We start from the raw sequence: 46,869 nt of genomic DNA on the forward strand, positions 1-46,869 counted from the left end.
CTGCAGTTGTTTACCAGACTTCTGTAATGCTCAATTTCATTCGTCAGATTGCGCACGTGGCGCTCCAGGTTAAATCCTCTCATCAAAAATTCTTTAGCGTTCATTTGTTTTCTCCTAAATCTGCTTTAACCGCATCAATCAGTGCGTTCTGAGTTAATTCCTTTTTCGACAATGCCTTAAGCACTCGCTCGTCGATGGTTCCTTTGGCAATGATGTGTTGGATCACCACAGTGCCGGAGGTCTGTCCCTGTCTCCAGAGTCTGGCATTGGTCTGCTGATAGAGCTCCAAGGACCAGGTAAGACCGAACCATACCAGTGTCGAACCACCGGATTGCAGGTTAAGTCCGTGACCGGCAGAAGCAGGGTGGATCATGGCAACAGGGATCTTTCCGGCATTCCAGTCGGTGATGTCTTTCGAGGTTTTAATCTGCCGGACATCAAACCTTTTTCTGATCCTTTCTAGGTCGTGCTTAAACCAGTAGGCCACCAGAAGGGGATTGCCGTTGGCTGACTCGATGATGTCTTCCAGGGCATCAAGCTTGCGGTCATGGAATTCCACGATGTTTTTGGTATCGTCGTAAATTGCACCGTTGGCAAGCTGACTGAGTTTATTGGTGAGGGCTGCGGCGTTGGGAACGGTGATTTCCTCATCGGAAAGAGTCATCACCAGCTCAGACTTAAGCCTCTCGTACTGCTTTCGTTCATCATCTGACAGCACCACCTCGTACTGGGTTGAAATCAGTTCAGGCATTGTGAGGTGGTCGGTGCACTTCATGGAGATGGTGATATCCGAGATGCGGCGGTAAATTTCCTCTTCAGCTCCTTCCCTCGGCTTGTAGGAAAACACCTGCTGGGCGTTCCTCTTGTCGGGCATGAAGTAGCATTCTCTGTATCTCGTGATGAACTTTCCCAGGCGTTCGCCCATATCAAGCAGTCTGAACTCTGACCATAGGTCCATCAGACCGTTTGATGAAGGAGTACCGGTAAGACCTACGATGCGCTTAACCTTTGGACGTACCTTCATCAGAGCTTTGAATCGTTTGGCGGTGTGGTTTTTGAAGGAAGACAGCTCATCGATAACAACCATGTCAAAATCAAAGTTTCCACTTTCCACCAGCCAGTCCACGTTCTCACGGTTGATAATGGTGATATCGGCATTCTTTGCAAGTGCCGCTTTGCGTTCTGCCAGAGTACCGACAGCCACGGCATAGGTGAGGTGCCTGAGATGTTCCCATTTGCTGATTTCCATAGGCCATGAGTCTCTGGCTACTCGTAAGGGACCGATGATCAGTGCTTTGCTGATCTCGAAGGAATCGAACATAAGTTCAGAGATTGCCGTCAGAGAAATTATCGTCTTACCCATGCCAAGCCCAAGAAGAACCGCTGCCACATGGTGTTCTTCGATGTAGTTAATGGCATAAGCCTGATAATCATGGGGTTTGAAGTTCATTCAGCATTCCTCCTATCTGTTCAATTCCGTCAATCACGTACACTCTGAAACCCAACCGCCTTAACATCTCATGCCTTGCCACCTGCAATGCTCTCGGATGCATCCCGGGGGCTTTGAGTTCAGCGAAGGCAAACACACCATTGGGAAGCAGCACCAGGCGATCAGGCATTCCGGCATAACCGGGAGACACGAACTTCGGTGCGATGCCTCCTCTGGCCTTCACGGCAGTTACCAGTTTCCTCTCGATAAATTTCTCGTTCACAGTAATTCCTCCACCGGATCTGCCAAATCGAAAGCCACATAAACTGCAGAATAGAAATCACGAATGGGGCGACCTTTGTACCGGGAGATTGATTTCTCATTGCACCTTACGTAGTGCCTGTTTCCGGGATAAACCGAGATCCATATTCTTTGGCCCCTGTGCATTCTGGTGTAAGTGCGGAGAGCACCCATTGGAGCTGTCTCCTTCCATTCCCCGGCAACGAAATTCTTTCTGCGTTTGGCTCGATTCTTCATCTGACGCTCACGCTCCTTCGCAGCCAGAATATCGCCCTGCATAACGCCGGCACAGATACATCCGACACAAACCTCTTCGAAATAAAGGTCGTGATCCATCACATGGATAAATCGAACCTTATTGCAATCGCACAGCTCACATGTTGCCAGTGGAGCATCCTCGTTATCCTCGCGTACATCGATGATTTTCTTGCAGAACCATCCGTCTAATGGTGCTCGCCATTCTTTCAGTCTTTTCTGGCATTTTGCGAGATAAAACTCGCTGTAATTTTCTTCCAATTTTTTCTCCGTCAAGAGGGGCGCGGATTGCTGTTCCGCACCCCGGTTTTATGGCTCTGTGCAAGGTGTCGCAATGTGTTCTATAAAACTCCTCTATATATAAATTTTTCTCTTTAATTTTCCCCTAAGGGACTTTCTATATAACAGATTGCTACACCTTGCAAAGCCTTGATTTATAAGGGTTTTAACTTTTTGGGTACAAAGTGTCGCAAGGTATAGCAATGTGTATCACTTGATGACTTTTTAACCAAAAGTCACTTTGCGAACACACCTTGCTACACTTTGCTACAGGTGGTCGTTAATTCAGGAAATCTCCGCTCAGACGCAGCCCTTTGATGAACCTTTTTCGCTCAAACATGATGCGTTCAAACCCTGCTCTCTCGAGTGCTGAATAGAAGTCTCCCGTATTGCGGACATACTCCCCGGTTTCAAGACAATATGTCCGGTATCCCTGATATAGCTCAGATGAACTTACCCGGAACTCTTCGCCCACCTCGCATTTGTCCTCAAGGAAGTGGCCGAACCAGTTGTTCTGCTCGCGGTATGCCTCAATGGCCTGTCGGACGCATGGGGGAACGGGAACCTTGAAGTCGAGCTCGATTGCCTTCCTCGCACCCTCGATAAGCCACGCCAGAATTGCCTCACCGGCATTTTCGAAGAGATATTTGGCATAGTTTTTCCTGTCTCCCTCGCCCTCAATTTTGGCGTTGAACGGGATAACGATAAGTCTTCGCCAGATACCGTCATCAGAGGCACTCACCCTCGGCAGGTGATTGGTATAGAGCACCAGGGTGTGGCATGGATTGAAGGAGAAAGGATCTTTGTATTTCTTTTCCGCGAAGATCTTGTCAGTGGAACAGAGCTGCTTTACCACAGAGTCATTAAGCCTTGCGCCTTCCTGCATCTCCGAGGCAATAAGGAGACGCTTTCCCTTGGCCTCTGCAAGCTCCGGCTTGATATTCCTGTGGCATCCCGTGGTGAGAGCATCTGCTGAGATATTGCCGCTGTAGGAGCCCAGCACCATGGCTATGACATTCCAGAAGGTAGATTTGCCGTTACGTCCGATACCGAGAGCAATAAACAGCGCCTCCACCAGTACCATGCCGATGATGGCGATACCGCAGTTAATTTGAACGTACTCAATCAGTAATCTGTCTCGACAGAAAAACAGATTAAGGGCATCGTTCCAGAGTTTGTCTCCTTTAGTGCCGGGAGACACAGCGGTCATTTTGGTAATGAAGTCATCCGGTGAGTGTTCTCTTGCGCCTTTTAGTCCCTTGCGCAGGTCGTATGTGGCTGTCGGCGTACACAGAACATAAGGATCTGAGTCCAGCTCGTTTGGTGATATTTCCAGCTTCGGCCGGGCTTCCTTAAGTACCGCGGTTACATTCTTGGATTCACGGCAGCGCATGGTAAAAGCACGGTATGTGTTTGCGGCGTTTAAGGCTTCAAGAGCTTCTGTCTGCTCATCGTTCATCAGACTGGCGGCTTTCTTTTTGGAACTTGCTGTATCAAGTATTTCCTGAGCGCCGCATTCATCCATGTGGACAAGAGCCTTCATGATTTCCACATTGGCTTCTTCAAGCTGTCGCCGGGTGAGTTCATGAGCCACTGCCTGGGCTCCGGATTCGGTTTCCTTCCAGTGGTTATCCACATAGCGGATATAGTGAGTGGCAGGAGAGTACCGGAGTTCATTCCCGAAAATCTTGGCCAGCACCTCAGCCTGCCCAACATCGGAGTAATCTTCCGGCTTGTAGCTGACCTCGGTGTTGTAGGTTTCCGGATCAACATAACCCTCCTGTTTCTGCAACCCAGCAAAAAACCTCTGAGCGCTATGCCAGATTGTCTGAAGCTCTTCATCAGGAAGTGGCGGACTGCATTTGGCTGCTTCATCCATAAAGCACTGGTAGGCCTTGTCTGTATCTCCGAACTTCTTGATGATCTTTCCGGCATACTGGCTCATGGTGTTGTTGCGGCTGCCTTCCTGAATTACCCGGCTGCCATACTGCCCCTGATTAAGATCCTTATCGAACGGCGCCGCATCCTGCAGAAATTCCGTAAGGTTCATAAAGCCTTTATGGAATTCTACCTTCGGATCTGATGTGCCGTAGAAGAACCGGGCGGCATCAAGGGCGTTGGTGTCGAAATAAGGAAAGATTCCGTTCACCACGGTTTTCAGATTCGCGTATGCGGCATGGTCGGTCATGCGCTCAATCGGAAACAGAATATGGAATCTTGGCCGTGCAGACTTGTTGTCCTTCACTCTGTTATGGTGCTGACTGTAATGAACGAAAAAGGTAACATTCGGAAATGCCTGTGCCACATCATCCGGGGTAATCCAGTCAGCCTGATTCTCGGAGTGGTCGTTGTCGCAGTCCACCGGCAGGCAGTCGCTGCTTATGAAATTATCCTTGCTGCGGTAGTTTCCCTTGTACTCGGCGCATACATAGTCACGGATTACTGCCGAAAGCAGAGTCTTCTCATCGGTTACCTCGACGTGGTTCGGATACAGACAGTTCCATTTGATGCCGATAACATTGGCACGGTAAAGGTTGATCATTGCCATCAGTCCACAACCTCCGCTGATTCTTCTTCCAGAACCTTAACCACGAACTTCAGTGCTCTGATGATGGTTTCAAGCTCGCAGTCACCACCAAGAATGAACTCAGCACTTTCAGTGTTGTTGCTGTAAGGCCTGCGGGAGGTCTTAACAAACATGTCGGTATTACCGATGTCGGTGATGCGGAAATAGGTACGGCTGCCGTGTTCTGCATTGCCGCCCTTAAAGCCGTTGGTGCCGGCTTCGACCTCCAGCATATTTGCACCGGTTATCTCCCGAGTGAAGGTGGTAATCCTGGTTCCGTCCGGCAGAACTTTCTGTTTTTCTTTGATTTCAAACATAAAAAACTCCTGAAAATAGGTTAAGAAACACGAAGACTTTTATAGGCCTTCACTTACTACTGGACATGAGCGGGCGTTTTGAGCGGATTTATTTTCAGAAAATTTGTTGAAAGGTTAAGAAGTGAGCAAATATAGAAGACTGAGTGATTGGAAGAAAAGTTAACCCGGTAGCTCAACTAAGTTACCAGCAAAGTAGAACATCAATATTTTTTGATCATTTGTGGATAATTTATGCTTTTATTCTTATCAAAAAGTAAGATATTGACAGTTGACGATTGAATCGTGTGTGGGATAATAACGGTGATAGAGCCTTTCTGCGCTTCAATCATTTTATGAATAGCGGACCGGTGAAAGGCCTTTTTCACATGTGAATAGTCAGACTCGGGGGAACAGGATGTTGAAGTCTATAGGTATTGGAGCGGAATTGTTCCACGAATTAATTGAGAGCAACAGTTACTATGTTGACAAAACCAAATTCATAAAAACAATTTTTGAAGAAAATACCTCAAAGGTCATGCTCATAACCAGGCCAAGACGTTTTGGTAAAACACTCACCATGTCCACCTTCTATGATTTTCTGGCTCTTGATCCTAAAAATCCCGGTGACGCATACCGTCAGGAAAAATGGTTTGCAGGAACTGAAATCTTTGATGATAAAGAGTTTTGCGCTAAATACATGGGAAAATTCCCGGTAATATTTGTGTCGTTTAAAACCATTGTTCATCAGAATTTTAATGATGCATATAATCAGTTTGCTACTCTGATATACAAATTGGCACTGCAGTTTGAGTATCTTGCTACCAGTAAGGAATTATCCGATAAACAGAAGGAACAGTATGCCAATTTGATTAATTACGAAAAGCTTGCAGATAGAACCGATAAATCTTTTCTGACCGGCTCTCTTCAGACGCTTTCCTGTCTTCTCGAAGCACATCATAAGATAAAACCTGTACTGCTGATTGACGAATATGATGTTCCTATTGCAAAAGCAGCTCATCATGGCTATTACGACGAAATGATAAATCTTATCAGTCCTTTTTATAACGATACTTTAAAAACAAATTCGTATCTCGGTAGAGCTGTACTCACTGGATGTTTAAGAGCCGCCAAGGAGAGTATTTTTACCGGACTGAATAATCTTATGGTCTGCTCGGTTCTTGATTCCGGAGATGCTGATATATCAACCGGAATAGGCTTCACAAAAGAAGAAACACAGGAAGTTCTCGCATACTACGGACTTTCAGGCTATTACGAAGAGGTAAGAAGCAATTACGACGGGTATCATTTTGGAACAACTCATATGTACTGCCCATGGGATGTAATGAACTTCTGTAATGATAACTACAGAAAACTGAGTCAAGACAGAAATCTCATTCAGGCTCGCAACTACTGGATAAACACCAGCGGTAACGACGTTATCGAAGAATTTATGGGGTTCATAGAGCCGGATGACGTTGATAAGATGCAAAACCTTCTGGATGGTGAATTCATTATTGCAGAAGTGAGAGCTGCGCTGTGCTACGGAGATTTAGAGAACCATGACATAAATGATTTCTGGACTCTGCTACTTTATACCGGCTACCTTACATTTGATCTTCAGTACAGATCTTCTAATAAAAATGAGTACAGATTGTATATCCCGAATGAGGAAATTAAGGATTGCTTTAAATCCAAAATCATGGATTTCTATAAAAATGATCATGTTATGAAGAACAGCACCGGTAATCTGATAAAAGGATTATTCACAGGGGATGCTGGAGTTGTTGAAGACAACCTTAACGAGCTATTGGCTAAGTATGTATCCATCAGAGACTTCTCCGTCAATGCTCCGAAGGAAAACTATTACCACGGCTTCATGAACGGACTATTGGCCAACGGCACATCTCTCATTGAAGAGCAGAAATCTAATTTTGAGTCAGGAAACGGCTATATTGATTTGATAATAAAGTCTTTAAAGAACAGAGGCGTTATTGTAATTCTGGAATTAAAGCAGACTTCTGATGAGAATGAAGATAAGTTTTTGATAGCAGAGGATGCTGTCGAGCAGATAATCAAAAAGAAATATGCTGACCCGTACATCAGAAGAAACGATATTAAAGCTGTTCATTCATACGGTATCTGTTTCTGCAAAAAGGAATGTACCGTTGTTGGCAAAAAACTGAAATAAAATTTGCAAAGAGAGAGGTTTGATTACATGAATAAACAGGAACTTATTGAAATAATCGCTGAAAAGAGTCATACGACCAAGTCAGATAGCAAAAAGATGCTTGATGCCTTTTTAGAAACAGTAACTGAAACATTAGCCCAAGGTGACAGTGTTCAGCTCGTTGGTTTCGGAACTTTTAAGACTTCTGAAAGGAATGCTCGCAGCGGTCGTAACCCTCGTACCGGTGAGGCTGTTGAAATCCCGGCAAAGAGAGTACCTTCATTTACTGCAGGCAATACGTTAAAAGAAGCTGTGCAGTCAGACAAGTAATCACATATTCCTTAATGCGGGAGCTGTGCTTAATTCCAAATAACTTGATCGGTGCTGACCGACTAAGTCACCGACCAAGATACCGTTCAAGTTAAGGCGCTAATCCTTTTTGTAGTAGGGCGATGTGTAACCGCTGGCGGTAAGGATTAAGCCTTCAGCCCATGGCGGAGTTCTTCCCATCTGTTCACAAAGAGCATCCAGACTTACGCGTGGATCTGCCTCGATGACCACTTCATCATGTATGTGCATAACTATGCTGCAGTTCCGTAAAGTCTTCATGGCAAAACACAGAATGTCTCTGGCTGTTGCCTGGACGATGTTTTCCACGAACTTGGGACCGTAGGATTCGAGACGTTCCCACTTTTTGGTAGCACCGATGCCTTCATAGGTAATGCTTTCACCGCCGAACTGGTTCATGCCGATACGAGGTTTAACGTAGGCGAGCTTTCTGCCGGAGGGCAGGGTGATAAACAGCATGCCGCTTTTGAACGAGAAAGTGATGCCGTGAGTTTCGGTGGTGGTTCTTTTATTCACTGCTTCCATAACTGCGTTATCCACAGCCCACCAGAATTTCACAATATTTGGATTGGCGTTTCTCCAGGCGTTGACGAGGGGCTGTAACTCCTCCTCCTTAAGCCCCATCTCAAGTGCTCCCATGGCCTTTAATGCGCCCATCCCCCCGCCGTAACCAAGGGCCAGTTCCGCTATTTTCCCTTTTTGCCTCAGATGACCATTGATACCATGCTTTTCCACCGGAACCTTAAACATCTGACTGGCACTGGCGCAATAGATATCACCGCCTTTACGGAATACCTCAGACCGCCATTTTTCACCAGCAAACCACGCAATCACTCTGGCCTCAATGGCTGAAAAGTCCGCTACATAAAAGAGCTTTCCCTTCGGAGGCACAAAGGCTGTTCTTACGAGCTGGGAGAGCGTATCCGGCACATCATCGTAGAGCATAGATACAGCGTCATAGTCTCCGGTTTTGATAAGCGCACGAGCCTGATCTAAATCGCTCATGCTGTTACGGGCAAGATTCTGCAACTGAATGATTTTGCTTGAGAACCGCCCGGTGCGATTGGCACCGTAGAAGCTGAAAAGTCCCCTGGCTCTGCCGTCGGCACATACAGCATTCTGCATAGCCTGGTACTTTCTCACTGATGACTTGGCAAGCTGCTGCCGGAGTGTCAGCACTCTGATGAGTTCCGGCGTGGCATTCTTCATAAGTTCAGCCACGGCTTTCTTATCAAGGCTTTCAGTCATAAGACCGTTATTTGCCAGCCAGTCCTTCATCTGCTGGACTGAGTTGGGATTTTCAAGCTGAGTAAATTCCCTCATGGCACTTATGAGCTCATTTCGCGAGCGTTCATCAATGGCAATCGCCTGACGTACCAATTCCATGTCGATTTTTACGCCGCGGTCGTTAATCTCCTGGTCGAGGTGGTATTCCTCCCAGACGAAGTCCGGTACCGGGAACTTACTCAGTCTCTGCTGTATTCCCATTTCGGTTTCCACGTCCCGGATGTTGTAGTGTTTGAACATTTCCCACTTGTCGGGAGCATGGCAGGGGAGATTTCTGGTTCTGCCACTGTTTGCCTGAGTAGGGGAGCACGGCTTGCAGAAATAGCGTATAAGCTCCTTTCCTTCCGTGAGTTTCTGCTTATCGAGGCCCAGTACCGCACCGGCTCCTTCGAGTGAAAACGGCAGTCCCAGAGTTGCCGCCCACACCATGTCGCACCGCCAGCCTTCGGGATTGAGGTAACCGGTTAGTAAGCCTAAGTCGCGCAAGTATCTGGACAGACATACACGCTCAAAGTTTGCATGCCACGCCCATTTGATGACGCTGTCATCGGTCACGGCCTTGATGATTTCCCTGGGAAGTTTTTCTCCGGAGGCGAGATCAGCAAGCTGTACCTCACCACCATCTACACTGTAGGCAAAGAGCAGAATTTCAAAATCGGGAGCCTCGCAGTAGCGGTAGACTCCGCATTTCCTTAAGTCCTCACTGCTGTATGTTTCGAGATCACAAGATAGTGTTTCCATAAAATTCTCCTGTCAAAAAAGGGCAGCAGACAAAACCACTACCCTTACTAAATCGTTACAAGTTATCTGGTGCTACCAGACACGACGCTTTCTGCGTTTCAGGAACTCGGTAAAGAGAAATCCGAGGAACTCAAACAGGATTGCTGCCACTACGCCGGTAAACAAACCGGAGCCAAAGCCCATCAGAAAGATTTCACCTGAATCCATGATGCCTCCTAACCTAAAAAGTCTTCATCTTCTTCAGTGGCAAAATCGCTCTCGGCGCTCGCTCTTCCGCCTAACGGCTCACCGTCCTTAATCTTCTGCAGATTGTTAAGACCGCAGGCAATACCCTTATTGCCGTTGGCATTGAATGCATAGAAACTGATGGAGGCTCTGCCGTAACAGCCGGAGTAGACTTCAGACTTGTCGAGGATTTCATTCCTGTTGGCGTCCACCACACCGGGAGCAGTGGTAGAGTTAGCATTGACGAAATACGCATTGGCGTAAGCAGAATCATCCGGACGTTCCAAATCACCGTCACGAAGCGGAGTTCTGAGAGTGCTGAGCGCAGGTACGGACTTGGCGTTACCCTTGAGCTTGGACTGACCGTCACGGTAAGCCTCTTCAATGGCAGCCTTGATCTTGCCAACGGTTACGGTGTCAGACTTTGGGATGATGAGAGACACACTGAACTTAGGCTTGCCGCCTTCCATAGCTTTTGGTTCCCATACGTTGGCATAGGACCATCTGGTGTTTACACCTGTAATTACTTTTGTAGCCATAATTTATTCTTCCTTAAAATCTAAAGTTGCACTTGAAACCGCCGGTCTTTTATCGCTCTCCGGTACGAGCGTTGGTTTGCCTTTCGACTTGGCAATAAGTCCTGAAAGAAGTTCGTCAAACTTTGCCTTTCCGAGAAGTTTCTGCATGGCGGTGATGCCTATGAGTTTCTTCTCGAACGGATCGAACCCTGCCTCGCATACAGCCTTGATTACCTTGTCCTCGCTGGTGAATTTTCTAACTGAACGTCCTTCCACGAGCTTCCATCCGTGCCATTCCTTACCGCCAATGGCCTGCTTCAAGGCATATTCCTTGATGTCATTTGCCCATGCGGTAAGTTCATCAACCTGGGAAAGGATCACTTCGATTTCAATGTCCTCAAGTAGATCTGGAAGTTTGAAATCATGCTTTGCCAGTAGAAGGTTGGCTTCGGCTCTGGCACGGCAGGCGTGTTTGGCTTTACAGAATCCGCACCATTCACCGGCACAGAATTTTCCTTCACCGGCAAATGCCAGAGAGGCAATAGGCTTCAGTGTGTTTTCAGCCCACTGGAGGAGTTCATCACGGGAAATCTCCCAGGTGCTGATGTTCTCCCGGCGGGGCTGGTAGATGGTCATGCTGATCTTTTCGATGTCGTAAAGAACATCGAAGATTTCCAGCGCACCAAGGGCATAGCACTTCATCTGCGGATTGTTTTCAGCCTCGACAAGAACACCGAGACCGTGCTTGTAATCAACAATTCGGAGTGTTCCATCGGATACAATGATGCAGTCAGCCGTGCCAAATCCTTCTGGTACCCATTGCGAGAAATCAACTCTCTGCTCAATGAGCACCTTCGGATCTGAGCAGGACTTGGCAGCCTCGTTTACCAGCTCCAGAACAAAGGAGGCATAGCCGGAGGAGCATTCATCCATCTCCTCGCTGTAACGGGAAAGTTCGGGCGTAGGATCAGTAGCATCCATGCCAAGGGCTGTTTTCAGCTTGAACTCGCAGAGCTCATGGGCTTCTGTTCCTTCAGCCGCATACTCGCTGGCTCCGTCCCCGGGAAACTGCTCACAGAGGCGAACTGACGGCGGGCACATCAGCCAGCGGTGCGATGCCGAGGCTGACAGGATTGCGTGGGAATCAGGCATTCTTAAGTTCCTCCGCATCTTTAAGAATCGCAGCGTAGTGCTCCGGGGCAAGAGCAGAAAGCTTTGAAGCACCGTACTTTTCAAGCAGAGCCTTAACGCCTTCACGGTTCCCAGCACGGGCAATGTCAGCCAGAATTCCGCGAACATCCTCAAAGGATAATTTCGGGGTTTCCGGTTCAGCCTTTGCTGCCGGAACAACTGCATCGGTCGACGGTGCGGATTCAGTTTCCTGAGACTGGTTTTCAGTAGCAGGTGCAGAATCCTTGGCATTCAGATCTTCCAGAAAATCGGCAATGTTATTCAAAGCGACTGCCGCATGCCGCAGTGCGACGATGCTCGAAGCCATGTCTTTTGTGTTGTTCATAGGTAGTATTTCCTTTCTTTGAGTTACGTAATTCAGCAAGAAGCTCAAGGTTTCTTGCCATCTTTGCGGATACATGAGAGATAGCCGTGAGTACGGCAATCAGCTCATGGCTTTTCCCGCGGGAATCGAAGTAAGACTTGTTCATTTGAGAACCTCCTTAATTTGTGAAAAAATCAGCCTTACACTTACTACTGGACATGAGCGGGCGTTTTGAGCGGAAATATTTTTAAATTTTTTATTACTTGTTTATTTCGTAATCAAAACGCCTTGCTCAGGCATCGCCACTATGGGAAAAAGCCTTTATGAAAGGGGGAACTACCTGTTGAGATTATGCAGCTCGGTTCGGATCTTCTTCATGTGATCTGCAAAGGTTCGCTGTTTGCGTCCCAGTGTTTCCGCAATTTTCCTGTCGGATAATCCTTCCTCCAGCAATTCAATGATGAGATCAGCCTCCGGTTCAAGTTCTCGGAATCTGGCAACCAGTAGTTTCAGCATTTGGTCGCATGCCATAAGTTCATCCATCAGCGGTTTCTCATCTGATAATTCTGTATCTGTCAGTTCATCAATAGACTCCTCATTTCCTACGGTGTGATAGGAACAGTCAGAACAGTAGCCATTACATGTCCACAGGTAGTTGGCTGGGCATCTGCATCGGCCATGTCTCTGTTCCCGCTTAATGGTTGCCCAGATTTCAGGATAGATTGCCTGGTACTGTTCCTCGGTAATCTCAACGAGCTTAACTTTCTTGGGATCGGTTGAGCTGCGAAGAGGGTAATAACGTTTTTTATTTGCCATTTAGGCTTCTCCAGTTCGGAAAAACCGAAGCGGAGTAGCCCTTCACGGCTCGTTGTCACTGTGTGCATTAGGTCACCTCGGGGAATACCCCGTTCGGTAGGTGACCAGTGGTGCATGACACTGGACGGTTAAAATAAATTCGCCTGTTTCAGCCATGCACTCATCAATTTGCAACTTGATGAGCTTACGCAGGCGAGGTTAAAAATCTGTATCCAGATCTGAAAAGACGCAGAACACGTAACATCCAACAGCCGTGTTGCATGTTTCGTAAATAAAGCCTTTGTCTTTGGTAAAAAAAGCAATCCCCCTAACAAGTAGCCAGGGGGATTGGTGAAATCTGACGTTCGGTCAAGATTCATACGAAAAAAGCAGGCATCTTTTGCGGTGTCTGCTTGGATAAATACGAGTAATTATGTGATCTGGATAACAAAATTACAGAACGTGGATTTTACAGAGGAAAAGGCTTTCTTTCCATAAAATTGTTATGAAGTAGTGTCTAATCGGCGATTATTTAGTAGGGGATGGAGCAATTTTTGTGCGTATGGTTGACAATTGTACAAAGTATGTCGCAGATTTGGTCAAGAGGTGAGCGGGGGAGTAGAATTTTTTCAGAAAATATATGCGAGATATTGATTTCTCTCAAGGTTTTATTCCTGACACATATATGCTTCGGAGAAGATTTTGTTAGCCATTTCAAACACCAGTATTATTGCAACAATCCGAACTACAAGGTAAAGCGGAACAATCGGTGGTAAGAGCCTACTACAAACGGAAAAGATTGAGGAATATGAGTAATTAATGTATCGTGGTATTTTCATAAGTATTTGAAAAATTCATGTTTTCGTGATATGTTGTTTTGGTACATCGTTACGGAGGGCGTGCTATGGCCGTAAGCTACAAAAAATTATTTCATATGCTGATAGACAGAAATATGACGGTTGCGGAGCTTCAGAAAAAGGCAGGATACAGCGCCAATATTTCAACGAGGATGCGAAGGGATGAGTACGTGTCCCTTGATTCGATTGAAAGAATCTGCCTTGTGCTAGATTGTAAGGTAGACGATATTGTGGAGTTTATTCCCAGGAAAGAATGTATCAAGGAGGATAAGTGTGAACGTTAATGCGTCGATAGATATTTCTGAAAATGAGATACTTAAATACGGAGAATCACTATTCAATGTTCTCCTTTGCGACAGAACAACACACCGCAATATTATTTGGGGAACGTCTGACTACGAGGAATATGGAGTAGAATACCGGGCTCAGTTCCCAATCAATATTCATTTAATTACTGGCAAAAATAATAACATCATACAACCTCGAATTTATAAGGAAAAGACCAGTCAACTTGGGCGCACTAAATCGAAGGCTGAAGTATTTACTCCTTCATGGGTGTGCAATGAACAAAATAACCTTATTGATGCGGCATGGTTTGGCAGAGAAGGTGTTTTTAACGTTCAAACCTACAAGCATTGGACAGTAACAACGCAACCTATTGAGTTCTCAACAAGAAGAGGAAAACGTTGGACTGATTATGTGGATGCAAAGCGATTGGAAATCACATGTGGCGAAGCACCGTACCTTGTTAGCAGGTATGATACCGTAACCGGGGAAGCAATTCCTCTCGGCAGTCGTATTGGGCTTCTTGATCGAAAAATTCGTGTTGTGTCAGAAAACGCAAATACATATGATGAGTGGATGAAATGGGTAAAAAGAGCCTTTGAAAGCATTTATGGTTTTGAGTATCAGGGGGACAATCTGCTTCTTGCTCGTGAAAATCTGCTTTTTACATTCATTGATTATTATAGGAATAAATTTGGTAAAGATCCGTCTTGTGAAGAATTGAAGCCAATTGCCTATGTTATCTCATGGAATATCTGGCAGATGGATGGCTTAAAAAATACAGTCCCTTTTTCTACTGTTACTGAGCGATATCAGCAGATGGATATATTTGATCTTTTTGATGGGGTTGAGCCTGAACCATGCTTTTGCAAAATTCGTGATTGGAGAATGAACCAAACGGTGACATTTAATTCGTTAGTTAATAAGAGGTGAACCGAGCTATATGATAAATTGTGATAATAAAAAGCTTCTCGATGAACTAATTGTTGGTCGGGTCAAGCCACATATATACGCATTCACTACGAACACAATACCTAACTATTTAAAAGTTGGTGATACCTACCGACCTGTTGCTGTGCGCTTACGTGAATGGATGCAGCATTTTCCGAAGCTTAGAAAAGAGTTTGAAGATTTGGCAATTATCGGAGATGATATTTTTTTTAGAGATTATTCTGTCCATCAGTATTTTGAGCAAGATTTAGGAAAGCATAGACTGGAACGTGGTGAATTTCCGGGAGAATACTATTCAAATGAATTTTTTGCAGATGTAAGCCCTGAACAGATCTCTGAAGCTATTTCGGATATAAAAGAAAACTATGAGCAGAACACGGGAAAATACAAGTATTATGATGCGACAAGCCAATTGCCGGAGGTTTTCACATATGTATCTTCAGGAATGTGGAATATTCGTCCGAATCAGCAGGCAACAATTGATAATTTTGTCAGAGCCGTAGACAGTGGGCATACCAATTTGCTGATGTATGCAGTCATGCGTTTTGGCAAGTCATTTACTTCCCTTTGTTGCGCCAAAGCAAAGGGGTATAAACTGGTGCTTGTAGTATCTGCTAAAGCGGATGTACGTGAAGAATGGAAGAAAAACGTCCAGAGTGCCGAAAACTTCAATAAAGACTATGTTTTCATATCGAGCGATGATCTTGTTAGAGATGAATCTATTATCAGGACCAATCTTACAGAAGGCAAAGGCGCAGTAGTATTTCTTACGCTCCAAGATCTACAAGGCGATAATATCAAGGATAAACACAAAGAGGTATTTGGTAGTCAAATAGATCTGCTTATCGTGGATGAAACCCACTATGGTGCAAGAGCAGAAAGCTATGGAAAGATTTTGCGTGGCGTAAACTACGAAAAAGATGTCAAGGAAAAACATGCTGAAGATGATTTTGTTGAGGCTGATGCTGCTGAAGAACAACTGAAATCTCTTAATGTAAAAATCACACTTCATTTATCCGGAACACCATATCGCATTCTTATGGGGAGTGAATTTTCCAAAGATGCCATCATTGCGTTTTATCAGTTCTCCGATATCGTAAAAGATAAGGAAGAATGGGACAAAGAATACCTTTTGAATGATACCAGCGATGTTAAGGAGTGGGAGAATCCGTATTATGGGTTTCCTCAAATGGTTCGTTTTGCTTTTGTGCCAAGCAAATCTGCACTTGCCCTTTTGGAAAAGTTAAAAAATAGTGGTACTACATATGCGTTTTCTGCGTTATTGAAACCGCAGTCCGTTAAAAAAGATATTGAACATTCTCTTCATAAGAAATTTGTGTATGAAACAGAAGTTCTTGAACTCTTTGAAGCCATTGATGGTAGCAAAGAGGATGAGGGGGTACTCTCTTTCCTTGATTACGATAAAATCAAAGACGGAAAGATGTGTGAACATATAGTATGCGTCTTGCCGTACTGCGCCTCCTGTGATGCCTTGCAGCAGTTGATTGAGGATAATGCATCTAAATTCAGAAATCTGAATAACTATACAATTATCAATATTTCCGGTGTGGATAGCCCGAATGAATATCGTGATATTAAAGCTGTCAAAGAAAAAATAAAACAGTGTGCCATCGAGGGTAAGAAAACTCTTACGCTCACTGTCAATCGTATGCTTACAGGGTCTACGGTTGAACAGTGGGACACAATGATTTTTCTGAAGGACACTGCGTCTCCGCAGGAATACGATCAGGCAATTTTTCGCCTGCAAAATCAGTATATCCGTGAATACATCGGGGAGAACGGGGATGTCATCAAATTCAATATGAAGCCACAGACACTTCTTGTGGATTTTGATCCGCATAGAATGTTTGTTATGCAGGAGCAGAAGTCGCAGATATACAATGCGAACACAGATGCCTCTGGAAACGAGCATCTGAAAGAGCGCCTTGTTGATGAATTAAGGATATCTCCGATTATCACACTTAATAATAATCGCATTGAACAAGTAAAGGCAACAGACATTCTTGCTGCAATCAGCGAATATTCTAGTAACCGTGGTGTTCTTGATGAAACGAGAGATATTCCGGTTGATATGTCTTTGCTTGATTTAGATGCCATAAAAGCAGAGATTGAACGTCAAGCGGAACTAGGTTCTCGAAAAGGTTTATACGTTGAGGCACATCTTGGCGAAGGCACAGACATGGACTCGGAAGATGACGATAACGGAAATGACGGTGATGGTTCTGATGGTACTAACGACAGTGGAACAGACGGTGATTCTTCTTCTGGGATTGAAATAGAACCGAAAGATGATATCAAAAAACTGGAGAACAAGTTTAGAACTTACTATTCAAGGATTTTGTTCTTCTCTTTCCTAACGAAGGATAAAGTTACATCTCTTGACGATGTTATTCGTTGTCTTGATATCAAGGAAAATTTACGCATTGCATCCAATCTGAATATTAGTAAGAACATCCTTGAGCTTATGCATAGGCACATGAATATCTTCATGCTACGACAGCTGGACTACAAGATTCAGAACATTAATACCCTTGCACACGATGAAGATGTTGAGCCAATGCAGAGATCCGCAGTTGCAATCAGAAAGTTCGGCAGGATATCTGATTCCGAGATAACCACACCGGAGAACGTGGCAATAGATATGATTAATCTTATTCCGGATAATTGCTTCTATGCACTCAGAGATGGTGATGATAACCGTATTTTAGATATGTCCAGTAAAATGGGAGAATTCGCCGTTGCCATCTTGAAACGTTGCGAGAATTTAGGCATTCCTCTCGATAAAGTAAAGGATAAGATACTATCAATACCTACATCATCAATTGCCTACGAGTTTACGCGGAAAGTCTATGAGGTTTTAGGGCTTGACTTATCTGGCATAGCGGTGCAATTTAACAGTTATGATTTATTAAAGATTAAGGAAGTGAAAGAAGATGGTTCAGAGAGTGATAAGCTTGATTTTGAGAAAATAAAAAATCTGCTCTCGCAGAACAAAACTTTTGCTGATGTCGATCTGAAGGATGATGTGAGTGATGCAACGGAGGTGAGAAAAGTGATTTTCAATGCGGTGGTAGGAAATCCGCCTTATCAGGAAACTATTAATAGTGATACAGACAATCAATCACTGAGCAAGCAACTGTTTCCACAGTTTATTATGCTTGCAGAAGAAATAACCGAAAAATATGTTTCATTAATTACTCCAGCAAGATGGTTTGCGGGGGATGCTCAGGACAAATCATTCGTTAAATTGAGGAACTACATCAAAGGAAATAATCACATTCAGTCATTATGTTATTTCCCAGATGCAAGTGAAATATTCAGTAATGTAGAAATCAAAGGAGGACTCCAGTATTATCTATCGGCGAACGACTATTCAGGAGACTTAGATTTCTATTCAGTTCATAATGGTGAAACTACATGTGTTAAACGAGCATTGTTCTTTGGAGATATGGATATTGTTATTAGTGATATCAAAGCAATTCCGATCTTGAAGAAAGTTCATAATGTAGACTTTACCCCTTTAACCGAAATAACGACAGGGAGAAATGCGTTCGGAATAATTGGAAAGCCTGCTGTAGTTGAAAGCATATCCAAGTCCGAGCCATTTGCAGGTAGTGTTCCGCTTAGATGCAAAGCTAACATTATTAGGTGGATCAAGCCAGAAAGCGTCACTAAAAACAGAGATATTTTTGAAAATTACAAAGTCTTCATTTCAAAATCTGCAGGCAATCCTAATAGCGATACGCGTGTAATTGGATATCCATATGTAGGTAAACCAAATAGTGCATGTACAGATTCGCTCATTCCAATCGGAAAATTCGATAATGTTGATGAGGCCGAGAATCTTGCAAAATACCTAAAAACAAGATTTCTTAGATTTATAGTTCAACAGGTAAAGAATTCTCAGAATGTAACTCAAATCGTGTATCGTTTTGTTCCTATGCAAGATTTTACAAATCATTCAGATATAGATTGGGAGACAACGATTGAGGAAATTGAAAAGCAGCTATATGCTAAGTACAACTTAACTGATGATGAAATCGATCATATTGAATCCTTAATATCAAAAGTCGAATAAAATGCATATTGGAAAAAAGGAATTAAACCTAGAAAAGTAATACCCGACTTTTGTTGTAACACTGCAGATTTGGGAGTAGATGATTGCGAAGAGTGACTTTTAAGAAATTAAATGTTCTGAGCTGATAAACTGTTGTTCAATGCCAACTATTGTACAATATAGTCAAGTCAAACACTCGGATTGCTTTGGATGATAATAGAGCAACTGAAAAATGTGCTGATCGCATTTATAGGTTTATAGATGAACCTTTGACCAATGAACAGAAAAGCAAATTAGAGAGCACTGAATCGAAAGTAAATTAATAATTCAACATTTTTTTGAGCTGATTGAGCTTTGAACTGTTGCAGATTTTGCAACAGTTCATGTATTCATCGCTACCCGCAATATACGCATTCCGAACCGGCAAAGACCATGGCATAGGCTTTGACCAGTTTACCCTTGAACTCAAGGGCTGTTTTGTAGGTTTGTGCCTGTTCGGTTGCTTCATTTTTCAGACTTTCAATCTTTGCTTCAGTTGCGTCTTTTTTAGCGGCGTACTTCAGTTCGATGAGGTAGGTACATTCACTTTTCTTTCCCTTGTTGATGGTGATTACCAGATCAGCATACTTTTCTCCCTTGCCGATAACTCTCAGCGATTTCTGTAGCTCAACCACAACTCCGCTCATGGAATTAAGCTTGGCGTGGAGCACTAGATTCAGAGCCATCTCACTCATGTGTAAAAGAACCTGATTGGTGAAGATACTGCTTAAAAACTCTGTACAGGAACAAGCAAAAGATGAAAGATCATCCGAGGCATTAAGTAGTGCTGATATATCTAGTTTCTGTTCTCTGAATATACTATTAGGCTTTAATCGTAAGTCCACCGTGCATTGTGCAAACAGCTTCGACATAAAGAGATTCGGAATTTTTAACATTAGCCCGTCTGAGTTTGACAGTACCGGATCAATGGTGAGATAGCCGAGATAATACAGCATGGATAAAAGCTGAACTTCGCTATACTTCTCTGATTTATTCAAATTGATGTTTTCGGCAAGTTTTTCGAGGTAGAACGAATCGCCACTGAGGTATGTGTCTATAATGTTATCAGCCAAACCATCTTCGGCAATGTTAAACAGTTGCTGTAACTTTGATCCGTCATGATCGGATGCCGGGTCCAGATATTTTTCAGGGGCGAGAAATTCCTGTTCCTTCTGCATCCTGTTTAAATAATATAGGCACATGGATGAGTTATACAAGGTGCTTTTAGCCAGTCGGCTGAAGCAGTATCCATCGTAAACAGGTTTCATTCTGGAAATTACTTCATCAGCGGTTACACCAATGCTTTTTATATCAACCAGCTCAGGAATGAGCTTTTTAAGTTCGGTTTCAGTTAAACCCGCATATTCATTAAAACATTCGTCAGAAGTGACATTGAGTGCAATATTAAATCCTGAGGTCAGGGAATCAAGGGATACAGAAGATACGCCGGTAATGAATGTTTTGGCGATACATCCGGCATCGGCTGCAGCGGCTTTTATTGCAGCATAAAAATCTTTGAGGAAACTTCCGTCACTGGTTATAGTTTGGAACAGATTAAAATCACGTGACAGAATCTGGTTGGCGAAATTATCATATTCATCAATCATCACATAAAGTCGGCCTTTATCGGAATAGCTGGCATAGGCAGAAACGAAATTATTAAACAGAGTAACAGAATCTGATTTGTCCAAATTATCATAGTTAAATATGAAATCAGGATATCTTCTCTTAAAATTATCTATGCCAAAAGCTACCGCAGAAAAGAAACTGTTGTACATAACGGTACTGCTTTGCGTGCCAACCCGGGAAAAGTCAAAATTCAATACATGATAGGAGTTATGGCTTTCTAGATGTTCATCATATATGTCAGTTTTTGCAAACAACTCTTCATATCTGTCAGCATATGATATGTCGTAGAAGCATTTCAGCATTTGGATAAAGGTACTCTTGCCAAAACGCCTCGGACGCAGAAGAACCGGATATAAGGTCATTCCATTATCATCCAGTGACTTAATTATTGCGCTTTTATCGGCAAAAGCTCTTTTGAGCTTGCGAAACGATTCATAAGAAACTTCACCATAAGGGGAGTTTAACAATTTAACTTCACTTTCTGACATAATGAATCCTTTGTTCCTAATTCATATCCGACATCTTTGTGCTTTATAAACGTATGTGTATAATTTATGGTTATCATGTGTCGGATATCTGCGATTCACAATGCTTTCTTTTCAGATGTTAAAGGGTTTCGCTACAAATAGCAACTTTTATGGGATACTATGGTGATGAAGACACGAGATTTAATTGGTTGTGTTTCCACAAACTTAAAGGTTGGGACGCTTGAAAAGATGTATGTTTAAACATGTTCCCTCAATATGCCAGTAAATTCGACATCAATTAAAAGGTCTCGGCACACGTCGAGACGGTGGTATTACTGTCAAGGGAAAAACGGAATGGGTGAAAACCCCGTAAAATCAAGGGTTTGGCGAGTTTTGTGATTTTGAAAGGTTGAGGGAAAAAGGGCGTTTTAGGCTGTATCTGAAAACACACTTTAGGCTAGAGATACAGAGGTTGTGGCTACAGTTTTATTATTGCAGTAGGGTTGTGGCTACGGTTTTATTATCCCAAAATAAACAGAGGTGTTTGTTTGGAATTCAGACATCAGCTAATAGGCAGAGCATCAGTTCCTGATTGCAACACCGACTTTATTCCTGATCTTTATTTTCCGTTTGGAGATTCGAGCAGACGTTTAGCCTCATCTTTGGAAACAATGCGGTTTTCTTCAAGACTGAGAAGTTTTGCAAGTTGAGTATAAAGCCGATCTTCCATAAGTTCATCTTCCCGTTTCTTTGCCTCCCGTTTCCTTTGTTCTGAGCAGGGGATGCAACAATCTTTACTGGTTGGATCAAACTTGTAAATTGAAGTCTCTCCGCAGATGGGACACTTGTAGATAACAGGATTCTTGGAAACGTCAATACGGTAGGTTTTGCCATCTGGGGCTGAGAAATCGATGTAGAACATAGCACGTAATCCTCTATTGTTTTGCTGATAGCATTTACGCTCTATGTAGAAGATATAGCAAGTTAATAAAACAGCGGTGCCGCAGTTCCAAACCGTAGCACCGCCTTTATAAATTATATTTCGTAAGAATAACTTATACGGTAGTCATGCTTACCCCGAATTGCTTAATCTTATTCTTGATGTAGCGCATTTGTCGCTCCGTCAAGCCTTCCATCATTGCGATGTCCTCTAACAGGTATCCTTGGCGGACACACAGATCAAAGACTCTGCCAGCTTTAGGGTCTTTACTGTTAATCTCCTTATAGATGACTTCAAGATCCATTCCAGTTTCAGTGTCATCCATTTCAGAGATGCCACCAGTCAGTTCTTCCGGCTCGCCATAGTTGACTACGGTTAACTGCCTAGCTTCTGGTTTTACACCAAAAGGACAGGCTGAGCATTTGTTACAATCGGGACATCTGATTAAAATACCGTGTTTGTTAGGAACCTGGCAACGAGTGTTCCGATGCCATTCGTTAAGTTGCTTGTTAATGAAACTCCGAAGTTCCTTAACAACAGCTTCATTAGGTTCTGTTTGAGTTTTGATAAAACCGACAAGAGCCTTCTTGCTTGGTCCAAAAGATACGTACCTGCAATCTTCGCTAGGAAAACCTCTTTCCCAGCGTTCTCTCTCGTTTTTAAATACTTCAACTGGAACATAATAAACATTTTGTCCTTTAGATTTACTCTGGGCGCAATTACCCTTTACTTGTTTTGCCATGGGTTTTTACTCCTTGCTTGGCGGTTAAAAAAACCGAAGCGGAGTTGCCCCTCATGGCTGCCAGTAGCTATGTACATAGTTGGTCACCTATGCGGATTTCTCCGCTTCGTAGGGTGACCAGCAAGATCGCGTTCGCTGGCGTCCTAAGTTGATGTCATTCCATCTCTGAAGTTGCGATGCTCCCTGCTATCCTGTGCACTTGATTGCAGGTACCTCAGATCTGGCGTTTAATGAGCCTTATTTAAAAGTTCATTTCGTGTTTTCGCTGGTAGAAAAACATATAAAAATGCTATAAAATGAATAATTTTTATGAGAACACTTCTGAAATCATATCTACCGCAAATCTAATGTCATGAGACGGTGACGCCAATCTGCTTGAAACATTGATTCGTCACTGAGTAGTCTCTCGAACACAATAATCATCCTAATGTAGATAAGGTTCCGAGCAAGAAGGTATTTAGTTACTGTTAGTTTCTAAGGTTTCTGTAAGTTACTATTTTGGGAGAAATTCATTTTGAGTCAGACATTTATCCCCCATCTGTGTGGTGGCACTTTCTTTGCCTTGATACTCGAGGCTAGAAAAATTCGGAAGAAGGCTCGGGATAAACAGAATGGAGGCACAGACAATTTAACAGCCAAGGATCTGTTTGCGGGATTATCAAATGTATTGACAGGAGAAAAAATGGATCCGAAGGGGGGAACTTTAGCGAAATGTGCCTCCCAATATAAAACCTGTAAGAGTAGTTCTGGATGTTATGTTCCATTCACCGAGCGTGCTGTAGTGTTGGCTTTTGATTCTTCTATGAAAATTAAGAGTCCTGTTCTTTACGCAAGAATAAAGGAATTCATTGATCTGTACTTGAATCGTGATAAATGTAGATGGTTGGTAAAGGCTTTGTTAGATACCATTCAAAAAGATATAAGCATTAAAGATGAAACTACATTTGAGATTAGAAAAAATCAATTTATAAAAAAGAGTGAATTCGCAAAGATTAATGAGTTGTTTTTACCATCGTTTTTGTTGTCTGTTCTTCATTATGTTGTAATGAATGCTCCTGATGCTGAGTCAGGTAGAGCAACATTTGAAAAATGGTTTAGACAAAGCGGTAAAAATACTGAGTGGAAATTCTGCGGTGATATCGGGGAAAACATATCGTCGATAGAGATCCTTTATGAAGAGTCTGACACTACGGATGAGGACATCGCTCCAATTGCTGATGTGCTAGGTAGTAACTGTGGAGTACCATTAGTTGTTGAACAGGTTGGACAGGTTTTACCAGATATATCTAGCATTTTAAGTTCCCAAATATACATGGTAGATGAACATTTGCTTTTAGAGGAGCAGGCTGAAGATGTGCATAAAAATTTACCATTTGCTAAATATTTGAGAGAAGCATCATCATTTTATAATGACAAAAAGACTCTTTTAAATCCTGAAGACTCATGCCCATTTTATGATCTTTATGTATGTAATAACCTAAAATATCACCGACCTAAACATAGGGGAATTTTGGAAACTAACAGTAAACTTGTTATAAGTAACTGTACTGTACAAACGTTAGAAGCAGAGTCGAAATACATTATCATTCAGGGGACGGGTGGTATTGGAAAGTCTATGATGCTAACGCATCTATTTTTAACTTGCGCCAAGGAGTACCAAGAAAATGGGGCTGTACCAATTCTTGTTACTCTGAAGGATTATAAAGAAAGCACTTTAAATGTTTTGGATTTTCTTTTAGCAGAGGTTCAAACATATGATGAGGATATTACTAAAAATACCCTCATTAGCGTTTTGAAAAAGAAAAAAGCTGTTCTTTTACTTGATGGACTGGATGAGATTCAGAAATCAATGCGAGATAACTTCTTTGCTGATATAGAGGCTTTTATAAAATCATTTCAAGGAAACACAATAATTATTTCATCTAGACCTGTGTATAACTTTGTCGCATACGTCAAGTTTTTACTGCTTGATATTCAACCATTAACGATAGATCAGGCATTAGCTTTAATTAACAAGATTAAATTTTGGGATGATGAAGGAAAGAATAATTTTATAGAAGCTCTGAGGACTCAATTGTTCTCATCTCACTATCAATTTGCCAGCAATCCTCTACTTTTAACCATAATGCTAATGACCTTTTCTATGTTTGGGGAGATTCCGGCTAAGATGCACGTCTTTTACTCGAAAGCATATGAGACGATGGCTAGATTGCACGATGCTACAAAGGGATCATACAAAAGACCTCTATATACAGGACTGACTCCTGAAGAGTTTGAAAAGTATTACTCAGAGTTTTGTGCTCGAACATATGTAAAGGAGATATTTGAATTTGATGAACATTCATTTTTTCAGCACATGGAAAAAGTAATTAATGATTCATCAATAAAAGGGAAAGACGTCACTCCAAGAAATATTCTAAAAGATTTGACGGATAATCTTTGTCTTATGTACAAGGAGGGATTGAAGTACTATTTTATTCATCGTTCTTTTCAAGAGTATTTCACTGCTTACCATTTTGCTTACGGGTTTGATAACAGACTTACTCAGTTTGGAGAGCATTTAGACGAAGCACAACAAAGATCGTATTCTGACAGAACCTTCGATATGTTGTATGACATGATCCCGACAAAAGTAGAACATATGATTTTCTATCCAATGCTAAGCCAATTTATTAAGAATTGGAATGAAGAAGGGGAAAAGAATGAATATTGGAGATTTCTCGAAGATCAATATCCCACACTGTATGTTTTTTCAGATGCAATTACAGATAGTTCGTATAATTCACCGCGATCATATATTTACGAAAAAATGGTGACGGCACATAACTTGAGTCGTATTACTGAGCTTGATGGTTTGCTAGGAATAACATCTTCTTTAGGTGACGGTGTAAAAGTACATTATCATTATGAAATTTATAAAAAATTTTTAAATCTTGAGGCGTTTGATAGATACCCTGATCCTTCAAGCATACCTGATGAAGTTCTTGAAGAGACAACAATTGTAGAAGAAGATGAAATTCCTTATTGTTATCGGGAATACTTTGGCAATCCAAGGGAAGTTGGTAGTGTCACCGAGTTTGAAATAGCGAAAATGCGAAAAAATTATGAAAAACATAAACATTTTTTCTCACAGATTAATGACGATGATTTTCCTTTAAAAAGAGAATTGTTTAATGTAAAGATGTACTTTGCTAAGTTGGAATCAAGTGTAAATAAGGAACGAAAGTCTAATAGATTATTTGACGATTAAGGAGTCCTGATATGAAAGTTTTATATTCTGATATATTGCCACTTTCTTTGGATGATGGTAAGCAGACAATACTTGATTGTTTTATTGAACAAGTTCAGAAAGCAGATAGAATTGAGATAGCTACAGGGTATGCTTCAAATTCGTCCTTGGAAGAATTGGATAGTATTTTGGAAAAGCATAATATTTCATACGTTTCATTAACTATGGGTATGTACTTTATTGAGGGAATGCCCGAAAAGATGTACCACTCAGCCGTAAAGTTTAATCAGAAATGGATGGAAAAAGGCGTAGGAGAAATTAGGTTAGTTAGAGCATTTAAATACCACGGAAAAATATACAGCTTTTTTAAGGATGGTGCGTGTTTTGCCACAATTATCGGCTCTGCTAATTTGGGTGTGATAAAGACAGATGCAAATAATCGGAGACAGTATGAGGTGTCAATATTAACTGAAGATCCAGTTGAGTGTTCAGAGTTTGTCTCTCATATTGAAAAATTGAAGAGTGACCGTTGTTCAGCCAATATTGCAGATATTCCAAATGTTAATCTGATTCGAGAACAGAATATTTCTCTTGATGGAGTAGACCGCGTAAGTCAGCTTTCACCTAGAGGGGTTAAATTATATTTTGAACACCAGACCAATATTTCCTTTATATTGCCAATTAAAGTTCCTTCTTTCGATGAGCGGTTTATGGATGATAACAAACACTATACAAAATCGAATATAAATGTTTGCTATGCCGCACCAAGGAGTAAGAAAAAGTCTCGTGATTGGTATGAGGTGCAAATGACTGTGTCAAAAGAAATTACAAGAATGGAAGGGTATCCGGAAAAAAATTCCCCTTTCTTTGTAGTAACAGACGATGGCTACTGGTTTAAAGCTCATACGACAAGCGATGGAAATAAACAATTTAGTGCTGTAGGTGACGAACTGTTGATGGGGCGCTGGATAAAAGGGCGACTTGCTGCCGCAGGACTTGTTGAGCCTGTTAATGATAGTCAGCTCGACAAAGAACGTCTTGGTATGATAACAAAGGAAATGCTAGAGTCCTACGGGCGTAATGCCATCGTTTTTGCAAAAACAGATCAACAGGCTCTTGATGATGATAAAAAGACTATGTTGGATGTGTGGACTTTGTCATTTGAAACTGTAAGTGAATAAATAGAAGTGAATTTAAAATGAAGTATTTAGAGACATACCTTAATAAAATAATCAGCAGAGGCAATGTACAGCTTGCAGATTCAATCAGCAAAACAGCAGAAGAATTGGGAAATGAGCATATAAAGAATTTTTCTTTCATTAGTCATGAAATTGGTCTGCTTTTTGGGAACGTCCAATCTGGAAAAACAGGACAAGTGTTTGGTATTCTGTGTAAGGCCGCTGATTTAGGTTTTCCTGTATTCCTTATTCTCACTACTGATAACAACATTTTGCAGGAACAGACCCTAGAGAGAGTGAAGAGCGATCTTGATGGATTCTGTGTTTGTGGAGAAAATGACTCTGGATTGTTTATTGCAAACGAACTTAAAGAACCTGTGATAGTCGTATTGAAAAAAAATTTCAATATGCTTCGACTATGGTCAAATGTATTCAATACGACTGGGTTTATGAAAGGCAACCCATTGTTTATTATTGATGATGAGGCAGATGCCGCATCATTAAATACCCTTGTTAACAAAGATCGTCAATCGTCTATCAATCGCTATTTGGATAGTATTAAGAATGGCTCATCTAGCAGTCTTTACTTGCAAGTGACAGGTACCCCGCAAGCGATTTTTCTTCAGACACGACAATCAGGCTGGCATCCACTGTTTACACACTATTTTAAACCGGGAAAAGGGTATCTCGGTGGAGATTTCTTTTTTCCGAAAAATGGTAATTCAGATTGTATAACTTACCTTGATGGGTTGAAAGAACCTGAACGGAATGTTGTACTTCGACATCTTCTTGTTTCTGCGCAGACTCTGCTTTCCGGTGACGTTGTTTGTAATTGTTTGATTCATCCAAGCGTAAGACAGTCTGTACATCAGAGTTTCGCAGATAAAATCGAGAAACAGTTGAGATGGTGTCTCGATAACATTGATGGTAGTTTTATAGCAGAATTGAAAAAGGAATATGATTTGCTGCACCCTTTAAAGAGCAGTAAAAAAGAGTTTAATGAAATCTTGGCTTTCGTTCAAAATTTAGTTCGTAACCAATTGATAAAAATAATTATCATGAATGGTAAAGCTGACGTGGACAGCGATGAGTATGAAAAAGGCTGTAATTTTATAATAGGTGGGAATACATTGGGAAGAGGGGTTACTTTTCCAAGGCTACAGACCATATATTACACTAGAACAGCAAAAAAACCACAGGCTGATACGATGTGGCAACATAGTCGTATGTTTGGCTACGACCGAGATTCTAGTATGATGATGGTTTATATCGATGAACAGCTGTATAAGTTGTTTGCTGATATTAATGCAACAAATAACGCAATCATATCCCAAGTAGAACAGGGAATCGATGACGTAAAAATTTATTATCCTGAAGGTCTGAATCCAACACGGAAAAATGTCCTTGATAATGATCATGTTGAAGTTATATGTGGCGGAACAAATTATTATCCGTTTGACCCAGACAATAACACTATCGAAGATATTTCTGATCTCCTCAATCCATTTTCTGATGACGAACCATATTATCAAGTGAGTTTGCGTCTAATGAAAGAAATTTTGAGTCATGTTAAGGCAAGTCCAGATTTTAAAATAACGTCCTTCTTGGCGATATTGGATACAATGCTTGCTGAGACACCAGCAGCACAAGGTATCCTAATAGTTCGCAGGGGCAGAGATGTTGCTCAAGGAACCGGTGCTTTGTTGTCTCCAAACGATTGGCAACTTGGTGGTTCATTTCCTAGAAAAACGGTTCTCACGATGTATCAGGTAACCGGTAAAAAGGGATGGGGAGGCAAACAAATGTGGGTTCCTAATATCAAGTTACCGCACGGGGCTGTGTATTATGATGTAATCGAGGAATAATCGTTTTTTGGGGAGTAATATGATAAAGACGATTGTTTTGTCCAAATATGATATGCAACGATGCGTAGATTTTTCTAAGGAATCTGCTAAATCGCAACAAGCTATTGAATTCGGACAATCAGATACTGTTCCAAGGAGAATAGCTGAAATTGCAAGAGATAACCTTATAGGGAAGATGGCTGAAGTTGCTATTACTCATATGCTGAGGGAGGACTTTGGACTTCATTTTACAGTGAATTTTGATATTTACCCGAGAGGTGAATGGGACGATTTTGATGTCCAAATAAATGGATGGAACGTAGATATTAAGTCTACTAGAATAGGGCAATGGCTTTTATTTGAAGTTGATAAACTGAGAATGCGGCAAAATCAGAAGTATAATAATTTGCCAGATGCGATATTTATGTGCAGAACGCCGTGGAATAGAGAGCTAGACGAACCAAAAGGTACTGTCGAGTTAATTGGTGCAGTAAGTTTGAAAAATCTTCTGTCAAACAATTCAAAGGTGGTAAGACTTAAGAAGGGGGATTTTATCCCAAATACGAGAGCCAAGTTACAGGCTGAGAACTACGGAATTCATTTCAGTAATATCAGTTCGGACTGGGGATCAATTATCCCTTACATGTTGACCAATCCTCCTCCTGATGCATCAGCGTATATCATCCCCTAGTTTTTTATAGTGGAATAATCAGAAAAATCCAAAAGAGCATGAGACTTTTGGTGACTGACTCATGCTCTCTTCTGCTACTCTTCGATGTTAGCTTCTACGGATTCGTATTCTATTTGAGCAAAGGTTCTAAGGATTGCTTCATAAATTATTTGAGCTCCTCGACATGGAACAGCCATTCCGATTTGTCTTCTGACAGACTCCTTGCTTCCCTCAAAAACATAATCATCTTGGAAAGTTTGTAAGCGAGCGCGTTCACGGTTTGTTAATGCACGTGGATCGCTCCAATGATAAATGTGAGTGCCACCACCTCCACTACCTGTAACGGTATATGCAGGCTTATCCGGATCAAGTCGTTTGTATATTTGACTGATTCTTGCGCCTTTTATATTTAGTTGGAGTTCTTTTGGCAAATCTGCTGTGAAAGCATTTTGTCCTGGTTTAATAAATTCAAGACGCTTTACAACTTGTTCGCTCATACGAGTTCGCTCGTTGTTAGCAGCATTTTCCGGAATTGGTGGAATTTCAATAGCGGTCTTACATGAATTGTCTACTTTAGCATACGGTGCAGGACTAGGTATTTTGAATTCAAAAGGAAGATCGTTTCTAATACCAACAATTATGACACGATGTCTTGCCTGTGGAATTCCATACTCTTCAAATTTGTAGAGGTTAGGGTATATGCGATATCCACAAGCAATCATGTCTTCCTTGATTTTTGCAAAGGCTCCTCCTTCGTTTGCGCTCTGAATACCACCTACATTCTCTGCGAGAAACCAAAGCGGTTGGTATCTCTTGAGAACCTTGATCCCGTATGTATATAGAGGACCAAATGTTCCGTCAAATCCTTTTTGCTCTCCAACTACTGAGAAATCATTACAAGGGAAACCAAACGAAAAGGCGTCAATATCGCCTAACTTTTCTATGTTGAGTGTGTGAACATCTTCGCAAAATACACTGTTTGGATTGTCTGGGCAGATGTTTTTTGTGTAAGTATTACAGGTATCTCTGTCATAATCGTTTGCCCAAGCATGGACAATACGATATTCTGAGTTTTCGATATGTGCGTTTGTTGCTCCCCAAGCTAAACCGCCAGGGCCACAAAACAATTCTCCCATTCGAAATACTGTCGTGTTAGCCAATTTTTTTGCATTTTTTTCAACCTGTGCATCGATCACGCTTTGAATTAAATCTAGATCTTGTATGCTTAGTCGATTTAGATTTTTTAATTTAAACGATGGATTAATATCAGCTTCGTTGATGTATCCAGCTTTTAACATCAATTCAAATGGGTGAAATCCAGCCACACGTGCAATCCGGCATAGTGTTGTCCAATTGGGAGTTTTTCTTTGTCCTGATTCAATTTTGAGAAGCTCACTGTCGCTTATACCGCAGGCGTCTCCTAGCTTTTTAAGTGACATGTTTAAAGCTTCTCGACGTTCTTTAATGAATTCGCCGACTGAGTTTTGCATGATTTAAGTCCTCTTTTTTGTAGGACTAGAATAGTACTTTTGCTGCTTATTGTCAATAAAAAGCAAAAAAACGCTGCCTAAAAGCAGCGATGATTAGATTTTTTAATCCTTTTTGTAGAACCCGCACTCATATCCATCAGCTCTGAGAACCAGTCCTGGAATCCACTCAGGCGTTCTGCCCATTTGTTCGCAGACAGCCTTAAGGGAAACATTCTCGGAGCACTCTATGATGAGTTCGTCATGGACGTGACCAACGATAAAGCAGTGTTTCAGCGTCTGCATGGCATAGGCAAGAATGTCCCGGCTGACAGCCTGAACGATGTTTTCTACAAACTTAGGACCGTAGCTCTCAATTCGACTCCATTTCTTGGTTGCATCAATCCCCATATAGGTGACACTCTCGCCACCGAACTGGTTCATGCCGATACGTGGCTGAACGTAGGCAAGCTTTCTGCCGGAAGGTAGGGTGATGAACAGCATGCCGTTCTTAACGGTAAATTCCAGACAGCCGACTTTCTCAGTGGTGTGTAACTGAATAGCGGTCTTTACCGCATTATCTATCTGCCACCAGAAAGACACTATGTTCGGATTTGAGTTCCTCCACATATTGACCAGCGGTTGCAGTTCATCTTCGGATAGTCCCATATCTAGTGCTCCCATGGCTTTAAGGGCTCCGACAGATCCGCCGTAACCAAGGGCGAGTTCCGCTATTTTACCTTTCTGCCTTAAATGGCTGTTGGCCCCGTGCTTTTCTACCGGAACATGGAACATCTGACTGGCGCTGGCGCAGTAGATATCACCGCCATTGCGGAATACATCTGTTCGCCATTGTTCTCCTGCCAGGTGACTCAGCACTCTTGCCTCAATGGCACTGAAGTCAGAAACGATAAACTTGTAACCGGGGCGGGGGATGAATGCTGTGCGGATTAACTCTGACAGAACATTCGGAACGGAATCATACAGCATATTAAGCATTTCATATTCACCGGCTTTCACCAAATCACGTGCCTGTTCCAAATCTGACATGTGGTTCTGAGGTAGATTCTGGAGTTGAATCAGTCTGCCTGCCCATCGTCCGGAACGGTTCGCTCCGTAGAACTGAAACATTCCGTGGCAGCGGCTATCATCACATACAGCATTCTGCATTGTCTGGTACTTTTTAACGCTGCTTTTGGCAAGTTGCAGCCGGAGTTCAAGTACCTCTGCCATATCTGCCGGGACGGACTTAAGCAGGGCGGCAACGTCCTTTTTACCCAATGTTTCTGTTTCCAGACCGTTGTCTGCCAGGTAGCCTTTGAGCTGCATGACGGAGTTCGGGTTATCGAGTCCGGTAAGTTTCTGCATTCTGTTCATGAGGTCTTTTTTGGTCTGTTCATCAATGCTGATAGCCTGTTCTACGAGCTGTCTGTCAATCATGATGCCACGGTCGTTTATTTCCTGATCCAGATGATACTCATCCCAGACGAAATCCGGTACCAGGTAATTTTTCAGCCTTCTCTGTATTTGCATTTCAACCTCGACGTCACGTCGGTTGTATTTTTTGAACAGTTCCCATTTCTCCGGTGCATGCTCCGGCAGATTCCATTTACGTCCTGCAGTTCTGCTCGGCATACAGAAGTAACGGATAAGTTCCTTTCCTTCCTTAAGTTTCTGCTCCTCAAAGCCAAGTACGGCACCAACCTTATCAAGTGAAAGGGGGAGTCCGTTATAGGCTGCCCATACCAGGGTACATTTCCATGCTGCTGGATCTAAATACTTCTGAACCGGATCTCCCTCAATGCTGTATGTGGAGAAGTATTGCGGATAATTCCGTCTCAGCCATACTGACAGACAGACTCTCTCGAAGGAAGCGTTATAGGCCCATTTGGTAACGGAATCATCTGACAGAGCTTTGATGATTTCCTCCGGTACTTTGTCGCTGCTGGCAAGGTCATATACAGCAACGGGACCGCCATTAACGGAAACCCCAAAAAGCAGAATGTCGAAATCAAGTGATTCAGCATACTTGTAAACTCCAGCCTTTGTAATGTCTATGCTACTTCGTGTTTCCAAATCCAGTGACATGAACTCAATTTTCATAATTCCAATCCTCATTAAAAAAGGGCGGCAGATAAACCGTCGCCCCTGATACATCTATTTACGGTGTAACCGTTTGTTCCACAGGTATCTCACCAGATCAACCAGATTGCCGGCAATGATGCCGAGCACGGTTCCGATAACAAATCCGAAGGCAAATTTCATAAGTGAAATTTCTTCGGGAGTCAGTCCGCATTCCATCTGTCTGTACCTCCGTACCTTTTACCTCTGAACTTTCTGATTGCAGTAGCCACCAGATGGGCGAGTACCGCACCAAGTGCAAAGAACGAAATGAACACAAGATACAGTCCGGCAACCTGCCAGAGTTCCATCGAATTTTCCATATTTACACCTCATTTTCATAAAGGCGGCAGGCATGCCCACCGCCAGAGATTTTCAGAAATTACCGGATTAACCTAAGAAATCCTCATCGTCTTCATCGTCGAGATCTGCGAAGTCATCCTCGGCACGGCTGTGACCGCCAAGCGGAGTACCATCCGCGAGTTTCTGCAGATTGTTGAGACCGCAGGCGATACCCTTGTTGCCGTTGGAGTTGTAGGCGTAAAAGTTGATGGATGCTCTGCCGACGATACCAGAGTAAAGCTCGGAGGTATCGATGATGTCCTGTCGATCTGCGTCAACCACACCAGGCTTGGTGGTGCTGTTGGCGTTCACGAAGTAGGAGTTGGCATAAGCAGCGTCGCCTTTACGATCCTTGTCACCGTCACGCAGCGGAGTCTTAAGCGCATCAAGATCCGGAACGAACTTGGAGTTGCCCTTGAGCTTGGACTGACCTTCATCATAGGCAGCCTTGATGGCGGCCTTGATCTTGTTGACGGTCACGGTGTCGGACTTAGGAATGATCAGCGAAACGCTGTACTTCGGAGTGCCACCGCCCATAGGAACCTTAGGCTCGTTAACGTTAAGATAAGAGAAGATGGTCTTAGGACCGGTAATTACTTTAGTAGGACTTTTTGTCATCTTAGTTTTCCTCTATAAAATCAGATTTTGCAGTGTTGAATTCAGGACGGGGATCCGTATCTGAAACAAGCACAGGTTTACCAACGGGCTTTATAACAAGCCCACTCAACAGTTCTTCGAACTTCTTTTTGCCTAACTGCCTGGTCATCGAAGTGATTCCCAGGAGCTTTTTCTCAAACGGATCGTACCCGGCATTCTGTACGACCTTTGCCACCTCATTTTCGTCGGTGTATTTGCGAATACTTCTGCCTTCCACCAGCTTGAAGTGCGGATAACGGACACCGGATAAAGCCTGCTCAAGGGCATAGGCTTTGATGTCGTCTGCCCAGGAGACCAGAGAGTCTATCTGGGGCAGAATTGCCGCGATCTCGGTGCTGTCCAGCGTCGGAGCATCGGCAAAGTCGTACTTTGCCAGCTCCATGCTGTATTCAGCGCGTGCTCTGCAGGTAGCCTTAAGCTTGCAGAACTGACAGTGATCTCCTGCATGGAACTCACCGCCGCCTTCATAAGCCAGCTCGGCTGTCGGTTTCAGTACCTCATCAGCCCATTTCAGCAGTTCGTCGGCAGACATTTCATAGGTGTCTACATTGTCTCGTCTCGGCTGATAGATGCTGAGTCTGATACGCCTGATGTCATAAAGAGCACCGAAGGTATCAAGAGCACCAAGGGCATAGCATTTAAGCTGACTGTTCCCGGTACCGTCTTCTCCGGATGCCGTTACAAGAACACCGACGCCGTATTTCAGATCGATGATGTGCAGCAGATCATCAGCCACAATCACGCAGTCTCCGGTACCGAATCCGTCCTTTACCCACCTGGAGAAGTCGAGTCTCTGCTCAACGCATACCAGCGGATCTGAACAGTGTTCCTTCGCTGCGGAAACGTGCTCCATGACAAAGCCGCAGTAGCCATCAGCAGACTCCTGCATTTCCGCGTCATAGAAGGAGAGGTGCGGAGTCGGATCACTTGCATCTCGTCCAAGAGCCTTAGTCACCAGATACTCACAGAGTTCGTGAGCGTCTGTTCCCTGCTGTGCATACGGGCTTGACTGATCTTCAAGTTCAGCGCAGAGCTTTGCACTCGGGGGACAGGCTAACCAGCGGTGACTGGCTGACGCTGACAGATAAGCGTGTTTAGCCATTACCCAGTACCTCCGCTTCAGCTACCAGCTCTGCAAATACAGCAGGATCGGTAATATCGGATAACTGCTTTACTCCGTGAGAGGTCAGCAGTGCCTTAACCTCGGCTCTGAAACCGGATCTGGCCTTGTCGGAGAGAATGCCTCGTACTTCCTCGAAGGTGTAAACCTTGACCTGAGTTTCCTCGGCAGCGGAAGCCGGAGTTTCGGGTTCAGTCTGAACTTCAGCTGTCTTTTTAGAAGATGTTTCCGTGCCTGAAAGCAGTTCAGCTATTTCAGCGGCATCCGCACTCAGCCTGCGGAATCCATCGATAAGAACAGTAATGTCTTTCTTTTTCATGGGATTGACCTCATAAGTTTGTTTCAATTTCAGCGGGGCGGTTTTAAGTGCCCTCACTACCTATGTTCAGCAGAAGGTGAAAACGACAAAAAAAATTTCAGATTTTTTTCAGTGCTGTTTCGGCCTTCACCTACTTATGTTCAGCAGAAGGCAAAACCGACAAAAAAAATTTCAGATTTTTTCAGCACCGTTTCGGCCTTCATCTACTCATGTTCAGCAGAAGGCAAAACTAACAAAAAAAATTTCAGTTTTTTTTTCAGCACTGTTTCGGCCTTCACCTACTTATGTTCAGCAGAAGATGAATCCGACAAATCTTCTTCAAATTTTTTCTGATTCCCCGTTTTCCGGCCGAAAACCGCTTTATTAATTTTTTTTTTAAGAATTTTTTGTCGGAAATCGCTCCTGCTGAACATAGAGGGTAGAGCGGCAGATTGTCCCTGCCGCCGGGACTTTTTTATTAACAAACAGAGGAGAACTCGAATGTACGCAATAAGAGAAAAACATGCGTGCGTTAACGGGGTCTTGTTTAAGACCTTTGAACGTAAGACAGCCGGACTTCGCATTGAGGCAGGAACCACTGGATTTAAGGGCGGTAAAAAACGCGGCAGAGGTGGCAGAGCATTTATCTCACTTGAAAGCCTGGGTGGTGATTTCTGCTTTCTTCCTATGTTCGATGAAAAGAAAAGGGTCGTGGGCTTTGAAATTGCCGCCAGCGGTGATGACGGGGTTGACGCAGTCAGGAAGGCTCTCAACTTTGCCTGTGATGCCATCCATGACCAGTGTCTTTAGGTTTAAGGAGGTTTAATGAGAAAACTTAATATAGCCTGCGCCAACAGCTGCAAGGCTTATAAATGGGCGAATCAGACTACTGGGTACGGAGAGCTGAAAGACAGGTTCAGAAAAAGCTACCGTACTTCGGAGACGGTTGCCCAGTATGCTCATATGAGCCGTGACGAAAAGACTGAAGCCAAAGATCACGGCGGTATTGTTGCAGGTGTGCTTATTGACGGGATCAGACAGATAGATAAGGTCAAAAGCCGATCCGCAATAATGCTTGACGGTGACATGCTCGAACATGGCTTTATTGATGACTTTGAAAACAGGGTTCCCTATACCTCGTTCCTTTACACCACCCACGGACATACACCGAAGGCTCCCCGGGCAAGGGTCGTTATTCCTCTTACAAGGGATGTAACCCCGGATGAGTTTCAGGCTATAGCCAGATATCTGGCCCAGCAGTTAGGCATTGAGCAGTTCGACGAGTGTTCATTCAGAGTCAATCAGCTGATGTTTCTGCCGAGCACTCCCAGTGACGGAGAATACATCTTTAAGGAAGTGGAAAAGGAATGGCTAGATCCCGACAGGTTTCTGGCTCAGTACCCGGAATGGCAGGATCCTCTGAAACTTCCGAGATCTTCAAGGGAAAGAAAACCTCACGAGAATGCAGGAAAACAGGTTCAGGATCCTCTGACCAAAACCGGCATCGTGGGTGTATTCAACCGGGTCTATTTCCCGATTAACAAGGCGGTTGATACCTTTCTTGCAAATAAGTATGAGGCAACTCAGAGTGATAACCGCTATCACCTGATCGGCTCCGGCAGCACTGCCGGTGTAATTGTCATCGAGGATAAGTTCATTATTTCCTTTCATGCCAAAGATCCCGCATATCAGATCCTGTGCAATGCCTTTGATGCAGTAAGGCTAGGTCTATTCAAGGATCTCGACGAAAAGGCCTCCTTCAAGGCAATGTGCGATTTTGCCATGCAGCAGGATGAAGTGAGGGTGGCTCTGGCCAATGAGCGTATAGCTGAGGCAAAGAGCGACTTCGCAGATCCGGAAATTGAAGGCGATGACGAATGGAAAAAGAAACTTAAATACAAGAGCCGCAGTACCGAGCTGGAGAACTGCACCTACAACCTCCGGCTGATCCTTACCAGGGATAAGAATCTCAAGTGTATCCGGTTCAATCAGCTGGCAGATAACCTTGAGATCGTGGGGAATGTTCCATGGAAACATCCCGGGGGATTCTGGCGTGATGTGGATGATGCACATCTGGTGTGCTACCTGGAGGATTACTACGGCTGTTTTTCCGACAGAAACCTCAACATTGCGGTAACCAAAGTGGCGGATGACAGAGGCTATCATCCCATCAAGCTGCGGTTTGAAAGTCTGAAACCGTGGGACGGAGTCAAGCGTGTTCAAACACTGCTGATTGACTACCTGGGAGCTGAGGATAACGAATACACCCGGACGGTTACCCGCATCCATCTGTGTGCCGGGTACAAAAGAATCTATGTTCCAGGGATTAAGTACGATCAGATCTTAATCCTCAACGGTCCGCAGGGCATAGGCAAGTCAACCATCATTCTTATTCTGAGCATGGGGTTTTATTCCGACTGTCTGACTATATTCGACATGAACGACAAGACTGCAGCCGAGAAACTGCAGGGGGTGTGGTTCCACGAAATAAGCGAACTTGCGGGCATGAAAAAGGCCGATATCGACAAGGTTAAGGCCTTTATCTCCAGACGTGACGATCAGTATCGTGCCGCATTCGCCAAACGTGCTGTGACGCATCCGAGACAGTGTCTTTTCTTCGGTACCACCAACAGTGAAACCGGCTACTTGAGAGACATTACGGGCAACCGCAGATTCTGGAACGTGAAGGTTACAGGCAGGGGCAGATACAAGCCATGGGATTTAACCCCGGAGATAGTCGAGCAGATCTGGGCGGAGGTGAAGGTGATGTGCGAGAACGGCCAGGAGCTTTATCTGCCGCATCATCTTGAGTCCTTTGCGGAGGAGGAACAGAGACTTGCCATGGAGCAGGATGATCGTGAAGGTCTGCTGCAGGAGTACCTTGATACCCCTCTGCCTGCCAACTGGAACAGTCTGGATATCCACGAGCGAAGGGGGTACATCCTTGACCTTACCGATCCTACCCGTCCGAAAGGTACGGTTCAGCGCACCGAGGTGTCAAACCTTGAAATCTGGTGCGAGTGTTTCGGCAAACGCCCCGAGGATATTCAGGCTAAAGACAGCTACAACATCGCAGCCATGATGAAACGGCTGGACGGGTGGGAGCGCACCAATGACAGAAGACCTCTGCCTTTCTACGGCAGACAGAGGGTTTATGTCAGGACAGGTCAGAAACAGCCTGTCCCGCATCCCGAAAAATGTCCTAAGGCTAAAGGTTAAAAAGTAATCATTATGGGACGGACGGACAAGATCTTCTATATAGAGCAAAAAGGCTTTAAATAGAGTTCTAAAAGGCAAATATACACGTATACGTATTAATAGGAAAAAATGGCTCTGTCCGTCCTTCCTGTCCACTGAAGGAATTAGAAATGAAAAAAAGAAAAATTGAAGATTTTATGAGATGCGGTGCAAAGATGCGGGTACTTAAGTCTCTTTTTGTGGGGACGATGGTCGATGCCTATCCGCTGTTATCCCCGAACGACAGAGCAAAGATGAGGTCGATGGAGGGCAAACTGCGTGAGATTTGTTCACGCCTCGAAGGTTGCATGTTTAGGAACGTTCCCGGTCTTTCAGACGATTATCTTGATGTGTTTTACGGTGCCCCGGATATCAGTAATAGAAGTCCTGTAGATGCGAAGGTAGTTGAGATGGCAAAGGAGATGGTTGATGAGATGTTCGGAAAAGCAGATTGAACGGAAACTCACGCTGATGGCAAAAAGCCGGGGAGGAATCGCACCGAAGTTCGTGTCTCCCTCCTTTGCGGGAATGCCTGACAGGCTGATCCTGATGCCGGGCGGAATGATGGCCTTTGCAGAGCTTAAAGCACCGGGAATGAAACCGAGAGCACTGCAGGCAGCAAGGCATGAGATGTTAAGGCGATTAGGTTTCAGGGTGTATGTGATTGACGGAATTGAACAGATAGGAGGAATACTTGATGAACTTGCCGGATAGAACCAGTCTTCACGACTACCAGAAGTTCAGTGTGAACTTTATCGAGGAGCATCCGTGCGCAGCCATTCTCTTAGACTGCGGCATGGGCAAGAGCGTTATTTCCCTCACTGCAATTGCTGACCTTCTGTTTGACTCTTTTGAGGTTCACAGAATTCTGATAATTGCCCCCTTAAGAGTCGCACGGGACAGTTGGCCATTGGAGCTTTCCAAATGGGAGCACCTCAAACACCTCACTTTTTCAGTGGCTGTTGGAACTCTGGCAGAACGCAAAGCGGCTCTTGCCAGGAATGCCGACATCACCATCATCAACCGTGAGAACGTGGAATGGCTGGTTGAGAACAATGACTTTGACTACGACATGGTGGTTATTGACGAGCTGTCATCCTTCAAGAACCATTCAACCAAACGTTTCAAGGCTCTGCAGAAGGTACGTCCTAAGGTGAAGCGTATTGTTGGTCTCACAGGTACACCATCATCAAACGGCCTGATGGATCTGTGGTCTGAGTTCCGCCTCCTTGACATGGGCGAACGCCTGGGAAAGTTCATCACGAGATACAGAGAGGCGTTCTTCATGCCGGACAAGAGGAACGGTCAGCAGGTGTTTTCTTATAAGCCGAGACCTTATGCCGAGGAGGAAATCTACCGCCGCATCTCAGATATCACCATCTCCATGAAGTGTACTGACCATCTGAAGATGCCGGAGCTTATCAGCTCCCAGTACGAGGTGATGTTATCCCCGGATGAGCGTAAGCAGTACGAAAGTCTTAAGACTGAGCTGGTGCTGACTGCATCTGACGGAGAGATTACCGCAGCTAATGCCGCAGCACTAACCAATAAGCTGAGTCAGCTTGCCAACGGCGCAATCTACGATGACGAGAAAAACATCATCGAGATCCACAGCAGAAAGCTTGATGCCCTGGAGGACATCATCGAATCAGCTAACGGCAATCCTATCCTGGTGGCTTACTGGTTTAAGCACGACCTTGAGAGGATCAGAAAGAGGTTTGATGTCCGGGAGATTAAGACCTCAAAAGACATCACTGACTGGAATGCCGGAAAGATCCCGGTGGCTTTAATTCACCCGGCGTCAGCTGGTCACGGCTTAAACCTTCAGTCCGGCGGTTCGACTTTGGTGTGGTTTGGTCTTACCTGGTCGCTGGAACTGTATCAGCAGACCAATGCCAGACTGTGGCGACAGGGACAGACGGCGGGAACCGTGGTGATTCAGCACATCATTGCCAAGGGAACCATTGATGAACGGGTGCTGAAAGCATTGTCGAAAAAGGAATTAACTCAGAACGCACTGATTGATGCGGTTAAGGCGGAGGTGTAAATGAACGCAAAGGAATTTTTATCAAGAGGCATCAACCTGGAACGCCACGTGCGCAATCTGACGAATGAAATTGAGCATTACAGAAGTCTGGTAAACAACTGCAGCGTTACTTATTCTGACATGCCTAAGAGCACCACCGAGAATTACAAACTGGAAGATTGTACTCAGAAAATTATCGATCTGCAGAAGGAACTCAGTGATGCCATGGCTGATCTCGTTGATGTGAAGTGTGCCATCACCCGTGCCATCCATAAAATCGGGAATTATGACTATGAAGATCTTCTGGTTAAGCGATATGTATTTTGTGAAACCTGGGAGAAGATTGCCGAAGATATGAACTATGAATTGCGGTACATTCACAAGCTGCACGGGAAAGCATTAAGGGAATTAAAATTTTTTTCCTGAGGGCACTAAAAGACATGGAAAGACACTATGAAGTCTTGATACTATTATAATCGACGTAATGAAACGAACTATGAAAGCTCTGAGGTATTCCCTTGGAGCTTTTTCATTTTCAGCTCTGCTTCCTGTCGGTGGTGGAGCTTTTTTTATGCCCGGAGAAAACCATGCCAAGAAGACCGAAACGACCATGCTCCTTCCCGGGATGTCCGAGACTCACTGACGGAAGGTTCTGCGAGGAGCATGCCAAAGCAGAAGCAAGACGCTACGAGAAGTACCAGCGTGATCCGGAAGCCCGGAAACGCTACGGTAAAGCATGGACAGTAATCCGAAAAGCCTATGCCTCCGAGCATCCTTTCTGCGAGGTCTGCCTTGCGGAAGGAAGATATACACCAACCGAGGCAGTTCACCACATTAAACCGCTTTCCCAGGGCGGAACTCACGACATCAGCAACCTCAAGGCTGTATGCAAAGCCTGTCATGCCAGGATTCACGGCGAAATGGGCGACAGATGGAGCAGGAAAGTAAAGGATTACGATTCACAAAAGTGATGATTATCCCGCTTTAGACCCCCAGGGGCGGTCAAAATCGCTGAAATTTTAACCAAAAAGCTTCGGGCCCCTCCCTCCACGCAGAAAAACGCAGTTTCAAACAGGGTAATAACCCCGGCCCGGCTGTGCTCTACCGTTGATTAGCAGGCTTTCAGCCCGTTTTCTGTGCGGGCTTTTTTTTCAAACATCAGGAATTTTTAAATGGCCAAAGACGGAACCAACCGCGGCGGTGCCCGAGTGGGTGCCGGACGAAAACCTAAGGCTCTCCAGGAGAAACTTCTTGAGGGCAATCTCGGACACCGCGACATAACGAAGATCGACATACCGGACATCGCATCAGATGACGGTGAAGAGCCGGAAGGGACTGACATACCCCGCCCGGATGAATACCTCTCGGAACTACAGCGGGACGGGAAACCGCTCGGTGCTGCCGAAACCTACACCAAAACCTACAGATGGCTTGCCGGACTCGGCTGTGACCGTCTGGTGAGTTCCGAACTCATCGAGCAGTATTCAGTGGCATTTGCCAGATGGAAACAGTGTGAACAGGCAGTAACGAAGTTCGGTCTGTGCGGCAAGCACCCGACATGCCCGAGCTCGGTGATTCAGAGTCCCTTTGTGGCCATGAGCCACAGCTATCAGAAACAGACCAGCCAGCTCTGGTTTCAGATTTACAGCATCGTGAAGGAAAACTGCTCTGCGGATGTGGCGGGAGCATCGAATCCTGCTGATGACATGATGGAGCGTCTGCTCCGTTCAAGAAAGAATTAAGGAATTTAAGACATGATTGAGAAAGTGAACCCGTCCCATCCGGACAAAATAGCAGATCGCATTGCCGGTGCCATTGTGGACATCGCCTATGCGCAGGAGGCCAATCCGAGGATTGCCGTTGAGGTGCTGATTGGTCACGGCAGATGCCATGTGATTATCGAAACTGATACAGAGCTTTCTGAAGACAAAATCAGGGCAGCCATCTTCCGCATTGCCGGAAAGGTTGAGCCGGATATTCAGATTGTTCCGCAGGACAGACATCTTGCTGACAACCAGAAGGGGACTTTCCGTTGCGGAGACAACGGCATATTCAGGGGAGTTCCGCTCAATGTTGAGCAGGCGATGATTTCAAGTATCGCACGTGATCTTTACGAGCAGTTCCCGACTGACGGCAAATACATCCTCGATGATGAACGTCTCATCATCTGCCAGAGCAACGCAGACAGAACTGCAATTCTGAAACAGTACCCTCATGCCGAGGTTAATCCTCTTGGTGACTGGACAGGCGGCACCGATGCAGATACGGGAGCCACCAACCGCAAGCTCGGCAGCGACATGGCTGATTCGGTAACCGGCGGGGGACTGCACGGCAAGGACCTGTCAAAAGCGGATGTGACTTTGAACATCTACACTTTTCTGAAGGCGCAGGAAACAGGCGAGACTGTAGAACTCAGCTGTGCCATCGGGGATGAGGAGATTGACGGTCACTCCTACAGCGAGCTGATGGACATTGCCTGGAACCACATCGCCTCGTTAGGCGGTTTTGAGAAGTTTGCGGAATGGGGGCTTTTCTGATGAAGACAACTACAGAATTTCAGCTGGTCAGCACCGATAAGCTGATCCCTTATGTGAACAATGCACGTACACATTCACCGGAGCAGATCATGAAACTCCGCTCCTCTCTCAGAGAGTTTGGTTTTGTGAATCCGGTGATCATCGACCGGGACTTTAACGTCCTCGCCGGGCACGGAAGAATACAGGCGGCAAAAGCTGAGAACATTCCCGAGGTGCCGTGCGTCTTTGCCGACCACCTCACCGAGGCACAGAAGAAGGCGTACATTCTGGCAGATAACCGCATGGCCCTGGATGCCGGCTGGGATGAAGAACTGCTGGCCGTGGAGATGCAGGAACTGCAGGACTTAGGCTTTGATCTTTCCATGACAGGCTTTTCCGAAGACGAACTCGCAGAGCTATTTGCCACCGATGCCGAGGGGGAAGAGGATGACTTCGATGTGGAGGCAGAGCTGCAGAAACCGTGTTTCTCCAAAACCGGGGACGTATGGCACCTTGGCAGACACACCGTAATCTGCGGTGATTCCACTCTGCCCGAAACCTATCAGAATCTGCTCGGGGACGTGAAGGTCAATCTGGTCTGCACCGATGCTCCGTACTTCGTGGATTTACAGAATGCCTCCGGGAAAATCAGAAACGACAATCTGGACGATAAGTCAGCCTATGAGTTTCTGATGAAGGTCTTCGCCAACTTCAAAAACAGCATGGCCAGGGATGCCTCCTTCTATGAGTTCTACGCCACCTCCAAGTCCCGCATTTTCTATGATGCCTTTGAGGATGCAGGGTTCAAGGTTGGTGCCGGTCTGATTTGGAAAAAGCCGAGGTTCCCGCTTTCGAGAACCGACTGGAAGTACAACATGGAGCCAATCATCTACGGCTGGCGCAAGGACGGTACCCACAAATGGTATGGAGATCAGAAGCAGACCGTGGTGTTTGAGTTTGATGGCATCAGAAACTCGAAGGAGGACGGTTTCGGGCATCCGAGCAGCAAGCCGGTACCTCTCATTGCCTATCTCGTAAAACTTTCCACCCAGACTAACGGCATCGTCCTTGACGGATTCCTCGGCTCAGCCTCAACGCTGATGGCCTGCGAGCAGACTGAACGCATCTGCTACGGAGTGGAAATTGAACCGAAGTTCGTAGACGTGGCGGTGAAAAGATACATCGAGTTTAAAGGCGGCAGTGCTGATGACGTGTATGTCATTCGTGACGGAAAGAAACTTAATTACTCCGATGTGGAGATACCGGAGGAGCAGACAGATGGCGGTGAGTAAATTAACCCTCGGCAGCCTTTTTGACGGCTCCGGGGGATTCCCTCTTGCGGGACTTCTTTCCGGCATTGTACCGATCTGGGCGAGCGAAGTGGAATGCTACCCAATCAGAGTAACCACCAGAAACCTTCCATGGATGAAGCATTACGGCAACATCTGTGAAATGGACGGCGGCAAAGTTGAACCGGTAGACATCATCACCTTCGGAAGTCCGTGCCAGGATATGAGTATCGCTGGAAAGCGTGAAGGTTTAAGCGGCAGCCGTTCCGGTCTGTTTCATGAGGCTGTCAGAATAATCAGAGAAATGAGGAGAGCCACCAATGGCGAATATCCGAAATACATCGTGTGGGAGAACGTACCGGGAGCCCTCAGCTCCAACGGCGGAGAAGACTTCCGCTGTGTGCTCGAAAGCATATGCGGCATCGCTGATGAAACCGTATCTGTCCCTTCAGTTAAAAAATGGCTCAATGCCGGAGAAATCGTGGGTGACGGTTACTCAGTCGCCTGGAGGGTGCTTAATGCGGAACACTTCGGAGTTCCACAGCGCCGAAAGCGCATCTACCTTGTCGCAGATTTTACAGACGGGTGTGCCGGAAAAATATTATTTGAGTCAGAAGGCATGCCTTGGGATCCTCCACAGAGCTTCAGCGAGAGGCAAGGTTCTGCCGGAGGTGCTGGAGAAGGCTCTGAAAAGACAGGCACGGTGTGTCTGAACGATCAGGGAGGTGAACGCATGGACGTGACGCATGAACGAACCGCCACTCTCCGTGCCGAAAGCCATCACCCTCCGCTTGTATTTGAGAACCACTCGCAGGATTGCCGTTTCCGCGGTCCGCTTGATGTGGCTCAGACGGTGCTTTCAACCTACGGCACCGGCGGCAACAATCAGCCCTTTGTGGTGGAGGATAAACCATGAAACCTAAAGTATTCGGCATCTGCTCGAAAGACAGCAATGCCATGAAATCAGCCAATCCGAAGAGCGGTTTCTACGAGGCTGAGACTTCCCGAACCATCGATACTTCCTGTCAGTCTCCCTGCAGAAATCAGGGAGGCATGGTGGTAATTGAGGGCAACGGCATGAGGCCTTCACATCATGGTGACGGATGGAGGGAATCGGAAACCATGTACACGCTTAATACCACTGAGCGTCATGCGGTGGCTTTCTCTGAAGTTCACGGCACTCTGTCAGCCAATGACGGTCCCAAAGGTCCGTCAAGCCAGATGCTCTCAAACCCCGAGGAGAACTTCGTGGCTGAACCTGCCTACGGGCTTGATCGGGCATCCTTCAATCAGGGAAAGAATGCAAAGTACGATTTTTCAGTTACGGAGGAGTCAGAACCCACCATGACGGCAAGAGGTCCCAATGCGGTGGCACAGCCGGTCTACACCACCAGCAAGGCATCATTTCATACTACGGCTCATACAGATGTGGCTGACACACTGGTGGCAAGCGACTTCAAAGATCCGCCGACCGTTACCGAAGAGCCTTATTACATTGTACGCAGACTCACCCCGACGGAATGTGCAAGGCTGCAGGGATTTCCCGACTGGTGGTGTTCGCATCTCGGAACTGCAAATCCGTCTGAACATGACATGGAGTTCTGGCGCAGTGTATCCGAAACCCACCGTAATGTGGTAAGCGGAGCATCAAAACCGAAGTCAGATCTCCAAATCAGAAAATGGCTCGCAAACCCTCACAGCGATTCTGCGGAATACAAAATGTGGGGCAACGGTATCGCCCTGCCGTGTGCTGTTTATGTCCTTTCGGGCATTGTTCAGCACGCAGAAAAACATTAGTTGATGGTAGTCAAGTAACACTAAATATAGTTGTTTTAGTTCCACAAATTGACTTGATATAGTGTTTTGACAGAGCAAATATGTCCCTAACGAAAACGAACACAAACATGGAGACATAACGATGAAGATCGATTTTAACCTCAAAGGCGCAGAGCGCAAGGAACTGGTCAAGGCTATCTCAAGGATTACCGGAATCAAGGCTGAATACCAGGGCATGCCGACCACCAATTTTGTGATTGGAGACTTCACGGTAACCGCTGAAGGAGCTCTGGTTTACGATGACAAGATTGATGCCGGGGAGCTTTTAAACGAACTTGCCGAGGCAGGCTTTGAAGGAACCGCCGATAAGTCTGAAGGAAAGGAACTTAAAGTTCCTGAGCCGAATATCCT

Annotated in this window: 43 protein-coding genes and 1 pseudogene; 22 read left to right on the forward strand and 22 right to left on the reverse strand. The window is 44.6% G+C overall.

The genetic code is table 11. From position 1 onward, the window contains the following. Positions 1–100: 100 nt before the first annotated feature. The 5 genes from BMY80_RS05975 to BMY80_RS05995 all read right to left on the reverse strand — a co-directional run bounded on the left by BMY80_RS05975 (position 101) and on the right by BMY80_RS05995 (position 5,146). Entirely contained in the window at positions 101–1,450 is a 1,350-nt protein-coding gene (locus BMY80_RS05975) for a DEAD/DEAH box helicase (protein WP_093141867.1), read from the reverse strand. Further along, on the reverse strand, positions 1,431–1,712 hold the full coding sequence (locus BMY80_RS05980) for a VRR-NUC domain-containing protein (protein WP_093141870.1): 282 nt from the start codon (positions 1,710–1,712) through the stop codon (positions 1,431–1,433). Before BMY80_RS05980 ends, BMY80_RS05975 begins: the two co-directional genes overlap by 20 nt. Next, positions 1,709–2,245, reverse strand: coding sequence for a hypothetical protein (locus BMY80_RS05985; RefSeq protein ID WP_245730066.1), 537 nt, complete (start codon positions 2,243–2,245; stop codon positions 1,709–1,711). Before BMY80_RS05985 ends, BMY80_RS05980 begins: the two co-directional genes overlap by 4 nt. A 298-nt stretch (positions 2,246–2,543) precedes the next feature. Then, positions 2,544–4,811: a phage/plasmid primase, P4 family gene (locus BMY80_RS05990; protein WP_218140323.1), complete on the reverse strand. Its 2,268-nt coding sequence runs from the start codon at positions 4,809–4,811 to the stop codon at positions 2,544–2,546. After that, positions 4,811–5,146 carry a hypothetical protein gene (locus BMY80_RS05995; RefSeq protein ID WP_093141875.1) on the reverse strand — a complete coding sequence of 112 codons (336 nt, stop codon included), beginning with the start codon at positions 5,144–5,146 and terminating at the stop codon, positions 4,811–4,813. Before BMY80_RS05995 ends, BMY80_RS05990 begins: the two co-directional genes overlap by 1 nt. Positions 5,147–5,540: 394 nt before the next feature. Here BMY80_RS05995 and BMY80_RS06000 point away from each other — a divergent pair, with 394 nt between their 5' ends. Beyond that, positions 5,541–7,313, forward strand: a complete 1,773-nt coding sequence (locus BMY80_RS06000) for an AAA family ATPase (protein WP_093141877.1) — start codon at positions 5,541–5,543, stop codon at positions 7,311–7,313. A gap of 27 nt (positions 7,314–7,340) precedes the next feature. Then, a complete protein-coding gene (locus tag BMY80_RS06005; RefSeq protein WP_093141880.1) occupies positions 7,341–7,622 on the forward strand; it encodes an HU family DNA-binding protein in 282 nt (93 codons plus the stop codon). 99 nt (positions 7,623–7,721) lie between these two features. Here BMY80_RS06005 and BMY80_RS06010 read toward each other — a convergent pair whose 3' ends face one another. The 7 genes from BMY80_RS06010 to BMY80_RS06030 form a co-directional block, all read right to left on the reverse strand. Continuing rightward, positions 7,722–9,668, reverse strand: a complete 1,947-nt coding sequence (locus tag BMY80_RS06010; RefSeq protein ID WP_093141882.1) for a DNA polymerase — start codon at positions 9,666–9,668, stop codon at positions 7,722–7,724. A gap of 72 nt (positions 9,669–9,740) precedes the next feature. Further along, a complete protein-coding gene (locus tag BMY80_RS12685) occupies positions 9,741–9,875 on the reverse strand; it encodes a hypothetical protein (protein ID WP_281242272.1) in 135 nt (44 codons plus the stop codon). A gap of 8 nt (positions 9,876–9,883) precedes the next feature. Then, positions 9,884–10,432 carry a DUF2815 family protein gene (locus BMY80_RS06015; RefSeq protein WP_093141885.1) on the reverse strand — a complete coding sequence of 183 codons (549 nt, stop codon included), beginning with the start codon at positions 10,430–10,432 and terminating at the stop codon, positions 9,884–9,886. Positions 10,433–10,435: 3 nt separating this feature from the next. Then, positions 10,436–11,563, reverse strand: a complete 1,128-nt coding sequence (locus tag BMY80_RS06020; RefSeq protein WP_093141887.1) for a DUF2800 domain-containing protein — start codon at positions 11,561–11,563, stop codon at positions 10,436–10,438. Continuing rightward, complete coding sequence (locus BMY80_RS06025) at positions 11,556–11,927, reverse strand: hypothetical protein (protein ID WP_093141889.1); 372 nt, start codon at positions 11,925–11,927, stop codon at positions 11,556–11,558. The genes BMY80_RS06020 and BMY80_RS06025 overlap by 8 nt, the downstream gene beginning before the upstream one ends. Then, positions 11,860–12,072, reverse strand: a complete 213-nt coding sequence (locus BMY80_RS12075; RefSeq protein ID WP_143066467.1) for a hypothetical protein — start codon at positions 12,070–12,072, stop codon at positions 11,860–11,862. The genes BMY80_RS06025 and BMY80_RS12075 overlap by 68 nt, the downstream gene beginning before the upstream one ends. 170 nt (positions 12,073–12,242) lie before the next feature. Next, the gene (locus BMY80_RS06030; RefSeq protein ID WP_093141891.1) at positions 12,243–12,722 is read right to left on the reverse strand and encodes a helix-turn-helix domain-containing protein; all 480 of its coding nucleotides are present in this window, start codon (positions 12,720–12,722) and stop codon (positions 12,243–12,245) included. Positions 12,723–13,605: 883 nt separating this feature from the next. Between BMY80_RS06030 and BMY80_RS06035 the strand changes: the two genes are divergently transcribed. From BMY80_RS06035 to BMY80_RS06045, 3 genes are read left to right on the forward strand one after another with little or no spacing between them, the layout of a single operon-like run. Then, positions 13,606–13,842, forward strand: a complete 237-nt coding sequence (locus BMY80_RS06035) for a helix-turn-helix domain-containing protein (protein WP_093141894.1) — start codon at positions 13,606–13,608, stop codon at positions 13,840–13,842. Continuing rightward, entirely contained in the window at positions 13,832–14,776 is a 945-nt protein-coding gene (locus tag BMY80_RS06040) for a restriction endonuclease subunit M (RefSeq protein ID WP_093141897.1), read from the forward strand. Before BMY80_RS06035 ends, BMY80_RS06040 begins: the two co-directional genes overlap by 11 nt. A gap of 10 nt (positions 14,777–14,786) precedes the next feature. Then, complete coding sequence (locus BMY80_RS06045; RefSeq protein ID WP_093141899.1) at positions 14,787–18,893, forward strand: Eco57I restriction-modification methylase domain-containing protein; 4,107 nt, start codon at positions 14,787–14,789, stop codon at positions 18,891–18,893. Between the two features lie 374 nt (positions 18,894–19,267). On the opposite strand, the gene BMY80_RS06050 is transcribed toward BMY80_RS06045, so the two are convergent. From BMY80_RS06050 to BMY80_RS06060, 3 genes are all read right to left on the reverse strand, one after another. Beyond that, the gene (locus BMY80_RS06050; protein WP_093141902.1) at positions 19,268–21,028 is read right to left on the reverse strand and encodes an AAA family ATPase; all 1,761 of its coding nucleotides are present in this window, start codon (positions 21,026–21,028) and stop codon (positions 19,268–19,270) included. A gap of 598 nt (positions 21,029–21,626) precedes the next feature. After that, complete coding sequence (locus tag BMY80_RS06055) at positions 21,627–21,929, reverse strand: hypothetical protein (RefSeq protein WP_093141904.1); 303 nt, start codon at positions 21,927–21,929, stop codon at positions 21,627–21,629. 133 nt (positions 21,930–22,062) lie between these two features. After that, entirely contained in the window at positions 22,063–22,689 is a 627-nt protein-coding gene (locus BMY80_RS06060) for a hypothetical protein (RefSeq protein WP_093141907.1), read from the reverse strand. 514 nt (positions 22,690–23,203) lie between these two features. Here BMY80_RS06060 and BMY80_RS06065 point away from each other — a divergent pair. From BMY80_RS06065 to BMY80_RS06080, 4 genes are read left to right on the forward strand one after another with little or no spacing between them, the layout of a single operon-like run. Continuing rightward, positions 23,204–25,939: an NACHT domain-containing protein gene (locus BMY80_RS06065; protein WP_093141909.1), complete on the forward strand. Its 2,736-nt coding sequence runs from the start codon at positions 23,204–23,206 to the stop codon at positions 25,937–25,939. A gap of 11 nt (positions 25,940–25,950) precedes the next feature. Continuing rightward, positions 25,951–27,099, forward strand: a complete 1,149-nt coding sequence (locus tag BMY80_RS06070) for a restriction endonuclease PLD domain-containing protein (protein WP_093141912.1) — start codon at positions 25,951–25,953, stop codon at positions 27,097–27,099. Positions 27,100–27,116: 17 nt separating this feature from the next. Further along, a complete protein-coding gene (locus BMY80_RS06075; RefSeq protein WP_093141914.1) occupies positions 27,117–28,961 on the forward strand; it encodes a Z1 domain-containing protein in 1,845 nt (614 codons plus the stop codon). 19 nt (positions 28,962–28,980) lie between these two features. Continuing rightward, positions 28,981–29,631, forward strand: a complete 651-nt coding sequence (locus tag BMY80_RS06080) for a hypothetical protein (protein WP_093141917.1) — start codon at positions 28,981–28,983, stop codon at positions 29,629–29,631. 74 nt (positions 29,632–29,705) lie between these two features. Here BMY80_RS06080 and dcm read toward each other — a convergent pair whose 3' ends face one another. From dcm to BMY80_RS06105, 7 genes are all read right to left on the reverse strand, one after another. Then, positions 29,706–31,100 (reverse strand): DNA (cytosine-5-)-methyltransferase, encoded by a 1,395-nt coding sequence (dcm, locus tag BMY80_RS06085; protein ID WP_093141919.1) that lies wholly within the window; start codon positions 31,098–31,100, stop codon positions 29,706–29,708. 102 nt (positions 31,101–31,202) lie between these two features. Then, positions 31,203–33,179: a DNA polymerase gene (locus tag BMY80_RS06090; protein ID WP_177178509.1), complete on the reverse strand. Its 1,977-nt coding sequence runs from the start codon at positions 33,177–33,179 to the stop codon at positions 31,203–31,205. A 54-nt stretch (positions 33,180–33,233) separates the two neighbouring features. Beyond that, the gene (locus BMY80_RS12200; protein ID WP_177178510.1) at positions 33,234–33,377 is read right to left on the reverse strand and encodes a hypothetical protein; all 144 of its coding nucleotides are present in this window, start codon (positions 33,375–33,377) and stop codon (positions 33,234–33,236) included. Further along, the gene (locus tag BMY80_RS12205) at positions 33,362–33,520 is read right to left on the reverse strand and encodes a hypothetical protein (protein ID WP_177178511.1); all 159 of its coding nucleotides are present in this window, start codon (positions 33,518–33,520) and stop codon (positions 33,362–33,364) included. The genes BMY80_RS12200 and BMY80_RS12205 overlap by 16 nt, the downstream gene beginning before the upstream one ends. A 67-nt stretch (positions 33,521–33,587) precedes the next feature. After that, on the reverse strand, positions 33,588–34,157 hold the full coding sequence (locus BMY80_RS06095) for a DUF2815 family protein (RefSeq protein WP_093141922.1): 570 nt from the start codon (positions 34,155–34,157) through the stop codon (positions 33,588–33,590). 1 nt (position 34,158) lies between these two features. After that, positions 34,159–35,298 carry a DUF2800 domain-containing protein gene (locus tag BMY80_RS06100; RefSeq protein WP_093141924.1) on the reverse strand — a complete coding sequence of 380 codons (1,140 nt, stop codon included), beginning with the start codon at positions 35,296–35,298 and terminating at the stop codon, positions 34,159–34,161. Beyond that, positions 35,291–35,635 carry a hypothetical protein gene (locus BMY80_RS06105; protein ID WP_093141925.1) on the reverse strand — a complete coding sequence of 115 codons (345 nt, stop codon included), beginning with the start codon at positions 35,633–35,635 and terminating at the stop codon, positions 35,291–35,293. Before BMY80_RS06105 ends, BMY80_RS06100 begins: the two co-directional genes overlap by 8 nt. 480 nt (positions 35,636–36,115) lie before the next feature. Between BMY80_RS06105 and BMY80_RS06115 the strand changes: the two genes are divergently transcribed. From BMY80_RS06115 to BMY80_RS06170, 13 genes and pseudogenes are all read left to right on the forward strand, one after another. Continuing rightward, entirely contained in the window at positions 36,116–36,424 is a 309-nt protein-coding gene (locus BMY80_RS06115) for a hypothetical protein (RefSeq protein WP_093141928.1), read from the forward strand. A 15-nt stretch (positions 36,425–36,439) separates the two neighbouring features. Next, positions 36,440–38,833, forward strand: coding sequence for a virulence-associated E family protein (locus BMY80_RS06120; RefSeq protein WP_093141930.1), 2,394 nt, complete (start codon positions 36,440–36,442; stop codon positions 38,831–38,833). 149 nt (positions 38,834–38,982) lie between these two features. Beyond that, complete coding sequence (locus BMY80_RS06125) at positions 38,983–39,306, forward strand: hypothetical protein (RefSeq protein WP_093141932.1); 324 nt, start codon at positions 38,983–38,985, stop codon at positions 39,304–39,306. Continuing rightward, a complete protein-coding gene (locus BMY80_RS06130; protein WP_093141935.1) occupies positions 39,281–39,565 on the forward strand; it encodes a VRR-NUC domain-containing protein in 285 nt (94 codons plus the stop codon). The genes BMY80_RS06125 and BMY80_RS06130 overlap by 26 nt, the downstream gene beginning before the upstream one ends. Beyond that, positions 39,549–40,898, forward strand: a complete 1,350-nt coding sequence (locus BMY80_RS06135) for a DEAD/DEAH box helicase (RefSeq protein ID WP_093141937.1) — start codon at positions 39,549–39,551, stop codon at positions 40,896–40,898. The genes BMY80_RS06130 and BMY80_RS06135 overlap by 17 nt, the downstream gene beginning before the upstream one ends. Then, the gene (locus BMY80_RS06140) at positions 40,899–41,303 is read left to right on the forward strand and encodes a hypothetical protein (RefSeq protein ID WP_093141940.1); all 405 of its coding nucleotides are present in this window, start codon (positions 40,899–40,901) and stop codon (positions 41,301–41,303) included. A gap of 161 nt (positions 41,304–41,464) precedes the next feature. Further along, positions 41,465–41,848 carry an HNH endonuclease signature motif containing protein gene (locus tag BMY80_RS06145; RefSeq protein ID WP_093141943.1) on the forward strand — a complete coding sequence of 128 codons (384 nt, stop codon included), beginning with the start codon at positions 41,465–41,467 and terminating at the stop codon, positions 41,846–41,848. A gap of 201 nt (positions 41,849–42,049) precedes the next feature. Next, on the forward strand, positions 42,050–42,619 hold the full coding sequence (locus BMY80_RS06150; protein ID WP_093141945.1) for a terminase: 570 nt from the start codon (positions 42,050–42,052) through the stop codon (positions 42,617–42,619). 12 nt (positions 42,620–42,631) lie between these two features. Further along, entirely contained in the window at positions 42,632–43,414 is a 783-nt protein-coding gene (locus BMY80_RS06155; protein ID WP_093141948.1) for an S-adenosylmethionine synthetase N-terminal domain-containing protein, read from the forward strand. Then, on the forward strand, positions 43,414–44,685 hold the full coding sequence (locus BMY80_RS06160) for a site-specific DNA-methyltransferase (RefSeq protein ID WP_245730068.1): 1,272 nt from the start codon (positions 43,414–43,416) through the stop codon (positions 44,683–44,685). Before BMY80_RS06155 ends, BMY80_RS06160 begins: the two co-directional genes overlap by 1 nt. Next, positions 44,678–45,598, forward strand: coding sequence for a DNA cytosine methyltransferase (locus tag BMY80_RS12080; protein ID WP_218140325.1), 921 nt, complete (start codon positions 44,678–44,680; stop codon positions 45,596–45,598). The genes BMY80_RS06160 and BMY80_RS12080 overlap by 8 nt, the downstream gene beginning before the upstream one ends. Beyond that, on the forward strand, positions 45,595–46,479 hold the full coding sequence (locus BMY80_RS12085; protein WP_143066469.1) for a DNA cytosine methyltransferase: 885 nt from the start codon (positions 45,595–45,597) through the stop codon (positions 46,477–46,479). The genes BMY80_RS12080 and BMY80_RS12085 overlap by 4 nt, the downstream gene beginning before the upstream one ends. Positions 46,480–46,600: 121 nt before the next feature. Then, positions 46,601–46,869, forward strand: a pseudogene (locus BMY80_RS06170) (virulence protein); the annotation flags it as partial.

Origin of the sequence: Ruminobacter amylophilus (assembly GCF_900115655.1) — a bacterium.
In the GTDB taxonomy this organism is placed as follows: Bacteria; Pseudomonadota; Gammaproteobacteria; order Enterobacterales; family Succinivibrionaceae; genus Ruminobacter; species Ruminobacter amylophilus.

Excerpts from the sequence above, each read along its gene's own strand:
- BMY80_RS06160 (WP_245730068.1), top strand. The coding sequence starts at position 43,414 with ATGAAGACAACTACAGAATTTCAGCTGGTCAGCACCGATAAGCTGATC.
- BMY80_RS05975 (WP_093141867.1), bottom strand. The coding sequence starts at position 1,450 with ATGAACTTCAAACCCCATGATTATCAGGCTTATGCCATTAACTACATC.
- BMY80_RS06130 (WP_093141935.1), top strand. The coding sequence starts at position 39,281 with ATGAGATGTTCGGAAAAGCAGATTGAACGGAAACTCACGCTGATGGCA.
- BMY80_RS06150 (WP_093141945.1), top strand. The coding sequence starts at position 42,050 with ATGGCCAAAGACGGAACCAACCGCGGCGGTGCCCGAGTGGGTGCCGGA.
- BMY80_RS12200 (WP_177178510.1), bottom strand. The coding sequence starts at position 33,377 with ATGGAATGCGGACTGACTCCCGAAGAAATTTCACTTATGAAATTTGCC.
- BMY80_RS06055 (WP_093141904.1), bottom strand. The coding sequence starts at position 21,929 with ATGTTCTACATCGATTTCTCAGCCCCAGATGGCAAAACCTACCGTATT.
- BMY80_RS12685 (WP_281242272.1), bottom strand. The coding sequence starts at position 9,875 with ATGGATTCAGGTGAAATCTTTCTGATGGGCTTTGGCTCCGGTTTGTTT.
- BMY80_RS06095 (WP_093141922.1), bottom strand. The coding sequence starts at position 34,157 with ATGACAAAAAGTCCTACTAAAGTAATTACCGGTCCTAAGACCATCTTC.
- BMY80_RS06035 (WP_093141894.1), top strand. The coding sequence starts at position 13,606 with ATGGCCGTAAGCTACAAAAAATTATTTCATATGCTGATAGACAGAAAT.
- BMY80_RS06140 (WP_093141940.1), top strand. The coding sequence starts at position 40,899 with ATGAACGCAAAGGAATTTTTATCAAGAGGCATCAACCTGGAACGCCAC.
- BMY80_RS06080 (WP_093141917.1), top strand. The coding sequence starts at position 28,981 with ATGATAAAGACGATTGTTTTGTCCAAATATGATATGCAACGATGCGTA.
- BMY80_RS06090 (WP_177178509.1), bottom strand. The coding sequence starts at position 33,179 with ATGAAAATTGAGTTCATGTCACTGGATTTGGAAACACGAAGTAGCATA.
- BMY80_RS06015 (WP_093141885.1), bottom strand. The coding sequence starts at position 10,432 with ATGGCTACAAAAGTAATTACAGGTGTAAACACCAGATGGTCCTATGCC.
- BMY80_RS06155 (WP_093141948.1), top strand. The coding sequence starts at position 42,632 with ATGATTGAGAAAGTGAACCCGTCCCATCCGGACAAAATAGCAGATCGC.
- BMY80_RS06125 (WP_093141932.1), top strand. The coding sequence starts at position 38,983 with ATGAAAAAAAGAAAAATTGAAGATTTTATGAGATGCGGTGCAAAGATG.
- BMY80_RS06030 (WP_093141891.1), bottom strand. The coding sequence starts at position 12,722 with ATGGCAAATAAAAAACGTTATTACCCTCTTCGCAGCTCAACCGATCCC.
- BMY80_RS06005 (WP_093141880.1), top strand. The coding sequence starts at position 7,341 with ATGAATAAACAGGAACTTATTGAAATAATCGCTGAAAAGAGTCATACG.
- BMY80_RS06075 (WP_093141914.1), top strand. The coding sequence starts at position 27,117 with ATGAAGTATTTAGAGACATACCTTAATAAAATAATCAGCAGAGGCAAT.
- BMY80_RS06010 (WP_093141882.1), bottom strand. The coding sequence starts at position 9,668 with ATGGAAACACTATCTTGTGATCTCGAAACATACAGCAGTGAGGACTTA.
- BMY80_RS06105 (WP_093141925.1), bottom strand. The coding sequence starts at position 35,635 with ATGAAAAAGAAAGACATTACTGTTCTTATCGATGGATTCCGCAGGCTG.
- BMY80_RS12075 (WP_143066467.1), bottom strand. The coding sequence starts at position 12,072 with ATGAACAAGTCTTACTTCGATTCCCGCGGGAAAAGCCATGAGCTGATT.
- BMY80_RS06070 (WP_093141912.1), top strand. The coding sequence starts at position 25,951 with ATGAAAGTTTTATATTCTGATATATTGCCACTTTCTTTGGATGATGGT.
- dcm (WP_093141919.1), bottom strand. The coding sequence starts at position 31,100 with ATGCAAAACTCAGTCGGCGAATTCATTAAAGAACGTCGAGAAGCTTTA.
- BMY80_RS05990 (WP_218140323.1), bottom strand. The coding sequence starts at position 4,811 with ATGGCAATGATCAACCTTTACCGTGCCAATGTTATCGGCATCAAATGG.
- BMY80_RS06045 (WP_093141899.1), top strand. The coding sequence starts at position 14,787 with ATGATAAATTGTGATAATAAAAAGCTTCTCGATGAACTAATTGTTGGT.
- BMY80_RS06020 (WP_093141887.1), bottom strand. The coding sequence starts at position 11,563 with ATGCCTGATTCCCACGCAATCCTGTCAGCCTCGGCATCGCACCGCTGG.
- BMY80_RS06120 (WP_093141930.1), top strand. The coding sequence starts at position 36,440 with ATGAGAAAACTTAATATAGCCTGCGCCAACAGCTGCAAGGCTTATAAA.
- BMY80_RS06025 (WP_093141889.1), bottom strand. The coding sequence starts at position 11,927 with ATGAACAACACAAAAGACATGGCTTCGAGCATCGTCGCACTGCGGCAT.
- BMY80_RS06145 (WP_093141943.1), top strand. The coding sequence starts at position 41,465 with ATGCCAAGAAGACCGAAACGACCATGCTCCTTCCCGGGATGTCCGAGA.
- BMY80_RS06115 (WP_093141928.1), top strand. The coding sequence starts at position 36,116 with ATGTACGCAATAAGAGAAAAACATGCGTGCGTTAACGGGGTCTTGTTT.
- BMY80_RS06060 (WP_093141907.1), bottom strand. The coding sequence starts at position 22,689 with ATGGCAAAACAAGTAAAGGGTAATTGCGCCCAGAGTAAATCTAAAGGA.
- BMY80_RS05995 (WP_093141875.1), bottom strand. The coding sequence starts at position 5,146 with ATGTTTGAAATCAAAGAAAAACAGAAAGTTCTGCCGGACGGAACCAGG.
- BMY80_RS12085 (WP_143066469.1), top strand. The coding sequence starts at position 45,595 with ATGAAACCTAAAGTATTCGGCATCTGCTCGAAAGACAGCAATGCCATG.
- BMY80_RS06100 (WP_093141924.1), bottom strand. The coding sequence starts at position 35,298 with ATGGCTAAACACGCTTATCTGTCAGCGTCAGCCAGTCACCGCTGGTTA.
- BMY80_RS06000 (WP_093141877.1), top strand. The coding sequence starts at position 5,541 with ATGTTGAAGTCTATAGGTATTGGAGCGGAATTGTTCCACGAATTAATT.
- BMY80_RS06050 (WP_093141902.1), bottom strand. The coding sequence starts at position 21,028 with ATGTCAGAAAGTGAAGTTAAATTGTTAAACTCCCCTTATGGTGAAGTT.
- BMY80_RS12205 (WP_177178511.1), bottom strand. The coding sequence starts at position 33,520 with ATGGAAAATTCGATGGAACTCTGGCAGGTTGCCGGACTGTATCTTGTG.
- BMY80_RS06135 (WP_093141937.1), top strand. The coding sequence starts at position 39,549 with ATGAACTTGCCGGATAGAACCAGTCTTCACGACTACCAGAAGTTCAGT.